The organism is Curtobacterium sp. MCBA15_009 (assembly GCF_001864895.1).
In the GTDB taxonomy this organism is placed as follows: domain Bacteria; phylum Actinomycetota; class Actinomycetes; order Actinomycetales; family Microbacteriaceae; genus Curtobacterium.
Genome location: NZ_MJGO01000034.1, coordinates 1 through 56984, shown reverse-complemented (window position 1 = coordinate 56984; position 56984 = coordinate 1). Strand labels below are relative to the sequence as shown.

The window sequence follows — 56984 nt, the reverse complement described above, 5'->3', positions numbered from 1 at the left end:
TTCTGGCGCTCATTGAAACCGGCGCACGGGTGGTCACGGTTGACGGCGAGCTTGACCTGGGGACAGCGGACGGCGAGTTCCGCGCCACCATGACCGCTGCCATCGCCCGCTTCGAGGACCTGCGGAAGAGCGAACGGCAGAAGCGCGCGAACGCACACCGGGTGTCCCAGGGCAAGCCGGTACCCGGGAAGAGGCGTTACGGGTATGAGTCGGACGGCGTGACCCTTCGCGAGGATGAAGCACAGGTAGGCGACGCCCCCACCTTCCGGCAGGGGCGTCGCTTCCAACGGTTCGGACCTACCAGACCAGTCCGGTGGTCCACAGCCACTGGAACGCTTCGTACAGCGTCTGTCCGGTCTGGATCGACGTAGCGAAGATCGTAGTGGCCTTCAGTACAGTCCCGACATACGTCCAAGCCGTACGGCTCGCGCGGTTCCATCCGTAGTCATCTGCTTCAGTTCTGATATAGTCACGTGAGTCGTTCATTACTCGCTCCTGAGTAGGGACGAAGCCAGCGTGACGGCCGAAACTTTCCTAGGGCTTGACCGCCACACTGGCTTGCACAAGCATCAGCCCCGGCCGAGGTCGGGGCTTTTGCATGCCGGGAAGGCTTCCCGACTGCTTCAACACTACATCTAGTGGCTTTCCGGGCGAGCGAGCACAAGAGAAAGTGTTACACCGTTGTCATTCGTCCACAGCGTGTCGCAACACCTGTGGACAACGGATCCGCTTGCTGGTGCGGATCCGAAGGGTTATCCCCAAGAACCTGAGGAAAACATCCCCTCAGTTTCCACATGTGTGGAATCACGCGCTTCGGCGTGTCGCCTCGCCGCCCTGACCAGGGTTTTGTGTGGTCCGCTACCCACACTCGCGCCCGAAGTGGTAGCTAACGCCTAGGCCCCCACAGTCTCGGGGTGCGGGATTCGCACACGCCTTTGACGGTTCCAGACGAAGAAGCCGGTCAGGGTGAACACCCCGTAGAAGACGTACATCAGGCCGGAGGCGTAGTACCCCGCCGAGAACAACAGCGGCACGCCCACCAGGTCGACGGCGACCCAGATGAGCCAGAACTCGACCCAGCCCTTCGCCATGCCGTAGGTGGCGAGCAGCGACCCGACGAAGATCCAGGCGTCGCTCCACACCGGCTCGTACGACCCGAGTGCCCGGAACACGGGGGTGAGCAGCGCGGTGCCGCCGACCATACCGACGACGAGCAGCGCCCGCGTGCGCCACGTCGCCCAGTGCGGGTCGATCGAGGTCGTTGCCTGCTCCGGGCGGTGCGTCCACCGGTACCAGCCGTAGACGCTCACGATGATGAACATGACCTGGCGACCGGCCTGGCCGAGCAGGTTGACGGGGTTCGGGGTGTCGAACAGGGCACCCATGAAGACGGTGAAGAGCAGGGCGTTGCCCACCAGCCCGACCGGCCACGCCCACACCTTGCGGCGCATGCCGCCGAGGGCGCTGAGCAGGCCGAAGACGTTGCCGATCACCTCGCGCCAGAGCACCGTCTGGTCACCGATGACGATCTGCGCGTCGAACAGCCAACGCACGATGCCCATGGGCCCTCCTCGGATTCGACCGGTCCAACGGTACGGGGGTGCTCGGCATTCCGGCCGCCGTGCGGCGCCGCGTGACGGTGTGCGGACTACGCTCGTGCACCGTGACGGACGGGGTACGGCGGACGCGGGAGCTGCTCGACGCAGCCGCCGCACGGTTGCAGGCCGCGCGGGTGCCGGACGAGGCGCTCGGCGAGTACGTGCGCCCGAAGGCGGTGCTCGGCATCCGTCGTGAACCCGTGATGCGCCCGCTCGGCCGGGTCTGGCGCGTCGGGGCCATGCTGCTCGGCTCGTCGTCGGAGACCTCGGGCCGCGTCTGGGCGACCGGCCGGATCACCCGCGTGACCGACCCCGGCAGGTCGCAGTTCGTGTCGGTGTCCGCCGAGGTCCGCCGCGCGTACCGGGCGGCGGCGGCGAAGGGCCACTTCCGCGACGGGGACACCGTCAACCACGACGCCGTGCCGCTCCCCCTGGACGACTCGCTGCGCGGCTCCGACGGGGTGCTCTTCGTCGACGGCGACGCGCCGCTCGTCCGCTGGTCGCCCACGGCCGGCGCCGCGGTACCGCTCGAGGACTACCTGGCCGACCGGGTCGGGCTGCTCGTCGATCCGCCCCGGGGTGCGACGGACTGACCGGGCCGTGCGCCGCCCGCGGTGGTGCGCCGCCCGCCCGCACGGCGGTGCTGACAGGATCACACCATGCGCGGAACGACTGTCCTCCTCGTCATCGACCTGCAGGTCGGGGTCTTGCCCGGCTGCACCGACGCCGACGGGGTCGTCGCCCGGACCGCTGCCCTCATCGACCGGGCCAGGGCCGAGGGCGTGCCGGTCGTCTGGGTGCAGGACCACGACGACTTCGTCGAGGGCAGCCCGGAGTGGGAGCTGCAGCCGCCGCTCCGTCGCGCCGCGGACGAACCCCTGGTGCGCAAGACCTACCGCGACGCCTTCGCCGACACCGACCTCGCCGCGGTCCTCGACGGTCTCGGCACCCGGCACCTCGTGGTCGCCGGCGCCCAGAGCGACCACTGCATCCGCACCACGACGCAGGCCGCGGCGGCACGAGGGTTCGACGTCACGCTGGTGTCGGACGCGCACACGACCACCGACGCCGAACACGACGGGGTCGCGATCACCGGAGCACAGGTCATCGCCCACACGAACATGTACTTCAGCGGGCTGCGCTACCCCGGCCAGCGCTTCGCGGCCGTGCCCCACGACCGTGTGGACCTCGTTCCGGAGGATCGCTGAAGCCCTCCGGCAGCGTCACACTCCGTCGAACAGCGACCACCGCCCGGTCGATCCGGCAGGATCGGGCACACCGGGTGACGTCACGCCCGGAACGACCACCGGGGGAAGACATGACCGACCACCGTCCCGACCGACCGGCTCGGCAGCACTCCACCGACTTCCTGCCGGGAGTGAGCGGGAACCCGGTCGCGCCCTTCCAGCGCGACCACCAGCCGGGGAGGGGACCGATCCGGCACGACTGGGTCCTCCTCGTCCCCGTCGCCGCGGTCGTCGTCGGCGGGGTCGTGGCGTTCTTCGTGTGGGGGTGAGGTCTCCACGCGGCTCGAGGGCGAACCGAGGGTCCGGAAACGCGCAAGATCGCTGCGCGCTTCTCGGGGCACCGTGGCCGACGACGTCCGGCGCACGTACGGTGATCCCGTCTCGGGGAGCCCAGCCGGACGCCGGCGACGGCGGGCCGGCACCACACGCCAGAGATGAGCTCGAGGCGGGGTACCCGAAGATCGGGAAGTCCATGCGCAGGTTCTCACGTTCGGTCGCTCTGCTCGCGGCCGCAGTCGCGGTGGTCGTCACCGCGGTCGCCGGCTCGTCGTCCGCGAACGCCGCGGCGGTGACCCTCCCCCCGGTGAACGGCCAGTTCGACTACCAGATCGGCGGGGCGTACACGCCGTCGTCGACGGTGTCGATCGTCGACCGGGACCGCTCCGCGGCACCCGTGGCGGGCAGGTACAACATCTGTTACGTGAATGCGTTCCAGACGCAGCCGGACGAGCTGTCGTTCTGGCACACGGAGCACCCCGACCTCATCCTGAAGAACAGCAACGGCTCCGAGGTCATCGACCCGGACTGGCCCGACGAGCGCATCCTCGACATCTCGACCGCGGCGAAGCGCAGCAGCATCGCGTCGATCGTCGGAGGCTGGATCGACGCGTGCGGCACGAGCGGCTTCCAGGCTGTGGAGCCGGACAACCTCGACTCCTGGACGCGAGATGGTGTCGGGAACAAGCTGACGAAGGCGAACGCCATCGCCTACGGCACCCTCCTCGCGGCCCGGGCCCACGCCGCAGGACTCGCGATCGCCCAGAAGAACACGACCGATCTCGGTTCCGCGGGCAAGGACACGGCGAAGTTCGACTTCGCCATCGCCGAGGAGTGCCAGGTGAACACGGAGTGCGCCGACTACACGAGCGTGTACGGCAACAACGTCATCGAGATCGAGTACACGGACAACGGCAAGACCGCCTACGGGACGGCATGTGCTGCCCAGGGCAGGAACATCTCCGTCATCCTCCGCGACCGCGACGTCGTCCCGAAGGGCAACAGCCGGTACCACTACGAGTCCTGCTGACCCGACGGCCGGGAGCGATCGAGCACACCCACCGGACGGGAGGCGCGGGTCGGGCCCGGCCCGCGCCTCCCGTCCGGCAGCCGGTCCCCACACGGCCGCGCGACGGTCGCGGGCGACCTGTGGCGACCGGACCGGCGGCAGCGATGCACCCCGTCCGACCGCGGTGGGGTCAGGCGAGCACGGCGGTCGCCTCGACCTCGACGAGCACGTCCGGCTCGAACAGGTAGTCGACGCCGATGAGCGACGCCGGCGGCATCGGCGTCGGCAGACCGAGCTCCTCGGCGACCGCGTCCACGCCGTGCATGAAGGCCCCGATCTGCTCGGGGGCCCAGCCGGTGACGAAGAAGGTGAGCCGGACGACGTCGGAGAACCCCGCCCCGGCGCTCGCCAGACCGACGTGCGTGTTCCGGAGGGCCTGCGCCACCTGTCCGCCGAGGTCGCCGGGCGCGACCGGTGCGCCGTCGGCGGTCCGGGCGATCTGACCGGACACGTGGACGTGGCGCGTGCCGGTGGCGACGGCGACGTGGTGGTAGGGCACGGGCTGCATGAGGCCCGCGGGTGAGCTGAGTTCGACGTGCACGGTGGTACTCCTTCTGATCGGTATCCAATGGGTACCTGGTGTCCGGCGGTCACTTCAACGAGACTGGGTTTCGTGACGGACACCGCCCACGACACTGCTTCCCGCTTCGCGATCAGCGCTCCGCACCGCGAACTCCTCGACCAGGTACTCGACAAGTGGTCGCTCGAGGTGCTGAACGAACTGTGCGAGCGCCCCGCACGCTTCAGCGAACTCCGACGCCGCATCCCCGCCGTCACGCAGAAGTCACTCACCGCGACGCTCCGCCGCCTCGAGCGGAACGGCATCGTCGAGCGTGTCGTGCTGGCGACCCGGCCGGTCGCGATCGAGTACCGCATCACGCCGCTCGGCAAGACCCTGCGGCCACCGGTCGAAGTGATCCTGGCGTGGGCGTCCCGACACATGCCGGCGATCGAGGACGCACGACGCACGTTCGACGACGGGCTCGACGCGTGACCGGGTTCGTCCGGTACCAGAGCGCGGTGCCGAACCGGCACTGGCGGCACCCCGGGGTGTTCGCCCTGGCCAACGGCCTGCGCCACGACGGGATGCTGGAGGACGCCGACCGCGACTGGCTCGCGCGCGCGAACGCGCGGGCCGAGGAGCACTACGCGGACCCGACCACCGTCGCACCCGACTGCTACGACCCGGTGCTGCACCCCGGAGCGCGGTCCTGGTTCCGGGACGGTGCCGCGTCCTGCCTGCAGCTGTGCGAGCCGTACCTCGCGCTCCTCGACCGGTACGGCGTCGCATGGGTCGAGCTCCGGACGCGGACACCGGGACACGTCGTCCACGAGGACCCCGTCCAGGTGGTCGCCACGCCCTTCACCCACCCGGCCGACTGGCCGTTCCGGACCCGGCCGTGACCGCGCACGTCGTCGGTGGGCCGGGCTGGGTGATCCGAGCGGACGACCTGCGCCCGGAGATCACCGACCTCCGCGCCTTCCGTCTCGGTCTGACCGGCGACCCGCTGGCGGAGCCGCTCGAGCTCCTGTGGAGCGGCGGTGCGGCGGCCGCGATCGACCTGCTCGACGGTCACGAGCCGTCGCGCCGGGTGCGCGCGCTGCGGGCCGACTGCCTGCGCGACCTCGGTGAGACGGATGCCGCGGTCGCCGAGTACGACGCCCTGGTGTCCGAGTGCGTCGGCACCGGGCACGAGGCCGTCATGCGCCAGCACCGCGGGAAGGCCCTGCTCGCCGCCGGCCGGGCGGACCGCGCCGTCGATGACTTCCGCAGGGTGGTCGAGCTGCGGCTGGACGGCGATCCGGATCTGCTCGCGTCGGCACGGCTGGCGCTCGCGGTCGCGCTCAGCCGCGAGCGGACCCCCGACTGACGCGACCGCGATCGCCGCGGCGATGCCCGGAGGTGCTGCGTCCGCCACGTCCCGTCCCCTTCCCACCGGTACCAGGATGGCGCACCGTGTGCGCCCCGGCACCTGTGGTGGTGGCGGGGCGGCGCCCGTCCGGCGCGCGGGTCGCGACCGGTCGACGGACGGGAGGCGCGGTGCGGGGCCGCCCCGCGCCTCCCGTCCGGACGCCGGTCACCGTGACGGCCGCCGGACGGTGCGGACGACGGGCCACCAGGGCGACGACCGGGCGGCCCCGTACGGTGGTCGGATGCGCTCGCTCGTCCGACTCGATGACTGGTCCGCCTCCGACGTCGACGAGGTGTTCGCGCTCGCGGACGCCTACCGCGCAGGTCGCGGGCCGGTGACGGACGGTTTGCGCGGTGCTGTTCTTCCCCGCCACGAGCCTGCGGACCCGGGTGTCGTTCGAGCGCGGGGCGACCCTGCTCGGGCTGCAGCCGATCCTGTTCCCGGAACAGACGCTCGACAAGCCGGAGGACCTGTCGGACGTCGCCGCGTACCTGTCGTCCTGGGCCGACCTCGTCGTGGTGCGGCACCGCGACGTCCGCGTCGCCGAGGCGCTGGCGGCGGCCGGGGTCCTGCCGGTCGTGAACGCGATGACCGACGTCGACCACCCCTGCGAGGTGCTGTCCGACCTCTTCGCGCTGCGTGCCGAGGGCGTCGATCCGCGGTCCCTGCGGTTCCTGTTCGTCGGCGCCGACGGCAACATCGGCCGGGCCTGGCGCGAGGCGGCGCAGGTCCTCGGCCTCGACCTGGTGCAGAGCTGCCCCGCGGCGCTCGCGATGGCGGGCGTCCGTCTCGACGAGGACCTCGACGCCGCGATCCGCTCCGCCGACGTGGTGCTGACGGACGGTCCGGGGGCGCACGGCGACCAGCTGGCGCCCTACCGTGTCACCGCCGAGCTGTTGGACCACGCGCCGGCGGGCGTGCGGTTCGCTCCGTGCCCGCCGTTCATCCGCGGGCGTGAGGCGACCGCCGATGCGCTCGAGCACCGCGCCTTCGTCGGGCACGGCTTCAAGGCGGCGCTGCTGCCCGTGCAGCAGGCCGTGATGGCGTACTGCCTCGACCTCGCGGTGTGACCGTGCGCCGATCGTGCCGAGACCGCGTGACGCGTGCTCGAGGTGATCACGGGCGCGCCCAGATCTCCCGGTGAAATCGGGGTACAAGCCGGTCCGCACAAGGGCGGACAAAAATCACCCCTGTTCTGGGTGCATGCAAGCGCATGATTCGCGGTGCCCGCGCTCGTGGGCGGGCGTACGGTCGTCTTCAAGCGCGATCCGGGCCCGTTCCGTGTCATCGAACCGGGGCCCGCGGATCCGCACCGGCACCGGTCAGCCGGCGGTCCCCCTGGACCGGAGACACCGTCACCGCAGCACGCCGACCCGAACCACAGTGCTGCCCGGAAGCGCAGTGCGCTGCGCAGGAACGGAACCCTCGTGCACAAGATCGTCACCGGCGCCATCGCCGGTACCACCGGCATCGCCCTGCTCCTCGGCGGCGCCGGCACCTTCGCCCTCTGGAACGCGGAGGCGTCCACCCAGGCCGGCACCGTGGCCTCCGGCACGCTGTCCTTGCACGCGGTCGACGACGGTCGGTGGACCGACGTCACGAACGGGCGCTCCGCGGTCATCCGGCCGGCGGACGTGCGCATGGTGCCGGGCAACACCTACCGGTTCCGGCAGACGCTCCAGGTCGAGGCGACCGGCGACGACATGTCCGCGGCCCTGACCTACCAGCCGCAGAGCATCACCGGTGACCCTGCCCTCGTCGACGCGACCGAACGGACGCTGTCGGTCACCTCTGACAGCGGTGCCGTGACGCAGTCCGACCCGGGCTCGAACACCTTCGACGTCGCGCCGTCGGACGCCACGACGACCGTCGAGGTCCTCTTCACCATCGCCCTGCCGGAGTCCGCCGAGACCGGCCAGGACGGCACCGTCGATGTCAGCGGCCTGACCTTCACGCTGCAGCAGCGCACGATCGGCTCCTGACGTCCGCGGCGGCCGGCACGTCCGGCGCCGGCCGCACCCACCCCATCGTCGACCGTCACACCACACGGAGGCCACGAGCATGACCGGCAGGGCCCGTCCGACCGGGCGGCACCGCGCGCCCCGGCGTCACCGCTGGGTCTGGACGACGGCGGCCGCCCTGACCGCCGGGGTGCTCGTCGCCCTGCTCGGGTCCGGCGGGACGTACGCGCTGTGGAACGCCTCGGCGACCACGCAGGGCGCGACCATCCGGTCGGGCACGGCCGCGCTGTCGGTCAGTGCGCTCTCGACCACACGGACACCCGCCCTCGGCCCGGGCACCAGCACGACCGGCACGTTCACCGTCCGGAACTCCGGCACGGTCCCGCTGTCCATCCGGGTCGTGACGTCGTCGACCGAGGTCACCTGGGGCAACGCCACCGACGCGCAGGTCCTCGGCTCCCAGACGCTGCACCTGTCGAGCGTCGGTTCCGCGTCGTCGTGCCGACCGGGACTCGGCGGTGCCCGCGGACCGCTCGCCTCGTTCGACACCGGCAGCGGGTACTACACACTCCCCGTCGGAGCCACCGGGACCGCCTGCATCGAGGTCGCCCTGTCGACGGACGCCCCGCAGTCGGTGTCCGGTGCCGTCACCGACTTCACCCTGACCGTCAGCGGCACGCAGGTGGCACCGTGAGCGGCCGGCTGCGCCTGCTGCTCGCCGTCCTGGTCTGCTCGGTCCTCCTCGCGAGCGGGTCCGGCACGGCCTGGGCGCTCTGGTCGACCAGCCGCGACACGGGGTCGAGCACGACGATGGGCAAGCCGGCGACCTCGCTCGCCACGAGCGGCGCGACGTCCTCGACGTTCTCCTCCCTGGCCCCCTCGGTGACCAAGGCCGTCACGCTGCGGAACCCCGGGAACATCGCGGGCACGACGACGACCACCGTGTCGTCCCCGAGCGGCACGCCCGAACCGCTCGCGTCCTGGATCGACGTGGTCGCGTGGCGCGTGCCGTCGGTCGGCGCCTGCACCGACGACGCCCCGGTCGGTTCCGGCTCGGTCTCGGGCACGTGGGCCGCGTTGCCGAGCCTGACGACACCGCTCGCGGTGGGCGGGAGCGCGGTCTGGTGCACGCGGAGCACCCCGAAGGCCGGGACGCCGGCCGAGTCGAGCGCGAACATCGTCGTCAGCGCGGTGAGCACGACGGGGACGTGGCGGTCCGACGCGTCCCGGAGCGGGTTCTACCTGAACACCGCACCCGCGATCACCTGCACGGAGCGCGACGGCACCGCCGTCGACATCACGTGGCCCACGTCGACGCGACCGGACACGACCCCGTACGGCGCGTTCGTCGGGGGCACGGCCGTCGGGTCGCCGACGGGCACAGGCCCGGGGCAGCTCACCGTCCGCGCCGACGACCTGCCCGCCGACGGCACGCAGACCGTGGTCGTGCAGGTCCTCGACGACGCCGGGCGTCCGACCACGACCGTCGCCGGCGAGGGTCCGGTCACACGCTCCGCGGACCCCGACGGGACGACCATCCGGTGCGGCGCGTGACCGCCCGCGGTGCCGACGTCCGCCGCAGCGCGTGGTGGCCCGTCGCACGCGCCGTCGCCGGCGGTCTCGGTGTCGGCCTGCTCCTGCTGCTTGCCGGACTCGCCGCGGTGCTCGTCGTCGTGCCGAAGGCGACCGGGTCCGTGCCGCTGACCGTCCTCACCGAGTCCATGGAACCGACCCTGCCACCCGGGACGCTCCTGGTGGTCCGGCCGACCCCGCCGGATGACATCGCCGTGGGCGACGTCGTCACCTACCAGGCGGTGTCCGGCGAACAGGCGCTCGTCAGCCACCGGGTGGTCGCCGTCGCGCGGTCCTCCGACGGCGCGTCCACGTTCACGACGAAGGGCGACGCCAACGCCGAGGCGGACGCTCCGGTGTCCTCCGCCCAGGTGCGTGGCGTCGTCTGGTACAGCGTCCCGGTGGTCGGGTACGTGAACCAGGCCGTGAACGGCGCGCGCGGCTGGCTCGTGCCGACCGTCGCCGTGGCGCTCATCGCCTGGGGCGCGGTCCTGGTCACGAGGGGTGTCACGGCCGCGGTCCGGCGCTCGTCCGGGCAGCGCGGGCACGGACGACGGCGCAGCAGCACAGAAAGCACAGACAGCACAGACAGCACCGGCAGCACCGACCGGCGGCGTCACGTCGGGACCGCCCGCCGTTCCGGCCCCGGGCGCCGCCTGCACGGTGCGGCACTTCCCCGGCACCAGCGCGGTCGGGGCACCCGACGGGCCGCGCCGAGCGGACGTCGCTGACGACTGGCCGTCCCCGAGCGACACAGTGAGCCGACGTCACGTACGGTGCAGGCATGCGTCCCGCCGTCGTGACCGTCCTGTGCCTGGTGCAGTTCGTGGACGTCCTCGGCGTCACGAGCGTGGTGACGGCCGTGCCCGCGATCCTCGAGGGGGTCGGCGCGGACGCCGGGGCAGCCGGTCCGGTCGCCACGACGTACGCGATGTTCTTCGGCGCGGTGCTCGTCCTCGGTGCCCGCCTCGGCGACCGGTACGGACACCGTCGGGTGCTGCTCGTCGGCATCGCGGCCTTCGGCGCCGTGTCCGTGGTGGGCGGGACGGCGGACACCCTGCCGCAGGTGTTGGTCGCCCGGGCGGTGCAGGGAGCCGCCGCCGCGGTCTCGGCCCCGTCGGCCCTGCGCCTGCTCCTGCACGCGACCCCGGCACCGTCGGCACGGTCGCGCGCCCTCGCCGCGTGGAGCGCGGTCGGGGCGGCGGCGGGCGCCACCGGGTTCCTGGTCGGCGGGGTCCTCACCTCGGCGCTCGGCTGGCCCGCGGTGTTCTGGGTCAACGCGCCCGTCGCCGCGGCACTCGCCGCCGGGGTGCTCCTGGTGGTGCACGACGAACCCGGCGATCGCGACCGCGCTCCGCTCGACGTGCTCGGCGCGGTGCTGCTGGTCGCCGCGGTCATGCCCGTGGTCGCCGGTACGGCGCTGCTCGAACGGTCGACCAGCCGTGCGGCCGGTGCCGGGCTGCTCCTGGTCGGTGTGCTGGTCGCGGCGGCGCTGGTGTGGCGACTCCGCACCGCGCGGTCGCCGTTGGTGCCCCGAGCAGCATTCGCCGCCCGTCCGCTCCGTCGCGGTACCGCCCAGTCGTTCGTGAACACCGCGACCACCAGTTCGTCGTCCGTCGTCGCGACCCTGGTGCTGCAGGACCGGCTCGGCATCCCGGCGCTGCTCTCCGGACTGACGCTCATGGCCTTCAGCCTGGCGGTGGTGCTCGGGTCGACGGTCACGGGGCGCCTGGCGGACCGCCTCGGTCCGGACCGGCTCGGAGCCGGCGGGCTGCTGGTCGTCGGCACCGGCAACGTCGTCCTCGTGGTCGCCGGCGGGTCCTGGCTCGGCATCGGGTGCGGGGTCGCCGTCCTGGGCCTCGGGCTCGCCGCGGCCTCGGTCAGCGCGACCGGGCTCGGCACCTCGGTCGGTGGCACCCTGGCGGGCAGCGCCGCAGGCATCGTCAACACCGGCGCCCAGCTCGGGACGGCCGTGGGGACGTCGGTGGTCGTCCTCGTCACGACCGCCGCGAGCCCGGCCGCCGGCTGGGGCACCGCGGCCGTCCTCGCCCTGGCCGCGGCCGCGTGGTGCTCCGTCCGGCGACCAGTCGGTCGCGAGGCCTGACGGCGGACGCCGCGCGGTCCCGGTCCCGGTCCCGGTTTCGGTTTCGGTTTCGGTCCCGGTCCCGTTTCCGGTCGCCGACCGGTACCGGCAGGACGGCCGTGGCAGGCGACCTGGTCGCACCGCGACGACGGACGGGAGGCGCGTGGCGGCGCCGCCCCGGGCCTCCCGTCCGTCGATCGGTCGGGTGCAGGCGCGACCGTCAGCGGTCGTCGGTAGCGTCCTGACATGCCCGAAGCGCGCCGCCGCCTGGTCCTGCCCGGCCAGTACGGTCCCCTGTTCGACGACGGCGGCCCCGCGCTCGTCGTCGAGGCCCGGGAGTTCTTCGCGGCCCGACCCGTCCACCGTGCGAAGGCACACCTGTGGTTGAGCGCGCTGCGGCACCGCGTCCGGGAGCTCGGCGACCGCGCCGAGCACGTGCAGGTCGACACCCTGCGTCAGGCCCTCGCCGGGCGGAGCGGCCTGCAGGTGGTCGACCCGCCCTCGCGCACGATGCGCGCCGAGGTGCGGCACTGGGGGCACGACACCGAGATCCTGCCGAGCCGCGGCTTCGTCACCGACGAGGCCGAGTTCGCCGAGTGGGCGGCGCAGGGCACGGGGCGCTTCCGGATGGAGGCCCACTACGAGCGGGTCCGCCGCCGCGAGGGCTGGCTCATGGACGGCGACCGGCCGGTCGGCGGGCGCTTCAGCCTGGACGACGAGAACCGCGAGCCGCCGCCGCGGGGCGCGACGACCCTCGGGCTGCCCGACCCGTGGTGGCCGGACGAGGACGACGTCGACGAGCAGGTCCGGCACGACCTGGACCGGTGGGAGCGGGACGGCCTCGTCCGGTTCGTCGGCCGCGACGACCGACGCCGGTTCGCGGTCACCGCGGACGAGGCCCGGCTCGCGCTCGAGGACTTCGTCGCGGTGCGGCTCGGGGACTTCGGTCCGTTCGAGGACGCCACCCTGACGAACGACTGGACGATGGCGCACTCGCTGCTCAGCGTGCCGATGAACCTCGGCGTGCTCGACCCGGTCGAGGTGGTCGGTGCGGCGCTCGAGGCACACCGCACCGGGGCAGCGCCGCTCGCGAGTGTCGAGGGGTTCGTGCGGCAGGTCGCCGGTTGGCGCGACTACGTCTGGCACCTCTACTGGTGGTTCGGCGACGAGTACGGTGCCTCGGAGAACGCCCTCGGCGCACACGAGCCGCTGCCCGACTGGTGGCAGGAGCTCGACGCCTCCGCGATCGACGCAGCCTGCCTCGGCACCGCCGTGCAGGGCCTGCACGACCACGGCTGGCTGCACCACATCCAGCGGCTCATGGTGCTCGGCAACTGGGCGCTGCAGCGTGGCTACGACCCGGTGCACCTGACGGAGTGGTTCACCGACGTCTTCGTCGACGGCACCGACTGGGTGATGCCGGCGAACATCATCGGGATGTCCCAGCACGCCGACGGCGGCATGGTCGCGACGAAGCCGTACGCGTCGGGCGGCCGCTACATCGACCGCATGTCCGACCACTGCGGCGGGTGCCGCTTCGACCCGACCGTGCGGGTCGGCGCGGACGCCTGCCCGTTCACCGCCGGGTACTGGGCCTTCCTGGCGCGCGCCGAGGACGCGCTGCGGGACAACCCCCGGATGGTCCGGCCGCTGCAGCAGATGCGCCGGCTGCCGGACCTCGACGCGGTGGTCGCCCAGGAGGCCCGGCGCACCCGGCCCTGACGGCTCCCGCCCGCGACGGGGCTGGGTCCCCCTGCCCGGGGGGCGTCCAGAGGCGTGTCCCGGGCTGCATCCCGGGCTGCGTCGCGACTGCCACCGGTGCGCGGACGGGCACGGAATGTGTCCCGACTGCCACCGGTGCGCGGACGGGGACGGAACGTGTCCCGACTGCCGCCGGCGCGCGGACGGGGACGGAACGTGTCCCGGCTGCCGCCGGTGCGCGGACGGCCGCGGGTCGTGCCGGTCAGAGCTGGCGGCGCCGGTAGAGCCGCACCGCGAGGGCCGCCGAGGCGGCGAGCAGCACCACGCCGACCCCGAGCACGATGACGGCGACCGCCCCGGACGGGGCCGCGAAGTCCGCCGGGCTGCCGGAGGACCCGATCAGACCGGTCTGACCGACCAGGAAGGCGCCGACGGCGATCACCGCGATCGGGATGTAGACCATCGGCCGTCCCCGGGTGTAGCCGAGGGCGAAGAACCACGGCAGCTGCACGGCGACGGCGACGAAGACGGCGCCAGCGCCGACGAGCAGCATGGTCGCGAGGAACGGCCAGGCCACGTCCTGCTGTCGGACGGCGGCGACGGCCAGGGTCGCTGCGACCCCGACGCCGAGGGCGACGACGGCGAAGACGACCATCGAGACGTACCGCCCGAGCACGACCGCCGTGCGGCCGACGGGGGCGATGCCGTAGAGGGTGTCGAGCCGACCGCGCTCGTCGCCCTGGAACGGGATGGACGCCGAGACGGCGGCGATCGCGGCTCCCATGACGATGCCCGTGCCGGGGACGGGGAAGACCACCGAGAAGACGATGATGAACCCGAGCGGCAGGAGCACGCGGAGCGGCTGCGTGCGGGCGATCGTCGTGAGGTCGAAACGGGTGAAGCGGGCCAGTGCGGTGCTCATGCTGCGAGCTCCTTCCGGGTCGGTTCGCGGTGCTCGGCGAAGTGGACGACGACGTCGTCGGTGGTCGCGCGGTCGATGACGACCTCGGGTCCGAACGCGACCGTGTCGTCGACCCGGATGAGCCCCTCCCACCGGCCGCTCGGCTCGTTCCGGAGCCCGATGGTCGCGGGGCGGGCCGCCTCCGGGAAGGCGCCGGCGCCGCGGACCACGGCGAAGCGCTCGTGCAGGTCGTCGAGCGCGCCGGAGTAGGCGACCTCGCCGTGGTCGAGCACGACGACGTGGTCGGCGAGGTCGTCGAGCTCCGCCGTGATGTGGGTGGAGAAGAGCACCGTGTGCCCGGGGTCGAGCACGAACTCGCGGACGGTGTCGGCGAGGTGCCGACGGGCCACGGGGTCGAGTCCGCTCGATGGCTCGTCGAGCACGAGCAGGTCCGGGTGGTGCGCGAGCGCCATCGCGAGCGAGAGCTTGACGGTCTGACCGCGGGAGAGCCCGCCGACGCGGTTGCCGACGGGGACGTCGTACCGGTCGAGCAGGTCGCGGAACAGGCGCTCGTCCCACCGGCGGTACAGGAGCCCGACGCGCTTGCCGACGGATCCGACCCGCCACTCCGGCGCTGCGGTCACCTGGTCGAGCACGACGCCGATGCGGTCCCGGACGGCGGCGTCGAGCGGGTCGGCGTCGCCGAACAGGGTGATCGTCCCCGCGTCGACGCCGACGAGTCCGAGCACGGACTTGACCAGGGTCGTCTTGCCGGCGCCGTTCTGGCCGACGAGGCCGGTGACGAAGCCCGTCGGGACGGTGACGTCGACGTCGCGCAGTGCGAATGTCCCCTGCTGCTTGCGGACGCCCCGGATGCTGATGGCGTCGTCGTTCAGTGCTGCTTCCATGCGTCTTCGACCTTCCGTCGGATGTCGTCGATGGTGAGGCGGGCCGCCCGGGCCGCGGACACGAGTTCCGCGGTGGCGGTGTCGAGTCGTGCCGCCAGGGCGCTGTCGGCCTGGTCGGCGTCGACCGCGCGGACGACGAAGCCGCGTCCGTGTTCGTTGCGGACGAGCCCTTCGGCCACGAGGTCGTTGTAGGCGCGGGTCACGGTGATGACGCTGACCCGCAGTTCCAGGGCGAGCTGGCGGAGCGACGGGAGCAGCGCCCCCTCGGTGAGCTCCCCCGCGTGCACGGCGTTGCGGACCTGGGTCTTGATCTGTTCGTACATCGGCACCGAACTGGTGCTCGACAGGATGATCCGCACGTTCCTCCCTGACAACTGTGTATGTACACCATTACAGTACGACCACCCATCCGCGCCGTCAACCCCGGTAGGGTCGGGTCGTGGCCAGCAACGACGCATTCGACGACCGCTACGACCTGCGCGAGTTCGCGCCGAGCACCGACGACCAGGGGGCGCCGACCGCCGAGACGGAAGCGTGGATGCGCGCCGTCGGGCTCGGCTTCCACGAAGCGCACCCCGACGCCGAGGGCGCGGCGCGCATGGCAGCGGACTTCATCGCCGACGGGGAGACCTTCCTCGGCGTGTACGTGCGCGAGCCCTTCCCCGGCTCCGTGGACGAGACCTGGCCGGCCGGCACCTTCACGTGGTTCCCCAAGGCCCTGAGCTGGGGCGACGGCTCGTCGGTCGAGACGCAGGCGATCTCCGCCGTGACCGTCCGCCCGACCGAGCGCCGCCGCGGCATCCTGCGCCGGATGATGACGCACGCGCTCGAGCGCGGCGCCGCCGAGGGCTACGCGGTGGCGTCCCTCACCGCGTCCGAGGGCACCATCTACCGCCGCTTCGGCTTCGGCAGTGCGATCCGCGAGCGCGCCGTGCACGTCCGCCGCGAGCGCGCCCTGCCCCTGCTCGTCCCCGCGACCGGCTCCGTCGCCGTCGTCACGCCCGAGTGGCTCGCCGACGGCCCCGGCCGCGAGCTGTTCGACCGCTTCCACGCGCGCACGCCGGGCTCGATGGTCCGCAACCGCAGCACCTGGCCGATCGTGTTCGGGCTGCGCGGGCAGGACGGCAAGCCGGTGCACGACGTCCGGGCCGCGGTGCACCGGGCCGAGGGCTCCGACGAGCTCGACGGCTACGTCACCTGGCGCGTGAAGGAGGAACGCGGCGCCGACACCACGGTCGAGGTCGTCGACCTCGTGTACACGGACGACCGGGCGTACACCGCGCTGTGGGAGTTCCTGCTCTCCGTCGACCTGAACGACGTCGTCCGGTACAACCGGTCGCGCCTCGACGACCCGATCGTCGCCGCCCTCGGGGACAACCGCGCGTACGACGTCGACCACGAGGAGGACCACGTCTGGCTCCGCGTGCTCGACGTGGCGGCGGTGCTCGCGTCGCGACCGTTCGCCGTCGACGGCTCGCTCACCCTCGGGGTCAGCGACGCGCTCGGCTTCACCACCGGCACGTACCGCCTCGACGTGACGTCGGGCACGGGATCCGTCACGCGCCTGGCCGACGACGTCGACGTGGCCGCGGCCGACGTCCGGCTCGACGTCGCCGAGCTCGGCGCGCTGCTCATCGGGTCGGTCTCCCCCGTCACGCTCGCGGCCGCCGGTCTCGTGCAGGCCGCCGACCCCGCGGCGGTCCAGTTGCTCCGCGCGATGCTCACCCCGCCGCGCACGCCGCACGGGATCACGTACTTCTGATGGACGCCGCCGGGTCGCTCGCCCGGGCCCGGCAGGCCGTCGCGGTCCTGGCGAGCCCGACGCTGCGCGCCGCGGTGGTCGGGGGCGCGGAACTCGACGACCGGACCCGCGCCGCGATCGCGGCCTTCGACTGGTTGGGCGAGGACGGCCCGGACGGTGCCGCGCTCGGCCGGACGGCGCAGGACCTGCGCGACCTGCAGGGGCCTGCGGCGCTGCTCGAGTTCGACCGGATCGGCCGGATGCCGCTGCGGGCCGACGAGCGGCACTCGCTGTCGATCCGGATCGTCGAGCTCGTGTTCGCCCGACTCGGACCCGCACGCGCCGTGCCGGAGCCGGTGCTGAACGCCGCGATCGCGATGGTCGCCGAGGACGTCGCACTCGTCCGCCGCGACGCCGTCGACCTCGGTGTGCTCGAGCGGACCGCCGACGGTGCGTCCTACCGGCTCGTGCAGGCCGGGTCCCGCCCGGCTCAGGAGCGTCGCTGAGGCCTCTCCCGCTCAGCCGACGGGGTCGACGTGGACAGCGTCGGCACGAGCTGCGCGCCGCGCGACCGCGGTGATGCCGAGCGCCGCGGCGAGGAAGCCGACCGCGAGCACCGCCCACCCCGGCGTCCCGAGGTCGATCGCCGTGACCGTGACGACCGTCGGGGCGACCATCGCCCCGAGCGCGTAGCCCGTGCCGTAGACGCCCTGGTACGCACCGACGCGGTCGGCGGGCGCGAGCTCGAAGCTCAGCGCCCACCCGGCGGCGCTCGACGTGATCTCGGCCAGCGAGTGCACGACCGCCGCGAGCACGAGGACACCCGCTGCGATCGCGACCGGCCGCCAGTCGTCGCCGTGCACCCACCCGGCCGCCGCCCAGAGCAGGCAGGCGAGCGCCATCAGCCACCCGGCGTGACGCATCACACGACCGGCCCCGGCGACGCTGTCCGTCCCACGGCTCATCCGGACCTGCAGGAGCACGACCGCGACGGTGTTCACGAGCAGCAGCGGCGACACGAGCACGTCCGGTGCGACGGTGTGCTGGACGACCCAGAGCGGGACGGCGACCTCGAACAGGCCGAACTGGATGCCGAACACCCCGGTCAGGGCGGTGACGACCAGGAAGCGCACGTCGCGGTAGGGGCTGCGTCCGTCGAGCGGCTGCACCACGATCGTGCCCGTGTCGGTGCGGCCGGCGGGTGCCGCGTCCGTCCGGGACGCGGGCAGGCCGAGCACCAGGAACGCCGACGTGACGAAGAGCACGCCCGCGGCGACCATCGACACCCGGTACGCCTCACCCGTGCCGATCGCCAACGGGATCGCCGCCACCGCCGTGCCGACGCCGATGCCGATGTTCGTCACGGTGCGCATCGTCGCGCGCACCCGGACGCGCTCCGCACCCGGGAAGGCCCGGCCGACCGCCGCCGACCGGACCGAGCTGCCGCCCTGCTGTGCGAACAGGGCGATCGAGGCGGTGAGCACCAGGGTCGGCAGGTCGTGCACGAGGACGTAGCCGACGAGTGCGAGGCCCTGCACGAGGTGCAGCCACACGAGCATCCGCCGCGAGCTGAACCGGTCGGCCAGGTGCCCGAAGACGAGCGAGGCGGCCACCCCGACCGCTCCGGCGACCGTCAGTCCGAGGCCGACCGCGACCGGCGCGATCCCCACGACGGTCGTCAGGTAGAGCGTTGTGAGGGTGAAGAAGGCGCCGCGGCCGAGGGTGTCGACGAGCGTCACGATGAGCAGCCGTCGCAGGGTGGCATCCTGCCGGACCAGGGTGCGGATCGGGACGAGTGGTTCGGTGGCGCTGCTCACGGTCCAGTTCTCCCAGCACCCGTCGACCCGCGACAACCGATGTAGCGTGGGGCTTCATGATCCGGTACCGCCTGGAACCCGCCGACGTCTCGTCGATCCGGTTCGGCATCTCGCCGTTGTCCGAGCTCGGGCTCGGGCTCCGTGCCTTCCGTGCGCCGGACCGGTACCCGCTGCAACGTCCGTGGCTCGACCGGATCGCCGCCGTGCGGCCCCTGCTCGACCACGAGGTCCTGCTCGGCCTGGTCGACGACCGGCGCTGGGTCGCGGACTTCGTCAACCCTCGTCCGGCGTCGGCCCTGACCTCGATCGACGACGAGCTCGCGGCGCTCGGCCGGATCACCCGCGGGCGCCTGCACGCCGACTTGGAACGCGTGCACGGGACGGTGCCGGCGGTGTTCACCGGTCGGCACGATGCCGTGGTCGGCCGCCTGCAGCAGGCGCTCGCGACGACGTGGGAGCTCTGCTTCGCCCCGTACTGGCCGCGCATGCGCGCCGTCATGCAGTCCGACATCACGCACCGGGCCCGGACCGCCGCACACGCCGGCATCGGGGCGGTGCTCGGCGGGTTGTCCGACGCCGTCCGGTACGACGGCCGGCTGCTCGACGTCCGCCTGAGCAGTCCGATCGCGCGGGACCGACCGGTCGCCGGCGAGGGGCTCACGCTCGTGCCGTCGGTCTTCGTCGTCCGGGCGTCGGTGCCGATCGACGACGACCAGCCCCCGACCGTGATGTACCCGGCGCGGGGACAGGGCGCGATGTGGTCGACGTCCCCGCACCCGGACGCCGGCGCCGTCCGCGACCTGCTCGGTGCGACCCGGGCGGCGCTGCTCGACGCCCTGGGCGAACCGGCGTCGTCGACCGACCTCGCGGTGCGCTTCGGGGTGTCGACCTCGGCCGTCAACCAGCACCTGCGCGTGATGGAACGGGGTGGCCTGCTCAACCGGACGCGCTACGGGCGCGCGGTGCTGTACTACCGGAGCACGGTCGGCGACGCGATGAGCGCCCGAGAGTGAGACCGACGCGGGTGTCCTGCGCCGCTCCCGCCCGTCACAGCAGCGCGGCCACCTGCGCCATGCGGACGGCGAAGAACACCGACGCCACGAGCCCGAGGATGATCGCGGCGAGTGAGACCCCGAAGCCGGTGATCCGCTGACCGGTGAGCTGGCCGGCACGGGCCAGGCCGATCGCGCCGAAGACGAGGCCGAGGATCCCGGGGATCGCGAACACGTTCACGATGAAGGCGAGGAGCGCGAGGACGAGGCCGGCGTAGCCGTACGGGTTGATCGCACGGGTCGCGCGGTCCTTCGCGATCCGGGCCTTGCGCCCGGTGAGGACCGGTGCGGCCGCAGCGATCGGGACGGACCGGTACGCGGACGGCGCCGGCGGCCGCGGTGCCTGCTCCCACACGGGCGCGGGGGTCCAGGCCGGGGCGGGTGCGGTCACCACCGGGGTCGGCGGCGGGACCGGGACGACCGGCGCGGGCGCCTGGGCACCCCAACGGGTACCGTCCCACCACCGCGTGCGCTGCGGGTCCTGCGGGTCCGGGTACCACCCGGCGATCGGCAGCGTCACTGTGCTCCCCCTCCGTTGCCGTCGACGACACTACGGGGGCGACCGGTCGGCGCACACGCCCCCGTGGTGGTGCCACGACGCGCGGCCCCGGCCGTGGTCCGGACGACCGGTGCGGCTCGCTCAGCGGTCGAACAGGCCGCCGAGGAAGTCGTTGCCGAGGTCCGACGCCTGCTCGCCGAACCCGCCGAGGAGCTGCTCGCCCTCGCCGGCGACCCCCTCGAACGCGCCACCGAGGTCCGCGGCACCGAGGTCCGCGGCACCGAGGTCGCCGAGGCCGGACGCGATGCCGTCGAAGTCGACGCCGAGGTCCGCGGCTTGGGCGAGCACCGGCCTCGCTGCAGCGCTCAGCACGGCACCGCCCGCTACGGCGGCCCCGAGGCCACCGAGCGCCATCGCCCCGGCGCCGACCGCCGCGCCGCCGACGAACGCGCCGCCGCGGCCGCCGCGGCCGCCCCCGGCCGATCCGCCACCGAGGACACGGCGGACCAACCCCGGCTGGGCGACCTCGCCGCGGGTCATCGCCCGGGCCATGCCACCGGCGGAGTCGTCACGCAGGTGCTCGTGCGGCGGGAGCTCGGAGTTCAGCCGGTCCCGGATCTGCTGCCGCTGCGCGGGGGTCAGCCGCGCGAAGGCGTCGTGGTGGACCTGCTCGAGCTGCTCCGGCGGGGCGGTGCGGAGCAGGTAGTCGTACTTGGCGATCGCGACGGCGTCCGGGTCGGCCGGTCCCCGCCGCGGCTGCGCGACCGGCCGCTGCCCGGACTGCTGCTGCCCGTGCTGCTGCTGCCCGAACGGGTCCGCCGGCCGCTGCGCCTGCCGGTCGCGCTCGTCGCCGGTCAGCCGGTCCGCGGCGCTCCGGACGACGTCGCGCCAGTCGGTCCCCCCACGCCCCGAGCCGGCGCCGGGTGCGCCGTGCCCGCCGTTCCCGCGCTTCTGCAGCTGCTTGTCGATGACCTTGCCGGCCATGCCGATGATGCGGTTGAGGTTCGCCATGCACCGACCTTTGCGTTCGCACATGTGAACGCTCAGCAACGCCCCGGTGGATCAGCCCGGCAAGCCATCCGAAGCGCCTGTGAGCAGCGCCGGTCGACCGGGTTCAGGCCAGGACACGCGCCAGGTAGGCGTTGCGGAAGCGTCCCGTCGGGTCGAGGTCCCGCGCGACCGCCGCGAAGTCCGACAGGCGCGGGTAGGCCGCGTGCAGCCGTTCCGGGTCCATCGCGGCGACCTTGCCCCAGTGCGGCCGCGGGTCGAAGGGCGCGAGCACGTCCTCGATCCGCTCGACCGCTGCCGCTACCGCGTCGGCGTCCCGGCGGAAGGTGAAGTGCAGCCCGACCGACTGCCGGCCGGACGACGGCGCGAGCCAGGCCGTGTCGGGCGCGATGGTGCGGACCTCCGCCGCGATGAGGATCGGCTCGAACACCGACCGCAGCGGCCGGAGCGCCTGCAGCGCCGCGACCGCCGAGCCCGCGGGGACCAGGTACTCCGCCTGGATCTCCGCCCCCGTCGACGGTGTGAACGAGGACCGGAAGTGCGGCAGGCGCTCGGACCACGGGCCGGGCACGCCGCCCTGCTCGGTGACGCCGGCCGGGTCGTTCTCGCCCGGGTGCACCGGACCGTCGGCCGGGCGCGCACCGAGGGCGACGAGGTCGACCGTCGGCGCGGTCTCGCCCAGGCGGTGCTTCACCCAGACCTGCCGGGCGCCGCGGTCGTCGAACGAGGTGAACAGCGACACCGAGTAGCCGTCGGCGACGACGACGTCGAAGTGCTCGAGCACCGCGTCCCACGGCAGGTCGAGCGAGACGGTCGTGGCGACGTGGAACGTCGGTTCGATCGCGAGCTCGACCGCGGTGACGACGCCGAGCGCGCCGAGCGCCACACGGTGCACGTCGAGGGCGTCGTCCGGGGTCGCGGCGTCCACGCGTGCGAGCGAGCCGTCGGCACGGACCACGTCGAGGCCGACCACCGCCTGCGCGAGGGACGGGTTCCGGGTGCCGGAGCCGTGCGTGCCGGTGGCGACGGCCCCGGCCGTGGAGATGTGCGGCAGGGAGGCGAGGTTCCCGAGTGCCCAGCCACGGGCCTCCAGACCGGCCGCCACCTGGCTGTGCGTCGAACCGGCGGCCACGCGCACGACCCGGCGGTCGGTGTCGATCTCGAACAGCGGCGGCAGGTCGCTGAGCGTCACCTGGTCGGCGTCGGTGTCGGCGATCGTGCTGAACGAGTGCCGCGACCCGAGCGCCGTCAGGCGCGGGGTCGTCGCGACGAGCTGCTGGAGCTCGTCGACCGTGCTCGGCCGGGCCAGCGCCGACGCCCGGTAGACGACGTTGCCGGCCCAGTTCGTGCGCGCCGCCACGGTCTAGAACCCCCGGTCGAGACGGTGCCACGTCTGCTGCAGGCGCAGCTCGTCGCGGAACCCGCGGGCGGTGGTGTGCTCGTCGATGACCAGGAACTCGGTGCCGACCATGGTCGCCAGGTCCTCGACGACCTGCAGGCCGACGGCGGTCGTCATGACGGTGTGGTGGGCGGCACCGGCGGTGAGCCAGGCCTCGGCGGCGACCGGGAACGAGGGGCGGGGCTCCCAGACGGCGCGGCCGACGGGCAGGTTCGGCAGGGCCGCGGTCGGGGGCACCACGTCGACGACGTTCGCGGTGAGGCGGAACCCGTCGCGGGTGTCGGACAGCGCGACGACGACGGCCTCGCCCGCGTCGGCGGTGAAGACCAGGCGCACCGGGTCGTCCTTGCCGCCGATGCCGAGCGGGTGGATCTCGAGCGTCGGCGTCGTGGTGGTGAGCGTCGGCGACACCTCGAGCATGTGCGCACCGAGGATCTTCTCGGCGCCCGGGGTGAGGTCGTAGGTGTAGTCCTCCATCAGGCTCGCACCACCGGGCAGGCCCGCGCCGGCGACGTTCATCGCGCGGACCAGCACCGCCGTCTTCCAGTCGCCCTCGGCGCCGAAGCCGTAGCCGTCGGCCATCAGGCGCTGCACGGCGAGGCCGGGCAGCTGCTTGAGCGTGCCGAGGTCCTCGAAGTTCGTGGTGAACGCAGCACTGCCGTTCTGCGCGAGCAGGGCACGGAGACCGAGCTCGATGGCGGCGCCGTCGCGGAGCGCGGCGTGACGGTCGCCGCCGTCGCTGCGCAGCGAGGGGTCGACGTCGTAGTCGCGCTCGTAGACGGCGACGAGTTCGTCCACGGCGGCCGTGTCGGCAGCGGCGGCGTCCACCGCAGCCGCGAGCTCGTTCACCGCCCACGTGTTGACCTGCACGCCGAGCTCGATCTCGGCCTCGGTCTTGTCGCCCTCGGTGACGGCGACGTAGCGCATGTTGTCGCCGAAGCGCGTGAGCTTGAGCTCACGGACCGCGGCCGCACCGGCTGCGGCGCGCGTCCAGTTCTCCACCCGCGAGACGACGCGCGGGTCGGAGACGTGCCCGACGGCCGTGGCGTGCCGGACGCCGAGGCGGGCGAGGGCGTAGCCGAACTCGCGGTCGCCGTGCGCAGCCTGGTTGAGGTTCATGAAGTCGAAGTCGATGTCCGCCCACGGCAGCGTGACGTTCGCCTGCGTGTGCAGGTGCAGCAGCGGCTTCGTGAGGGCCTGCAGCCCGCCGATCCACATCTTCGCCGGGCTGAACGTGTGCATCCAGGTCGTCACGCCGATGACCTTGTCGTCGGCGCTCGCCTCGATGAGCGCCCGGCGGATGCCGTCGGCGTCCTTGAGCACGGGCTTCCAGACGAGCTTGACCGGGAGCGCGCCCTCGAGCTGCGCGTGGACCGCACGTGACTGCTCCTCGACCTGGCGCAGGGTCTCCTCGCCGTAGAGCCCCTGGGATCCGGTGAGGAACCAGACCTCGTAGCCCGCCAACGTTTCGGCGGGGTCGACGACGTGCGTCATGAGAGCGCTCCTTCGGGGTTCTGTCCGTAGACGTTCTGGTAGCGATCGAAGAGTCGATCGATGTTCTCCTGGTCGATGGGCACGACCTCGCCGCCCTGCTTGGCGATGTGCACCGTCCGCGCGACGTCCTCGCACATCACGGCGGCCTTCACGGCGTCCTTCGCGTCGCGACCGATCGTGAACACGCCGTGGTTCTGCATGAGCACCGCGCGACTGCGGTGCCCGCTCAGCGTGTCGACGATGCCGCGGCCGATCGAGTCGTCGCCGATGATCGCGAACGGACCGACCGGGATCGGGCCGCCGAACTCGTCCGCCATCGCGGTGATGACGCACGGGATCGCCTCAGCGCGGGCGGCCCAGGCCGTCGCGTACGTCGAGTGGGTGTGCACGACACCGCCGACCTCGGGCATGTTCCGGTACACGTGGGCGTGTGCCGCGGTGTCGCTGGACGGTCCGTGCGCGTTGCCCCAGCCCTCGGCCGGCACGCCGTCGAGGGTGCAGACGACCTGGTTCTCCGGGGTGAGGTCGTCGCTCGACACCCCGCTCGGCTTGATGACGAACAGATCGGTGCCGGGCACGCGTTCAGACACGTTGCCGCCGGTCCAGATCACCAGGCCGTAGCGCACGAGTTCGCCGTGCAGGCGGGCGACGCGTTCGCGGGCCTCGGCGACGGCCCGCCGGGTGGTCGCGTCGGTCGTGTCGGTGTCGGTCATCGGGTCACTTCCTGCTCTGCCGGGAGGCGCGGGTCGGCGCCGTCGGTCTGCTCGACCGGGCGCGTGGTCGCGCTGGTGCGGGTCGCCGCCGCGGCGACGTCCTGCACGGGCAGCGCGGCCCGGTAGCGGCCCAGGTAGGTCTGGAAGCCGTCGACGTCGGCGGGGTCCGGCTCGGCGACGTGCACGGCGTCACCGCCGAAGACCGTGCCGGACAGGTAGTCGGCGAGCTGCTGGTCGGTGTGCTCGAGGTAGGCGGCGAGGACGGCGATGCCCCACGCGCCGCCCTCGCCGGCGGTCTCCTCGAGGGCGACCGGCACGCGGAGCGCCGCGGCGAGCAACCGCTGCGGGGTGCCCGGCGTGCGGAAGAGCCCGCCGTGCGCGGTCATCCGGTCGACCCGGACGTGCTCGCCGTGCAGCACGTCCATTCCGATCGCCAGCGTCGCGAAGGCGCCGTGCACCTCGGAACGCACGAGGTTGCCGAGGGTGAACCGGGCGCCGGGGGTGCGCAGCAGCAGGGGGCGGCCGTCCTCGACGTGCGTGACGGGTTCGCCGGCCAGGTAGTTGAACGACAGCAGGCCGCCGGCGTCCGGGTCGGCGTGCTCCGCCTCGGCCAGCAGGGTGGCGTAGACGGTGTCGAGGTCCGGCGGCGTGCTGCCGGACCGCTCGCCCGCGGCCTCGGCGAAGCGGCCGAACACCCGCGCCCACGCCGCGATCTCGCTCGCACCGTTGTTGCAGTGCACCATCGCGACGGCGTCGCCCGACGGCGTCGTGACGACGTCGAGCTCCTCGTGCGGCGTGCTGAGCGGCTGTTCGAGCACGACCATCGCGAAGATGCTCGTTCCGACGCTGACGTTGCCGGTCCGGGGTGCGACCGCGTTCGTCGCCACCATGCCGGTGCCGGCGTCGCCCTCCGGCGGGCAGAGCGGCACGCCGGCCTCGAGCGTCCCGGTCGGGTCGAGCCAGGCGGCGCCCTCGGGGGTGAGCGCGCCCGCGTCCTCGCCGGCGACGAGGACCTCGGGCAGCAGCGCGCGCAGGTCGGGCACCCGGTCGCCGAGCAGCTCCTGCGTCGTGGCGAGCATCGCGGCGTCCCAGTCGCGGGCTCCGGGCTCCCCCGGGCCGCTGTCGACGGGGCCGCCCTCGATCGGGAACACGCCGGACGCGTCGCCGACCCCGAGCACGTTCCGCCCGGTCAGGCGGCGGTGCACGTACCCGGCGAGCGTCGTGACGCCGGCGATCGACGGCACGTGCGGCTCGTCGTCGAGGACCGCCTGGTACAGGTGCGCGATCGACCACCGGAGCGGGACGTTGAAGGACAGCGCCTCGCTCAGCCGCTCGGCAGCCGGGCCGGTCGAGGTGTTGCGCCAGGTGCGGAACGGCACGAGCAGGTCGCCGTCGCCGTCGAACGCCAGGTAGCCGTGCATCATCGCGCTCACCCCGACGGCGCGGAAGGTGGTCGGGCGGACGCCGTACTGCGCCTCGACGTCCGCGACGAGGGCGGCGTAGGCGGCGCGGAGACCGGTCTCGACGGCTTCGAGCGAGTAGGTCCAGCGGCCGTCGACGAACGCGTTCTCCCACTCGTGGGACCCGGCGGCGATCGGCACGAGGTCCTCGTCGACGAGGCACGCCTTGATGCGGGTGGAGCCGAGCTCGATCCCCAACGTCGTCCGGCCGTGCTCGACCTGGTGTCGACGGTCGTCGCCCATGCGTTCCTCCCAGAACCTCGTCGTTCTCCGTGAGCGCTCACATCCTGGCACGTGAGCGCTCACCCGTGCAACGCCCGGCGCGCCGCGCGGAGCTGCCAGTTGCACTCGTCCGCCCGCCTCCCCCCAGCGGTCGGAACACCCCGCTCAGTTCCGCCGACCGGTCACGGATCGTCGTCCGGCGCATCCGCAGCCGACCGTTCCCGACCACTCGACGCCTCACCCACGGTAGGTCGTGACCGCTCGACGGAAGAGCGTGACGACGTCGTGCGACCGCCGAGCGCCCCGCACCCGCGCAGGTCCGACCACTCGACAGCCCAGACCGCGCGAGTCGGGACCACCCGACAGCCCACGCCCGCGCGAGTCCCGATCCGCCGTACCGCGACAGGCCCGACGACGGCGCGCGTGCCGGTCACGACAACCCGCTGGCTCGCCGTCGAGCGGTCACGACGGGTCGGCTCAGTACGCGCCGAGCGACGAGTCGTGACCGCTCGGCCACGGGTGACGGGGTGTCGTGACCGGTCGGGAGCGACCGCCGGCACCGGCACCGGCACCGGACCGCCACCCCCGCGGGCTACGCGCCGACGGTGCTCTCGCGGATGACGAGCGACGGGGTCACGGACGCCGACGAGGCCGTCCCGCCGTCGATCAGGGCGAGCAGGGCCTGGCCGGCGACGCGACCGAGTTCCTCGAGCCGCAGGTCCACGGTGGTCAGCGGCGGGCGCGACGCCAGGGCCATCACGTCCCAGTCGTCGAAGCCGGTGACCGCGACGTCGCCCGGCACGGACCGGCCGAGCTCCCGAAGCCGATCGCACACGCCCCGCGCGATCTGGTCGCTGCCGCACAGGATCGCGTCGACGTCGGGCGACTGCCGTGCGAGCAGGTCCACGGCCTGTCGCCCCCAGCGCTCCGACCACTCGCCGAACATCGGCTCGGCGACCAGGTGTGTCCCGAGCGCCGCCGACGCACCCTCGACCCGGCGGACCGCGGACCGCGCGCGGGACGGCCCGGTGACGACGGCGACCCGGGACCGTCCGAGCGACAGGACGTGCGACGCCACCGCCGACGATCCGGCTGCGTCGTCGAGCGTGACCGAGACGTCGGCGGCGTCGGTCGACGGCGTGAACGCGTAGACGACGGGGATGGCGACGTCGATGGGCGGTCGGGCGTCGGCGGAGCGGCCGGTCACGATGATGCCGTCGACGCCGCGGGCCGCCAGGGAGCGCAGGTAGTGGGCCTCGCGCACGTGGTCGTCGCGGGTGTCGCAGAGCAGCACGGCCATCTGCCCGGCGGACAGGGCGTCCTCGGCACCGAGCAGCACCGGGATCGAGAACCGGCCGAACGAGTCCGTGGTAATCATGCCGACCGTGTAGGTCCGACCGGAGGACAGCGCACGGGCCCGGGCGTCCCCGACGAAGCCGAGCGCGTCGGCCGCGTCCCGCACCCGCTGCCGGGTGGACTCCCGCAGCTGCCCGGTGCCGTTCAGGGCCTTCGACGCGGTGCCGATCGAGACCCCGGCGAGCGCGGCGACGTCGGTGATCCGGACGGGCCGCACGATGCGCTCCACGGTCACGGCAAACCCCTTTCCGGCGGTCGGGTGGTGCCCACGATCATACGGAACCGGCGGGGACGAGCCCTTGCGCGCCTCCTGCTGCGTGTCGTACCGTCGGCGACAGAAAGCGTTTTCCGGCACCGGCACCGGCGCCGGCGCCGCTCGTCACATCGCAAGGAGGCGACATGACCACCACGCTCGCGACCGACCGCCGTGCGCGCACCGCGACCCCGGTCCTCCCGACCGCCGACGCGCGGGCCGTGCTCCGCCCGCTGCCCGCCGGCGACGCCCGGATCACCGGCGGCTTCTGGGCGCTCCGCCAGGAACGCAACGGCCGCGACGCGGTGCGGAGCGGCCACCGACAGCTCGAGGCGGCCGGCAACTTCCGCAACCTGCGCATCGCCGCGGGGCTCGAGCAGGGCGAGGCCGTCGGCCCGGTGTTCATGGACTCCGACGTGACGAAGTGGCTCGAGGCCGTCGCGTGGGAGTACGGCCGCGCCCCCGCCGACGACCTGCTCGAGCTGCAGCGCGAGGTCACCGCCCTGTACGCACGGGCGCAGGCCGAGGACGGCTACGTCGACTCCGTGCAGCAGGTGCGGAGCGGCGGCGAGCGCTACACCGACCTCAAGTGGAGCCACGAGCTGTACTGCGCCGGGCACCTGTACCAGGCCGCCGTGGCCCAGCACCGCGCGACGGGCGACACCGCCTTGCTCGAGGTCGCGATCAAGAACGCGGACCACCTGGTGCGCACGTTCGGCGACGGCCCCGGCAGGACAGCCGACGTCGACGGGCACCCCGTCGTCGAGATGGGCCTGGTCGAGCTGTACCGCGAGACCGGCACCCGCGACTACCTCGACCTGGCGCACTGGTTCGTCGACGCCCGCGGGCACGGCATCATCGAGCGCGCCGGCGGCGAGCCGACGTACTTCTCGGACCGGGTGCCGGTGCGGCAGGCCACGACCGTCGAGGGCCACGCGGTCCGTGCCGTGTACCTGGCGGCGGGCGCGGTCGACGTCGCGGTGGAGACCGGTGACACCGAGCTCCTCGCCGCGAGCGAGCGCCAGTTCGCGGACATGACGGCGACGAAGGCGTTCATCACCGGCGGCCTCGGGGCGCGCTGGGACTGGGAGGCGTTCGGCGACCCGTACGAGCTGCCGACGGACCGCGGCTACGCGGAGACCTGCGCCGCGATCGGTGGGGTCCAGTGGGCCTGGCGGCTGCTGCTCGCCACCGGCAAGCCGGTGTACGCCGACGCGATCGAGCGCCTGCTGTACAACGCGTTCCTCGCCGGGGTGAGCCTGGCCGGCACCGAGTACTTCTACGTCAACCCGCTGCAGCAGCGGGACCACGCGCACCGGGACGAGAACCGCTCCCCCGCGCACGGGCGCCGCGGCTGGTTCGACTGCGCCTGCTGCCCGCCGAACATCATGCGCACCTTCGCGAGCCTCGACGGCTCGCTGGCGACCGTGACCGACGGTGGCCTGCAGGTCCACCAGTACGCCACCGCCGACCTCGGCCCGGTGCGCGTCGAGACCGGCTACCCGCACGACGGCCGTGTCCGCGTGACGGTCACCGAGGACGGCCCGCTCGCCCTGGGCCTGCGGATCCCCGCCTGGTCCGACACCACGACCGTGACGGGTCCGGACGGCCGGGACCACCCCGCCGCGGGCACGCTGCACGTGGTCGAACGCACGTGGACCGCGGGCGACACCGTCGAGCTCGTCTTCGACACGACCCCGCACCGCTGGGTCGCCGACGCCCGCATCGACGCCGCCCGTGGGCAGGTCGCGATCGAGCGCGGCCCGCTCGTCTACGCCGTCGAGCAGGCGGACCAGCAGGGCTTCACCGTCGACGACCTGACGGTCGACGCGGACGCGCCGATCACCGAGGAGCACCGCGACGACCTGCTCGACGGCGTCGTCACGCTGCGCGTGCCGGGGTCCGCCCCGGCCGCACACGAGCAGTCCGCGTGGCCGTACCGACGGATGGACCGACCGGGAGGCGCGGCGCACCCCGCCGACACGACCGGCGTCGACGACGTGGCCGGCTCGGATCCGGGTGTGACGGCGGTGACGGCGGTCGCCGTGCCGTACTACGCCTGGGCCAACCGGGGTGCGGCGCCGATGCGCGTCTGGCTGCCGCTGACACGCTGACGCGGGGAGCCGCCGCGCGGGTCCTGCGGCGCAGGGAGGGCGCGAAGTTGCGACCCAGGTCGCAACGAGGTCCCGACCCGTGCCGCCTGTGCTGCGCCGCGGGACCGGCGAACGTGGAGTCATGACACCTCACCACGTCCCGACTCCCCCCACCGGGCGCATCCCACGGGCCCGACGGATCGCCGCTGCCGTCGCACTCGGCACCTCGCTGGCCCTCGGCACCGGCGTCGCAGCCTCCGCGGCGGCCTCCACCCCGGGTGCGACCGCCGCCCCGGTCACCGCGACCCCGGCCCCTCCGGTCCACCAGCCGGGAGGGCACACCCTGACCGAGGACGACGTCCACGCCTGGCTGGACGGAGCCGTCGGCGCAGCCCTCCCCGCCACCGGCATCCCCGGCGCCGCCGTGTCCGTCGTCGCGGACGGCCGCGTCCTCACCACTGCGGGGTACGGCATGGCGGACACCGGGACCGGTTCGACCCGCGCCGAGCGGGTGGACCCGGACCGCACCCTGTTCCGTGTCGGCTCGGTCTCGAAGACGGCCACCGCGACCGCGGTCATGCAACTCGTCGAGGACGGCAAGATCGACCTGGACGCCGACGTGCAGCAGTACCTGGACTTCGACCTGGACACCCCGAAGGGCCCCGTCACGATGCGGAACCTGCTGACGCACACCGCCGGCTTCGAGGAGGTCATCGGTGGTCTGATCGGCACGCCCGGCAGCGAGGAGTCGCTCCGAGCGGCCGTCGTCGACGCCCCGCCGGCGCAGGTCTTCACGCCCGGCACGACACCCGCGTACTCGAACTACGGTGGAGCGCTCGCCGGGTACATCGCCCAGCGCGTGAGCGGCGAACCCTTCGAATCGCTGCTGCAGCGGCGCGTGTTCACACCCCTCGGCATGTCGTCCTCGTCGTTCGCGCAGCCGCTGCCCGAAGCCCTCGACGCACGCCTCGCGCGCGGGTACCTCGACGACTCGGGACCGGCGCGGCCGACCGAGGTCGTGCACGGTGCTCCTGCCGGGGCGATGTCGTCCACGGTCACCGACATGGCACGCTTCATGCTCGCGCAGCTCGGCGACGTGCCCACCGACCAGGCGCTCGTGCAGCCGGACACCCTCGCGTCGATGCACCGTCCGGCGCTCGGCAGCGACGACCTCGGCACGCTCGCAGCGGGTCAGCGGATGGACCTCGGGTTCTTCGACGAGTCCACCCCCGGCCTGCCGGCCTCCGGTCACGACGGTGACACGATCGTGTTCCACAGCGCCATGCGGCTCTTCCCCGACGAGCACGCGGGCATCTTCATCACCATGAACGGCAGCGGACGCACCGCCACCGACGCGATCGAGCTCCGGGACGCGGTCGTGCGCGGCTTCGCCGACCGGTACCTGCGGGGCGACGCGACGACGACCGACAGCGCAGGCGGGACATCCCGGATGAGCACCGCCTCCGCGCGGGCAGCGGCGGCGGACCTCGCCGGCACCTTCGTGACGTCGCGCTCCCCCGCCACGAACCCGGGCGCGCTCCTGGCCCTCGCCGGCCAGACCACCGTCACGGCCCGGGCGGACGGCACCGTCGCGGTGACGCCGAAGCCGCTGGGCACGACGACGGCCGTCTACGAGCCGATCGGCCCGCACCTGTGGCGTGAGGTCGGCGGTGATGCCCTGCTCGCGACCCGCACCGCCGGTGACGACGACGGCACCGTGACGACCATCGCGTGGGGCGGGGCGTTCACGATGCTGCGGGCCGCACCCTGGCAGGTCGCCTCGCTCGTCCTGCCGTCGTTGGTCGCCGCCCTCGCCGTGCTCCTGGTGTCGGTGGTCGGCTGGCCCGTCACGGCCCTCACCGCGATCGGTCGAGGCCGGAGCCGGAGCCGGAGCCGGGATCGGATCCTCCTGCTGTCGCGGATCGGCCAGGTCTCGGCCCTGGTGGCCCTGTTCGGCTGGGCCTCGGTCGCCGTGCAGGCGTTGGCGTTCCAGGACGTCAGCACCGTCACGCTGCGGGTCCTGCAGGTGCTGCAGCTCGTCGGTGTGCTCGCGGTCGTGCCCGCTGCACTCGCTGCGTGGCGAGCGGTCCGCACGCACCGCGGTTGGGCGTCCGTCACCGGCAGGGTGCTCGTGGTGGCGGCCCTGGTGGTGGTCGCCGGGATCGCCGTCGCGTTCCACCTGCTCGCTCCGAGCGTGACGTACTGATGGCCGGGTCAGGGCACGCGCCGCGCTGCTCGGTCAGCGCCACCTGGCATGCTCGAACGGTGGCAGACCGTCAGAGCACCCCGGCGCCGACCGACTCCGGGTCGGCCGGGTCGTCCCGTACCGCGACCGCAGGGGTCCGCCGTGTCCTGGCCCGTGTCGGTGCGCGGACCGCTGACAGCCGCGACGTCGCACTCGCGGTCGCGTCGGCCGTCGTCACCGTCGCGCTGCTCGGCCTCCTGCGGGCTGCCGACCTGTTGCTCGGGACCGCCCGCACCGGCACGGACACGCAGGTCGCCGCGGTGGTCGTCCTCGCGGTGGTGCAGTGCGCACCACTCGTGGTGCGTCGCCGACGGCCCGTGGCCACGCTGCTGACCGTCGCGGTCGTGCAGGCGGCCCTGCTCGCGGCCGTCCCGACCGGCGTCGCGCTGTGGGGCGTGGCCCCGGTCGTCGCCGCGGCCACCGTCGGCGCGGCGCGGCCGCCCGCGGCGGCGGTCCGAGCGATCGTCGCCGCCGTCGGCATCGCGGCCGTGGGCGCCGTCGTCGGTGCGACCGGTACGGTCACCGCGCTGCTCGGTGCAGCACCGCGGTCGGACACCCTGACCGTCGTCCTCGGTGCGGTCGCCGTCGTCCTCACCGCCGTCGTCGTGAACGGCGCGAGCGCCGCGGTCGGCTCGTGGACCGCGCTGCGGCGTGCCCACGCGCGTGCTGCCGAGGAACGCGCAGCAGAGGCCGTCGAGCACCAGGCGACCCGCACCCGGGCGGCCGTCGCCGCCGAGCGCACCCGCATGGCCCGCGAACTCCACGACGTCGCGGCGCACCACCTGACCGGGCTGGTGGTGCAGGCCGGGGCCGCCGAACGCCTGGTCGACGTCGATCCGGAGCGGGCGAAGGACTCGGTGCGCAGCATCCGGGAGCAGGGCCGCGAGACCCTGCAGGCCCTCCGTGCGATCGTCGGGATCCTGCGCGAGACCGGGGACGACGCCACCGGGACCGCCCCGGTACCGGGACTCGCGGACGTCGGCGACCTCGTCGACGCAGCCCGCGCCTCCGGCCAGGTGGTCGTCACGCGGATCGACGGGACGCTCCCCGACCTCGCTCCGCTCGCCGACGTCACGGCGTACCGCACCGTGCAGGAAGCCCTGGTGAACGCCCGCCGGCACGCCGCCGGAGCACCCGCCCTGCTGGGCGTGTCCGCCGATGCCGACCGGGTCACGATCACCGTCGAGAACGACCTCGGCCCGTCCGAGGCTCCCGCGGGCCCACCCGGACACGGCCTGGTCGGCATGCGGGAGCGCGCGACGCTCGTCGGCGGCCGGCTGCGAGCGGGTCCGGTCGCGGGCGGCCGCTGGCGGGTCCGGCTCGACCTGGACACGAGGAGCACCACGTGATCCGCGTCGTCCTGGTCGACGACCAGTCCATCGTCCGCGCCGGGTTCCGCATCGTGCTCGAGACGGCCGGCGGCATCGAGGTGGTCGGCGAGGCCGCCGGTGGTCGCGAGGCCGTCGGGCTGGTCCGACGCGTCCGGCCGGACGTGGTCGTGATGGACGTCCGGATGCCGGGCGGCGACGGGATCGAGGCCACGCGGGCCATCGTCGGACCGGACGCCCCGGACGCACCAGACGCGCCGACGGCCGACCCGGACGCGCGCCGCGCGTCGCCGGCGTCCCCTGCGGTGCTCGTCGCCACGACGTTCGACCTCGACGAGTACGTGTTCGGCGCCCTCGAGGCGGGGGCGCAGGGCTTCGTGCTGAAGGACGTCGAACCGGACGAGTTCGTCGGCGCGGTCCGCGCGCTCGCAGCCGGCCGGTCGGCGATCGACGGCACCACCACGCGACGGGTCGTCGCCGAGTTCGTCCGACGTCGTCGGACCGCCTCGGTGCAGCCGCTGCCGGACGTGTTGACCGCGCGCGAGAACGAGATCGTCCGGCTGCTCGGCGAGGGCCTGTCGAACGACGAGATCGGTGCGCGCCTGGTCGTCGAGACGAGCACCGTGAAGTCGCACCTGACCCGGGTGATGACGAAGATCGGCACGCGTGACCGCCTGCAGACCGTGGTCTGGGCGTACCGGTCGGGTCTCCTGCCCTGACGCCGACCGTGCGGTTCAGGCGCTCCGGCGCACCACGAGCTCGGGCGCGAGCAGCGTCTCGTCGCGCGGCTCGCCCTCGATCAGGGACCGGACGCTCTCGAGCACCCGCTCGCCCATCGCCCGGAAGTCCTGCCGCACGGTGGTGAGCGGCGGCGTGAAGTGGGCCGCCTCGGGGATGTCGTCGAACCCGACGACGGCGATGTCGTCGGGCACGCGCAGCCCCTCGTCGGCGAAGGCGTGCAGCACGCCGAGCGCCATCTGGTCGTTGCCGGCGAACACCGCGTCGACGGTGTGGACGTCGATGTGCCGCGCGGCCTCGAAGCCGCTCGCGGGGGTCCAGTCGCCCTCGAGCACGACGGGCTCGAGACCGGCGTCCGTCATGATCCGCAGGTAGGACGCGCGGCGCACCTCGGACTCCTGGGACACGTGCGGTCCCGCGATGTGCACGATCCGCCGGTGTCCGCGGTCGAACAGGTGCTGCATGACGAGCGCGGTGCCCGCCGCCTGGTCGATGGCGACCGCGGCGACGCTCGGTGCCGACGGTGCACGGGCGGCGTCGCGCTGCACGGCGTTCGCGACGACGACGGGCACGGTGACCGGCACGGTGAGCGAGGCGAGTGCGTCGAGCACACGGTTGTCCGCGGCGACGAGGACGATCGCGGCGACGTCCTGCGCGAGGAGCGTCGTGAGCGCGCCGGACAGGTCGACGGGGCGCGGGTCCTCGGGCAGGGTCGAGAGCAGCACGTGGTACCCGGCGGACCGGGCCGCCCGCTCGAAGCCGATGGCGGTGCTCGACGGCCCGTACAGGGCGTCGCCCGCGGTGATGATGCCGAGCGCGCGGCTGCGGCCCCCGGCGAGCGCCCGGGCCGCGGCGCGGGGACGGTAGCCGAGGGCGGTCACGGCGTCGGTGACCTGCGTCCGGAACTGCTCCCGCACGGTGGGGTCGCCGTTGATCACCCGGGACACCGTCTGGTGCGAGACGCCGGCGCGTTCGGCCACGTCGAAGATCGTCGGCGCCTTGCGGGCCTTGCCCCCACGGGCCGGAGTCGTCGTCACGTGCACACCGTACCGCTCGGTCCGCGCGACGCGGCAAGGTCGCGAAACGGTCACGATGAGTTGACACCCCGTTACGGAACCCACAAGATGTGAGCGCTCACACGAGCGCATCCCCCGGGGCACAGCAGCCCCGGCACCCTGAGCGCGTCGACGACGACGTGAGAGGAACAGAGGTACTTCGATGACGAAGCGCAGGATCATCGCGGGCGTCGCAGCCCTCGGCATCGCGATCGCACTCGCCGGCTGCTCCGCCGGAGGCCGTGCGGCCACCGACGGCGGCGGCAGCGGCACCGACAACAAGGGCGCCCTCGTCGGCGTCGCCATGCCGACCAAGGTCTCGGAACGCTGGATCAAGGACGGCGACGCCGTCAAGAGCGACCTCGAGAAGGCCGGCTACAAGGTCGACCTCGAGTACGGCGACAACAAGGTCCAGCAGCAGGCCCAGCAGGTCAGCAACATGATCACGAAGGGCGCGAAGGTCCTCATCATCGCGTCCATCGACGGCGGGGCCCTCTCCGACCAGCTCGACGCCGCCGCCAAGGCCGGCATCAAGGTGATCTCGTACGACCGCCTGCTGACGGGCAACAAGAACGTCGACTACTACGTGTCGTTCGACAACGAGAAGGTCGGCGTCGACCAGGCGACCAGCCTGCTCACCGGCCTCGGCGTCCTCGACGAGAAGGGCGAGAAGACCGGCGAGAAGGGCCCGTTCAACATCGAGGTCTTCGCCGGCTCGCTCGACGACAACAACGCGAGCTTCTTCTTCAACGGCGCCATGAAGACCCTCAAGCCGTACCTCGACGACGGCACGCTGAAGATCCAGTCGGGTCAGGACCAGCTCTCGCAGGCCGCCACGCAGCAGTGGGACCCGGCGACCGCCAAGGCCCGCATGCAGAACCTCGTCGCGAAGTCGTACTCGGGCGGCACCACGCTGGACGGCGTGCTCTCGCCGTACGACGGCATCTCGATCGGCATCATCTCGGCGCTGCAGGGTGCCGGCTACGGCACCAGCGACCGCCCGCTGCCGACCGTCACGGGCCAGGACGCCGAGGCGGCCTCGGTCAAGTCGATCATCGCCGGTCAGCAGTACTCGACCATCTACAAGGACACCCGCAAGCTCGCCAAGCAGTCGGTGACCATGGCCGAGGACCTGCTCACCGGCAAGGAGCCCGAGGTCAACGACACGAAGAGCTACGACAACAAGGTCAAGGTCGTCCCGACCTTCCTGTTCCAGCCGACCGTCGTCACGAAGGACAACTACAAGGAAGTCCTCGTCGACTCGGGCTACTACACCGAAGCCGACCTGAAGTAGTCGCAACCCACCTGTCGGACAGGAGGCACGGGTCGACCCCGCCCCGTGCCTCCCGTCCGCCCCATCCGCGCGCCACGGCGCGCACCACGGAAGGCGGTCGACGTGACGGACACGATCCTCGAGATGCGTGACATCACCAAGACGTTCCCCGGCGTGAAGGCCCTGCAGGGCGTCTCGATCGAGGTCGAGCGCGGCCAGGTCCACGCCATCTGCGGCGAGAACGGCGCCGGCAAGTCGACCCTCATGAAGGTGCTGTCGGGCGTGTACCCGCACGGCTCCTTCGAGGGGCAGATCCTGCTCGACGGCGCTCCGGTCTCGTTCGCGGACATCAACGACTCCGAGGCCTCGGGCGTCGTCATCATCCACCAGGAGCTCGCGCTCAGCCCGTTCCTGTCGATCGCCGAGAACATCTTCCTCGGCAACGAACGGTCGACGGGCGGGTTCATCGACTGGAACAAGACGAACCTGGCCGCCGCCGAGCTCCTGCAGCGCGTCGGCCTCAAGGACAACCCGGTCACGAAGATCGTGGACATCGGCGTCGGCAAGCAGCAGCTCGTCGAGATCGCCAAGGCGCTCTCGAAGGACGTGAAGCTCCTCATCCTCGACGAGCCGACCGCCGCGCTGAACGACGACGACTCCGCGCACCTGCTCGAGCTCATCCGCTCGCTGCAGGCCGAGGGCATGACGGCGATCATCATCAGCCACAAGCTCAACGAGATCAAGGCGATCGCGGACAAGGTCACGATCATCCGTGACGGCCAGACCATCGAGACGCTCGACATGCACGCCGACGACGTGTCCGAGGACCGGATCATCCGCGGCATGGTCGGCCGGGACCTGTCGAACCGGTACCCCGAGCACGACCCGCAGATCGGCGAGGAGCTCCTGCGGATCGAGGACTGGACGGTCCACCACCCGCTCGACGGGTCGCGCGAGATCATCCACCAGGTCAACCTGAACGTGCGCGCCGGTGAGATCGTCGGCATCGCCGGGCTCATGGGGGCCGGACGGACCGAACTCGCGATGAGCGTGTTCGGCAGGTCCTACGGATCCGGCATCAGCGGGACGGTCTACAAGCGCGGCACCCCGATCAAGACGCACACGGTGTCGCAGGCGATCGACCACGGCATCGCGTACGTCACCGAGGACCGCAAGCGCTACGGCCTCAACCTGATCGACGACATCAAGCGGAACATCTCCGGGTCGGCGCTCGGCAAGCTCGCGAACTGGGGCTTCGTCAACGCGTCGGAGGAGACCACGGTCGCCGGACGGTTCCTGAAGAACCTCAACATCAAGGCACCGAACGTCGACGTCGTCACCGGGAAGCTCTCCGGCGGCAACCAGCAGAAGGTCGTCCTGTCGAAGTGGATGTACACCGACCCCGACGTGCTCATCCTCGACGAGCCGACCCGCGGCATCGACGTCGGTGCGAAGTACGAGATCTACACGATCATCAACAGCCTCGCGGACCAGGGCAAGGGGGTCATCGTGATCTCCTCGGAGCTCCCGGAGCTCCTCGGCATCTGCGACCGCATCTACACGCTCTCCGAGGGCACGATCACCGCTGACGTGCCCCGCTCCGAGGCCACCCCAGAGGTCCTCATGCAGTACATGACCCAGGAACGGGAGACCCCTGTCAATGAACGCGCTTAAGTCCGCCGCCGGCTACCTCACCGGGCAGCTCCGACAGATCGGCCTGTTCATCGCGCTGATCGTCATCGTCGTCTTCTTCCAGGTGACGACGAGCGGCATCACCCTGGCCCCGATCAACGTCTCGAACCTGATCGTCCAGAACAGCTACATCCTCATCCTCGCCATCGGCATGGTGATGGTGATCATCGCCGGGCACATCGACCTGTCGGTCGGGTCGGTCGTCGCCTTCACGGGTGCGATGGCCGGTGTGATGATCACGCAGTGGCACGTCCCGTGGCCGATCGCCGTCGTGCTCTGCCTGGTCGTCGGCGCGCTCGTCGGCGCCTGGCAGGGGTTCTGGATCGCCTACTTCGGGATCCCGGCGTTCATCGTCACCCTGGCCGGCATGCTCGCCTTCCGCGGTGCGGCGCAGATCGTGCTGCACAACCAGCAGATCTCCCCGTTCCCGGACGGCTTCCGTGCCCTCGGGTCCGGCTTCCTGCCGTCGTTCGGCACCACCGGGTACGAGCCGCTCACGATGATCCTCGGCTTCGCCGCCGCGGCCGTCATGGCGGTCACCGCGTTCCGCGGCCGAGCCACCCGCCGCAAGTACCAGCTCGAGAGCGAACCGTTCGCCTGGTTCATCGTGAAGCTCGCGTTCGGCGTCGCCCTCGTCATCTACGTGGCCCTGCTGCTGGCGAGCTACAACGGCACCCCGATCGTGCTCGTCATCCTCGGCGCACTCGTGGTGGTCTACTCGGTCATCATGCGGAGCGCGGTGTTCGGCCGACACGTCTACGCCATCGGCGGCAACGCCCTGGCCGCGCAGCTGTCCGGCGTGAAGACCAAGCGGGTCACGTTCATGCTCTTCGTGAACATGGGTGTCATCTCGGCACTGGCCGGCGTGGTCTTCACCGGCCAGCTCAACCTGGCGGCACCCGGTGCGGGCAACGGCTTCGAGCTCGACGCCATCGCCGCGGTGTTCATCGGCGGCGCGGCGGTCACGGGCGGCATCGGCACGGTCCCGGGCGCCATCGTCGGTGGTCTCATCATCGGCCTGCTCAACAACGGCATGTCGATCCTCGGCGTCGGCACCGAGTACCAGTCCCTGATCAAGGGCCTGGTGCTGCTCGCCGCCGTCGCGTTCGACGTGTTCAACAAGCGCCGGGCCGCCGCTGCGCGCAAGTAGGGCGTGCGTCCGGGGTCACCCCCGCGAAAGCGACAGAGTGCTGCGGAACATCCGCGCACTTCTGTCGCTTTCGTGCGTCAGCGGGTGAGGACCGCCCACCCCCGGGCCGGAAGGCGCAGGGTCCCGTCCCCGAGATCGGCACCGCCCGCCTCCACCTGCGTCGCGTCGGCCGCGGGAACCTCGACGGGGTCGTCCGACAGGTTCAGGGCGGTCACCACGGCCGCGTCCGCCGTGGCGGTCCGCAGGACCACGGCCGTGTTCGTCAGGTGCACGACGTCGGTGTGGGCCCGGTGCAGCCACGGGTTGCGGCGGCGCAGGGCGACGAGCGCCTCGTACGCGTGCGTCAGGTCGCCCGCTGCGGGTGGCGTGTCCGGGAATTCCGGGCGTACCGCGTCGTCGCCGCCCTCGCGTTCCTCCTTCACCCCGGTCCAGCCGTACTCGTCACCCGCGTAGACGATCGCGGTGCCGGCGACGGTGAACAGCACCGCGGCCGCGTGCCCGGCGAACGGCTCCCCCACCGCGCTCGCGATGCGGGTGACGTCGTGGTTGCCGACGAAGGTCGTCGGGGCGAACGTCTCGAGCAGGGCGTCGTGCCGCTCGATCGCGTGCGCCAGCTCGTGGCCGTTGCGGTCCGCGATGCCGTGCCAGACGCCCTGCCACAGCTCGTACTGCGTCAGCGAGTCCATCGTCGACTCCCGGGCGATCGCCGCGGCGTCCCCGTGGATCACCTCGCCGCTGAACCACGCATCCGGGAACCGCTCGCGCACCCGCGGCAGCACCCGTGCCCAGAAGGACGGCGGCACCGCGTAGGCCGCGTCGAGCCGCCAGCCGTCGATCCCCCGCTCGAGCCAGTGCGCCATGATCTGCACCACGAGGTCCTCGGTCGCCCGGGTGTCGTGGTCGAGCGCCACCAGGATGTCGTGTCCCTCGAACAGTCCGACCGGTACCGGCTGCCCCGGCGTCCACCCCGTCCAGTCGATCGCGAACAAGTCGGCCGTCTCGGCGTCGGGGCCGTGCTCCTCGAGCGCCCGGAACGCCGGGTGCTCGCGGCCGACGTGGTTGAAGACACCGTCGAGCAGGACCCGGATCCCCCGCTCGTGCGCGGCGGCCACCAGACGGTCGAGGTCGTCGTCGTCACCGAGGCGCGGGTCGATGCGGAAGTGGTCCACGGTGTCGTAGCCGTGCGTCGAACTCGCGAACACCGGTCCGAGCAGCAGGCCGTTCAGGCCGAGGTCCACGACGTGGTCGAGCCACGGCTCGATCCGACCGAGGCGGTGCTCGACCGGGCGGTCCTCGACGGCGGACCCGGGTCGGACGTCGGCGCCGACGAAGCCGAGCGGGTACACGTGCCACCACATGACGTGCTCGACCCAGGCGGGTTCGGGGTGACGGGTGGGTGCGGTGTCGGTGCTCACCGGTCCGATGCTGCCAGCCGGACCTGCGCCGGGTGCGCTCGTGCTGGGAACGGACAGGAGCAGCAGGACGAAGATGCAGGCATGGGACGCGCGATCAGGACGGAAGCGGACGCTGCGGCGAACGAGGCGGAGCACGCCGAGCGCACGTGCGCGTCGTGCGGTCGCACCATGCCCTCGTCGGCGGCGCCGGAAGCGCGGTACTGCTCCGCAGCGTGCCGGAAGCACGGAGTGAACGCCACCGACCGTGCCCTCGAACAGCGCATCGACGAACTGCTCGCCGCGCGCGCACGGACCTCGAGCATCTGCCCGTCCGAGGTCGCCCGGTCGCTCGACCCCGACGACTGGCGTCCGTTGATGGAACCCGCCCGCCGGGCCGCCCGTCGCATGGTGGCACGGGGCGAGGTCGAGATCACGCAGGGCGGTGCCGTGGTCGACCCGTCGACGGCGAAGGGCCCGATCCGCATCCGTCGCCCGCGCTGAGGGAACACGTGTCTTCCATCGTCGGTTGCATGCAGGGATGACTGCAACCGGATCGACCGAACCGACCCCTGTCCAGCCCCGAGCCCTCGTCGTGGGGGCGAGCGGCATCACCGGCTCCGCCCTGGTGAGCCACCTGCTCGACGACGGCTGGGAGGTCACGGCGCTGTCCCGCCGACCGATCGGCCGCGACGGCGTCCGGACCGTCGCCGCGGACCTCCGCGACCCCGAGAGCCTGTCCGCCGCACTGGCGGACGAGCAGCCCACCCACGTGTTCTTCACCGCGTGGCAGCGGCAGGAGACCGAGGCCGAGAACATCCGCGTCAACGGCGGGATGGTCCGCGACCTCCTGGCGGCGTTGACGCACGCACCGTTGGCGCACGTCGCGCTCGTCACCGGGCTGAAGCACTACCTCGGCCCGTTCGAGGCGTACGCAGCGGGCGAGATGCCCGACACGCCCTTCCACGAGGAGGAGCCGCGGCTCGACACCCCGAACTTCTACTACGCGCAGGAGGACGAGCTCTTCGCCGCCGCCGAGCGCCAGGGCTTCACCTGGTCCGTGCACCGCTCGCACACCGTCATCGGCCACGCCGTCGGCAACGCCATGAACATGGGCCTGACGATCGCCGTGCAGGCGACCCTGGCGAAGGAGCTCGGGCTCGACTTCGTGTTCCCGGGCAGCGAGGCGCAGTGGAACGGCCTGACCGACATGACCGACGCGGGCATCCTCGCCGAGCACATGGTGTGGGCGTCGACCTCGCCCGAGGGCGCCGACGAGCCGTTCAACATCGTGAACGGTGACGTCTTCCGCTGGCGCTGGATGTGGCCGCGCCTGGCGGCGCACCTCGGTGTCGACCCGGCGCGCGTCGTCGGGTACCAGGACGCACCCCGCCCGCTCGAGGTGCAGATGGCCCCGTACGAGGCCGAGTGGGCCGGCATCGCCGAGCGGCACGGCCTGGTCGAGTCGGACGTCACCCGGCTCGCGTCGTGGTGGCACACCGACGCCGACCTCGGTCGGGCGATGGAGGTCGTCACGGACATGGGCAAGAGCCGGGCTGCCGGCTTCACGGCGTTCCGTCGGACCGAGCAGGCCTTCGCGGACCTGTTCGCCCGGTACCGCGAGGACCGTCTCATACCCTGATCAGCGGCGTGTCCTACACGCCGATGTACCCCGTGGTGGCGCCGCGGGGTACACGGACCTCGGGTTCCTCCGTGAGCGGAGGGTGAGCGCGTGGTTCAGTCGGGGACAGACGCGCCGGGGACCCTCGGCGGGACCCGGACGAAAGGAGCGATCATGTCGCTCGGAGACAAGGCCAAGGACCTCACGCAGAAGGTCGCCGGCAAGGCCGAAGAGGCCGTCGGCAAGCACACGGACGACGCGGAGCTCAAGCACCAGGGCCAGAAGGACCAGGTCATGGGCGAGGGGCGCCTCGACAAGGAGAAGGCGAAGGACGCCCTCGACGGCAAGTAGGTCGACCTGCAGGAACGGCCCCGACGCGACACACGCGCCGGGGCCGTTCCGCGTCGCGGGGACGCGCCGGGGTGTGCAGCGTCAGAACGCGTACCGGATGCGGCAGGACGGCAGGTGCTCGGCGACGAGCTCGCGGAAGCGCTCGACGAGCTGCCCCTTCATGCCGGACCGGTAGCGGACGTTCACCGCGCCGTTCTGCGACACCTTCTGCTCCTGCAGGTCTGGGCGCCACAGCAGGTCCTCTGCCTTCGGGTGCCAGCCGAGGTTGACCTCGTGCAGGGGCTGGTTGTGCGTCAGGAAGATCACCTCGGCCGCGAGCTGCGCCTTGGCCGCCGGGGACAGCACGTCGTCCACCTGGCGCAGCAGTTCGGCCCAGTCGGACTCCCACGTCGGCGTGAGGATGACCGGTGAGAAGTTGAGGTGGACCTCGTACCCGGCGTCGACGAAGTCGTTGACGGCGGTGATCCGTTCGGCGATCGGGCTGGTGCGGATGTCGGTGACCTTCGCCGTCTCGTGCGGCATGAGCGAGAACCGGATGCGCGTGCGCCCCATCGGGTCCCAGTCGAGCAGGTCGCGGTTGACGTACTTCGTCGCGAACGACGCCTTCGCCGTCGGGGTCATCCGGAACAGGTCGCAGAGGTCGCGCACGTTGTCGCTGATCATCGCGTCGACCGAGCAGTCGCTGTTCTCCCCGATGTCGTAGACCCAGGCCTCTGGATCGCACTGGTTCGGCTCGGTCTTCGGCCCCTGCTTCGCGACGTTCCGGGCGACGTGCTTCGTGATCTGGTCGATGTTCGCGAACACGGTGACCGGGTTGCTGTACCCCTTGCGCCGCGGCACGTAGCAGTAGGCGCAGGCCATCGCGCAGCCGTTCGCGGTGGACGGGGCGATGAAGTCGGCTGAGCGCCCGTTCGGCCGGGTGACGAGCGACTTCTTCACCCCGAGCACGAGGGCCTCGGTCTTGATGCGCACCCAGCGCTGCACGTTGCGCTCGTCGCCGTGCACCTCGGGGATGTTCCAGTGCGACTCGACCGGCACCACCTCGGCGTCCGGCCACTGCCCGACGATCTCCTGCCCGCGCTGCAGGTCGAGGGCAGCGGGCTCGGCGTAGATGCGACGGATGTCGAGCATCGGGCGGACGCGTGCGTTGCTCATCGACACCTGTCTACCGGGGACCACCGACGGTGCAGACTCGGGAGCATGACCGCCGAACCCGACGACCACTTCTTCGTCGTGGACGGCCGGCGCTGGCGCCGGACCGACCCGGCCCTGCCCGAGGAGCTCGCCGCCGCGCTCCGCTCCCACCTGGGGCGCGGGCGGAACGCCGTGAAGACCGCGAAGCGTGCGGGCGACGACGAGGCCCTGGCGGCGGCCCGGCACCGGAACGGGCTCGCGAAGCACGGGCTCGGCGAGCGCGGCCCCGAGTGGTGGACCCGCCCCGAGGCCGACCGGATCGCGGACGCCGAGCGTGCGGTCGCCGAGCTCGACGCCCTCGACGGGGTCTCGACGTCAGCGCCGCACCACACCGCGCCGCACCACACCGAGTGAGCAGAAGACGTCGGGTGGGTGGGGCGCACTCGACGTCTTCTGCTCACTCGGCGCCCGGCACCGGCCCCGCGTGGCACCGGCGCCACGCGGGGCCGCTACGCCTCGGTGTGGCCGAGGGCCGGCTCGGGCAGCAGGCACGCGGTGCGGGACGCGGCGGCGTGCAGCTCGAGCACGACGAGCTCGTTCCGGCCCTGGCGCAGAACCGGGCCGGGGATCGCCAGGGTCTGCTGCGGCCCGCGCGACCAGTACCGGCCGAGGCAGAACCCGTTGACCCAGGCGACTCCCTTGCGGAAGCCGTCCAGCGACAGGTAGCGGTCGTCCACGCCGTCGAGGTCGAACGACCCGGCGGCGAACGTCGGGCCGGCGAGCACGTCGCCACCGGTCGGGGCGGTCTCCGCCAGTGCCGCGAGCGCGGCGGGTGCGATCGGGTCGAGGGCGAGCGGCGCAGCGGTCCAACGGGCGAGCGGGACGCCGTCGACGGCCACTCCCCCGACGAGGCCCTTCGGCTCGCCGATGCGCGGGCCGTAGTCGACGCGGCCCTGGTCCTCGACGAGCAGTTCGAGCGTGCCGGTGACCGCCGGCAGGACGATCGCGCGGTCGTGGTACTCCCGCTCCAGCACGCCGACGACCACACCGTCGACGGAGACGACCGCACGGTCGCGCACCTCGGTGCCGACGGTGAGCACGCCGCCGGTGGGCAGGTCCACCTCGGCGCGGTACACGACGAAGCCGCTCGCGGCACCGAGGGCGTCGAAGGTCGGTGGCTCGTCGTGCGCGGACCACGACGCGAGCGCGGGCAGCAGGGACCGGAGCGACGCGACGCGGTCCAGTCGGACGGCGATCGCCGCGCCGGGCGCGGACGGCGCCGGTGCGTCGGACTGCTCGAGGCGTCCGGATCCACCCGGCTGCATCGACGCTGGCAGCGGCGGCACCGGCGCGTAGCGCTCGATCACCGAGCGGAACGCGTGGAACTTCTCCGTCGGGCGACCGGCCTCGTCGAGCGGCGCGTCGTAGTCGTACGACGTCGCGATCGGGCGGTACACGCCCTTGTCGTTCGCGCCGTTCGTGAAGCCGAAGTTCGTGCCGCCGTGGAACATGTAGATGTTCACCGAGCCCCCGGCGGCGAGCAGGTCGTCGAGGTCCGACGCCGAGGCAGCCGCCGGCGTGGTGTGGTGGTGCTCGCCCCAGCTGTCGAACCAGCCGTCCCAGAACTCCGAGCACATGAGCGGGCCGGTCGGCTGCGCCTGGCGCAGGCGGGCGAGGCGTTCGGTGGAGCGCGACCCGAACGAGCCGGTCTTGTGCAGCGAGGGCAGGGAGCCGTCCTCGAGCATCGTGCCCATCGGCTGGTCGACGCTCGTGAAGGGGACGGTGAGCCCGATGTCGCGGTGCATCTGCTCGAGCGCGCGCAGGTACGCGGGGTCGGACCCGTAGGCGCCGTACTCGTTCTCGACCTGCACCAGGACGATGGGTCCGCCGTTGTCGATCTGCCGCGGGACCAGCACGGGGGCCAGGTGCTGCAGGTACGTCTCGACCGCTGCGAGGAACCCGGGCTCGTTGCGCCGGACGCCCACGGAGCCGTCCGCGAACAACCAGTACGGCAGGCCGCCGTTCGACCACTCGGCGCAGATGTAGGGCCCGGGGCGCACGATGGCGTGCATGCCCTCGGCGGCGACGAGGTCGAGGAAGCGGCCGAGGTCCAGCCCGCCGCTCAGGTCGAAGACGTCCGGCGACGGTGCGTGCGCGTTCCAGGCGACGTACGTCTCGATGGTGTTGAGGCCCATCAGCTTCGCCTTGCGGATGCGGTCGGCCCACAGGTCGGGGTGCACGCGGAAGTAGTGGATCGCGCCGGACAGGATCCGGTGCGGCTCGCCGTCGAGCAGGAAGTCGGTGTCGCCGATGGCGAAGCGCATGGTGTGACCTTCTCGTTGCCGGCCGGGGGCCAGGCGTGGAGCGGGGCCGTGCGGAGGTATCCGCACGGCCCCGCGGGGGTACCGGGGACTACTTGGTCGAGACCGTGAAGCCCTGGTCCTCGCCGTACTTCGCGAGGGCCTTCTGCCAGGCCTCGAGGCCGGCGTCGAGCGAGGTGCCGTTCTGGTACGCCTGGCCGACGGTGTCGGCGTAGACGCTGTTCGCGTACACCTGGTACGGCAGGTACGTGAAGTCGTTGTCCGAGGACTTCGACGCGTCGACGAGCACCTTGTTGATCTGCTGGCCGCCGAAGTACTCCGGCTTCTCGTCCAGGAACGCGGTCGAGTCGAGGTCGGCGGTGGTCGACGGGAAGCCGCCGGACTCCATGAAGACCTTCGTCGATTCCTTCGACGAGTTGAGCCACTTGAGGAAGCCCGCGGCGAGGGCCGGGTTCTTCGACTGCTTCATGACGACCTCGGCGCTGCCGCCGTTGTTCGCGGTCTGGGCGGTGCCGCCGTCGTAGGTCGGCATCGGGGCGACGCGCCAGTCGCCCGAGGCCTGGGCGACGCCGGACTCCAGGTTGCCGGGCATCCACGCGCCGGTGATCATCGTGGCGATCTCACCGTTGCCGAGCTGCTTGTACCAGTCGTCGGTCCAGCCGACCGTCTGCGAGAGCAGGCCCTGCTCGACGAGCTCGTTCCAGGTGCTCGTCCACTTCTTCGAGCCCTCGTCCTGCAGGTTGATCGTGACCTTGTCGCCGTCGGTGGTGAACGGGGTGCCGCCGGCCTGGGCGATCATGCTCGTGGTGAAGCCGGCGTCGCCGGAGTCCGCCGCGATGTAGGCGTTCGGGTCGGCCTCGTGGAGCTTCTTCGCCGCGGTGACGTACTCGTCCCACGTCTTCGGCACGGCGAGGTCGTACTCGTCGAAGACCTTCTTGTTGTAGAACAGCGCCATGGGGCCGGAGTCCTGCGGCAAGCCGTAGACCTTGTCGTCGACCGTGACCGAGCTCCAGGTGCTCTTGGCGAAGTCCTTCTCCAGCGAGTCGAACCCATAGGGCTCGAGGTCGAGCAGCGACTCGGACAGGGCGAACTGCGGCAGGGCGTAGTACTCGACCTGGGCGACGTCGGGGGCACCCGAGCCGGCCTTGATCGTGTTCTGCAGCTTCGTGTACTGGTCGGCGCCGGTGCCGGCGTTGACGAGCTTGACCTTCACCTTGGGGTACTGGTCCTCGAAGGCCGCGACCTGGGCCTTGGCGGACGGGGTCCACGACCAGTAGGTCAGGGTGCCACCGTCCTGCAGGGCCTTGTCGATGTCGTCGGCCGAGCCGCCGGAGCCGGAGCCGCCCGACGCGCACGCGGACAGGGCGATGGCGGCGGTGACGCCGATGGCGAGGGCGCTGAGCCCGCGCCGGAGACGCTTGTTCATGGGGTGCCTTTCACTTCTTCGTGGAGAGGGGGTGGAGCTGCTGTGTGCCGGGTCGGGAGGCGCGTGGCGGGGTCGCCCCGGGCCTCCCGTCCGACGGATCAGGCCTTGACGGAGCCGGCCGCGAGGCCGGACTGCCAGAAGCGCTGGAGGAAGAGGAACGCGACCACGATCGGGATGATCGTGAGGAGCGATCCCGTGACGACGAGGTTGTAGATCGGCTGCGCACCGGAGCCGGTGGCCTGCGCGTTCCACTGGTTCAGACCGACCGTCAGCGGGTACCACTTCGGGTCGCTCAGCATGATGAGCGGCAGGAAGTAGTTGTTCCAGGTGGCGACGACCGCGAACAGCAGGACGGTGACGACACCGGGCGCGAGAAGCCGGAGCGCGATGGTGAAGAAGATCCGGAACTCGCCGGCGCCGTCCATGCGGGCGGCCTCGAGCAGTTCGGCGGGGATCGCGTCGACCGCGTACGTCCAGATCAGGTACATGCCGAACGGGCTGATGAGCGAGGGCAGGATGATCGCCCACGGGGTGTTGGTCAGGCCGACCTGCGAGAACAGCAGGAACGTCGGGACCGCCAGGGCCGTGCCGGGGACCGCGATGGCACCGAGGACGACGGCGAAGACCGCGCGGCGACCGGGGAACTGGAACTTCGCCATGCCGTAGCCGGCGACGGTGGCGAGCAGGGTGGCCCCGCCGGCGCCGACCACGACGTACAGCAGCGTGTTGCCGAACCACTGCAGGAAGATGCCGTCGTTGTACGTCAGCGTGTCGACGATGTTCTGCCAGAGGTTGAAGTCCCCGCCGAACCAGAGGCCGAACGTCGAGAGCAGCGACGCCTGCGTCTTCGTGCTGTTGACGAGCAGGTAGAACAGCGGCGCGAACGAGTACACGACGAAGACGACCATGACCGCGGTCAGCAGGCCGGAACGCTTCGGCTTGCGTCCGTCGACGTGCAGCTCGGCCTTCCGCTCGGCCTTCCGGGAGGCGCGGGTCGAGCGGGTGCGCGGGTCGCGCTGCGTCGTGGTCGCCTCGGTGACCGTGGCCGGTCCGGCGGCGCCGGTCGCGGGGTGCTGGATGGTGCTCATCGGTTCTCCTGGCGGGTTCCGCGGACCTGGACGACGTAGGCGATCACGGCGGTGATCACGCCCATCACGATCGCGACCGTGGCGGAGTAGTTGAACTGCTGGCCGCTGAAGGACAGCGAGTAGGCGTACATGTTCGGGGTGAAGGCGCTGCCGATGACGTTCGGGGCGAGCGTCTTGAGCAGGTTCGGCTCGTTGAAGAGCTGGAAGCTGCCGATGATCGAGAAGATCGTGGCGATGACCATCGGGCCGCGGAGCGCGGGGAGCTTGATCGAGAACACCGTGCGCAGGGGGCCGGCGCCGTCGAGCTCGGCCGCTTCGTACAGCTCGCCGGGGACCGTGCGGAGGGCCGCGTAGAAGATCAGCATGTTGTAGCCGAGGAACTCCCACGTGACGACGTTGCCGATCGACGTCAGGACCCAGCTCGGGCTGAACGGCTGCAGCAGGTCGATGCCGAGCGCGTCGTTCGCGGCGCCGGTCAGACCGAACTGGTTGCCGTAGATGAAGCCCCAGATGAGGGCCGCGACGACACCGGGGACGGCGTAGGGCAGGAAGACCGCGATGCGGAAGAACGACGTGCCCCAGAGCCGTGCGCTGTCGAGCGCGAGGGCGGCGACGAGCGCGAGGCCGAGCATGATCGGCACCTGGACGACCAGGAAGATCGCGACCCGACCGAAGCCGGACCAGAACTTGGCGTCCTGGAAGAGCTGCACGTAGTTGGCGAACCAGACGAACTGGTTGCCGCCGATGAGCTGGTCGCGGAACAGGCTGAGCCAGAGCGCGTACCCGATCGGGACGATGAGCATGAGGACGAGGACGACGACGAAGGGGCCGACGAACAGCCAACCGGTGAACCGTCCCCGCGGCCTGGGGCGCCGGCGGGTGGGCCGGGGCGCTGCCGGCTGCGCTGCGGCTGCTCCGCCGGGGCGCGCTGCGAGCGTGCTCATGTGACTCCTTCGTCTGCTGCGTGCTGGTGGTCGACGTCACGTCGGGGTCGCGCGGACCGCGCGGGCACCCTCCGGATGTTGACGTCAACATCGACCGTCGCGACGATAGCATGGCAACGTCAACATGCGCTAGCGTCCGGGGAGACCACGCACCACCGCCCCGCTCCCGAAGGACTGCGACCGTGACCACCGAGACCCCTGCCGGCACCCGGCGCGCCCCCTCGATGGCCGCCGTCGCCGACGCCGCCGGGGTCTCCATGCAGACCGTGTCCCGCGTCGCCCGCGGCTTCGACAACGTCAGCCCGGACACCCGTGACCGCGTGCAGCGGGTGATGGACGACCTGGGCTACCGCCCGAACCGCGCTGCCAGGGCCCTGCGCTCCGGCCGGTTCCGCACGATCGGCGTGATCATGTTCACGCTCGCGTCCTTCGGCAACATGCGCACCCTCGAGGCCATCGCCGACGCCGCCGGCGCCGCGGACTTCACCATCACGCTGCTGCCGATGGCATCGCGCACGGAAGAGGGCGTCCGCTCCGCCTTCTCACGCCTGCACGAACAAGCCGTCGACGGCGTCGTGATCATCATCGAGTCGCACATCATCGACACCGCCGAGGTCGTCCTGCCCGACGGCGTGCCCATGGTGGTCGTCGACTCCACGGGCAGCACCGACCGCCCAGCGATCGACACCGACCAGGCCGACGGCGCCCGCCAGGCGACGCAGCACCTGCTCGACCTCGGCCACGAGACCGTCTGGCACCTCGCCGGACCGACCTCGTCCTACTCCGCCGCCCGACGACTCGCCGCGTGGCAGGACACGCTGTCGCGCGCCGGCCGGGTCGTCCCGCCGGTCTTCCACGGCGACTGGACGGCCGACCACGGGTACGTGGCCGGCCGCGAGATCGCCGCACGTCCGGAGATCACCGCCGTGTTCGCCGCGAACGACCAGACGGCGCTCGGCGTGCTCCGCGCCGCGCACGAGGTCGGTCGCCCCGTCCCCTCGTCGCTCAGCGTGGTGGGGTTCGACGACTCCCCCGAGTCCGACTCATTCTGGCCGCCGCTCACCACGGTGCACCAGTCCTTCGACGAGGTCGGCCGCCGGGCCGTCGCCAACCTGCTCGGCCAGATCGACGGTGCGTCCGGGTCCGCCGCCCCCGACCTGGTGCCGGTGCGGTTGGTCGAGCGGTCGAGCACGGCGCCACCGCCGGCCTAGCCACGTCGGACGGGGCTGCCCGATGAGCGGCGCCGGTCGGGCGGCCCGTGCTGGTCCCTCGTGACGGCACAGCCGACGACGAGGGCCCCGGGTCCGCCGGCAGGTCAGGCGGCGTCGCCGGACCGGTCGAGGCGGGCGACGAGACGGCCCAGCGCCCAGTTGACCAGGAAGCCCAGCATCCCGATGCCGGGGATCGCGAGCACCACGACGGTCCACACCGTCTTCGCGAGCCGTGACCGGGTGCGGTCGCGCCAGAGCAGCACGAGCGTCGCCGCCTCGAGCAGCAGGAACACGAGGGACACGACGACGTGCCCTCCACTCAGCTGTGCGAACACGCTTCCCCCTTCGTCCTGCGCTCATCGTAGGGGGCGAGGACCCACGAGGTCGGCGGCCCCACGGCCGCGGTCCCCGTCGACGCACCGCACCCGCACGAGCAAGGGACGCCGAGCGCAGCGCGCCCGACGTCCCCTGTGCTCACTCGACGCCCGCCGCAGCGTGCGCCGAGGCGTCTCAGCCGATCGACACGGCGGTCCAGGAGACCGGCGGCAGCTCGATCGTCACGGTGTCGCCCTCGCGGCGGACGGTCTCGTTCGTGCGGAGACCGACGCGCGAGGTGTCCTGCAGGTCGTTCACGGCGTGGATGTCGTCGTCCCAGACGCCCTCCGCCCGCACGTCGCCCTGGACGCCGAGCCCGGCGAGGTCGATCGTGACGGTGGTCGACTCGGACGGGTGGCGGTTCACCAGGAACACCGCGGCGCCGTCCTCGGACAGGGTGGCGGCCGAGTCCACGACCGGGACCTCGCCGTACTTGCCGCCGTCGACGGTGTCACCGGAGGTCTTCACCTGCAGCGACGTGCCGTGGGCGAGCCGCGAGGTCAGCGAGAACGGGAAGAACGTCGTCTGGCGCCACGCCGGTCCGCCGGGCTCGGTCATGATCGGCCCGATGACGTTGACGAGCTGCGCGAGCGAGGCCGAGGCCACCCGGTCCGCGTGCCGGAGCAGCGAGATGAGCAGCCCGCCGACCACGACGGCGTCGGCGACGGTGTAGACGTCCTCGAGCAGGCGGGGGGCGACCGGCCACTCGTCGAGCGTGAAGGTCTTGGCCTTGGCCTCCCACTTCGTGATCGACCAGACGTTCCACTCGTCGAACGAGATGTCGATGCGCTTGTCGGACTTCTTCTGCGCCTGCACGTGGTCGGCCGCGGTGGTGACCGTCTTGATGAAGTGGTCCATGTTGACGCCGGAGGCCAGGAACGAGGGCAGGTCGTCGCCCTCCTCGTAGTAGGCGTGCGCCGAGATGTAGTCCACGTCGTCGTAGGTGTGCTCGAGGACGGTGCGCTCCCACTCGCCGAACGTCGGCATCGACGCTCCGGAGGAACCGCAGGCGACGAGCTCGAGGTCGGGCTGGATCTGCCGCATGGCCTTGGCGGTCATGGCGGCGAGCTTGCCGTAGTCCTCGGCGTTCTTGTGGCCGAGCTGCCACGGGCCGTCCATCTCGTTGCCGAGGCACCACATCGAGATGCCGAAGGGCTCGGTCCGGCCGTTCGACCGGCGGTACTCGGACAGTGCCGTGCCGGCGTCGATGTTCGCGTACTCGAGGAGCTCGATCGCCTCCTGCGTGCCGCGGGTACCGAGGTTGACCGCGAGCATGAGCTCCGAGCCGACCAGGTCGAGCCAGTGCTGGAACTCGTGGAGACCGACCTCGTTCGTCTCGGTCGAGTGCCACGCGAGGTCGAGGCGCTTCGGCCGCTGCTCGACCGGGCCGACGCCGTCCTCCCACTTGTAGCCGGAGACGAAGTTGCCGCCGGGGTAGCGGATGGTCGAGACGCCGAGCTCCTTGACGAGCTCGACGACGTCCTTGCGGAAGCCCTGGTCGTCGGCGGTCTCGTGCGCGGGCTCGTGGATGCCGTCGTAGACGTGCCGGCCGAGGTGCTCGACGAAGCCGCCGAAGAGGCGACGTCGCACCGGCCCCACGGTGAACGCTGCGTCCAGGACGAGGTGTGTGCGGGGCATGGATCTCCTTTGATCGTGTGGCGGGTCGTGCCGGTGGTGCGTGGTGCGGCGAGCACGGGATTGCGAGACGGTGCGTCACGAAAGTGAGCGCTCACCTGTCGGAAACGCTACCGGGTCCGACGGCCCCGCGGAAGGGGTGGTGGTCATCGCCGCTGATGAGTAATGTGAGCGCTCACGGAGCAGCGTTGCTCCGCCGGGAGCGTCACCCCTCGCCCCCGGATCGGCCCGTCCCGCTGGAGTGATGCCATGCCGAACCCATCCGCAACCCCCGCGTCGCGCCTGTCGCGTCGCGGGTTCCTCGCCGCCGGAGCAGCAGCCGCCACCGTGCTGCCGCTCGCCGCCTGTTCGAGCCCCCTCGCCGCCGGTCTCGCCGGCAGCGCACTGAACCCGGAGACGCTCGTCTTCTGGAACCTGTTCGGCGGCGGCGACGGCGTCCGCATGCAGTCGATGGAGGACGGCTACGCCGAGCAGCACGGCGGGTCGAGCGCCCTGCAGGCCACCACGTTCGCGTGGGGCAACCCGTACTACTCGAAGCTGACACTGGCGACCGTCGGGAACAAGCCGCCGGACGTCGCGGTCGCCCACCTGACCCGGGCGAAGCCGCTCTGGGACGGCGACCTGCTCGACCCGATCACCTCGGACGACCTGGCGAGCGTCGGGCTGAGCGCGGCCGACTTCAACCAGAAGGCCTGGACGGCGCAGAAGACCGACGGCAAGAACATCGCGATCCCGCTCGACACGCACCCGTTCGTGCTCTTCTACAACGTCGACGTCTGCAAGAAGGCGGGCCTCATCGACGGCGACGGGAACCTCGTCGACCTGAACGGCATGGAGAACTTCGAGAAGGCCCTCGCCGCGGTCGCGAAGGTCACCGGCGGGACGGCGCTCAACGTCGCGAACGTCGTGCCCGAGACGGCCACCCCGTGGCGGTTCTTCTGGACGATGTACAACCAGATCGAGGGCGCGACCCCGTTCATCAGCGACGGCGGCGGGAAGCTCACCGTCAACGAGGACGCGTACAACGAGGTCACGAGCCGCACCCAGAAGTGGGTGAAGGAGGGCTGGCTCAACAAGGCCCTCGACTACGCCACCGCGCAGTCGCTCATGTTCGACGGCAAGGCCGGCTTCTTCATGCAGGGCGAGTGGGAGATCAGCACCGCACAGTCGATCAAGGGCCTGCAGTTCGGCATGGTGCCGATCCCCCAGCTCTACGACAAGCCGGCGACCCAGGCCGACTCGCACACCTTCGTGCTGCCGAAGAAGGCGCGCACGCCCGAGCAGCGCAAGCAGCACATGCTCTTCATCAAGCAGATGCTCGAGCAGAGCCTGACGTGGGCGGAGGGCGGGCACGTCCCCGCCTACATCCCGACCTTCGACAGCACCGCCTACAAGGAGCTCAAGCCGCAGTCGAACTACGCGGCGGCCGCCGAGACCGCCGTGTTCGACGACCCCGCCTGGTACGGCGGGTCCGGCTCGACGTTCGAGGGCACCGTCGGCGCACAGCTCGCACTCGTGCAGCAGGGCAGCTCGTCGCCCGCCCAGGCCCTCCGGGCCATCAAGTCGCAGCTCGCGACCTACCTCAACACCCCGAGCCCGCTGTGACCGGGCACGTGAACGCCGTGAACACCGCGCGAAAGGCACGATGACGTGACCACAGCACCTGTCCTCGACCGGCCGACGGACGCGACCACCGCGCCCCGTCCCCGTCGGAACCGCACCTACGGCTCCAGCGTGAACCGCGGCCAGGGCCGCAGCGGCTGGCTGTTCCTCGCCCCGTTCGGCCTGTTCTACGTGGCCTTCCTGCTCGGCCCGACGATCTGGATGATCGTCACGAGCTTCTTCAACACCTCGACCGTCCGCACCGGGCTCGGCAGCTTCGCCGGGCTGGCGAACTACGCCGAGATGCTCGGTCGCAGCGACTTCTGGTCGTCGCTCTGGCACACCCTGCAGTTCACGCTGTACACGACCCCGCCGCTCGTCGTCCTGGCGTTCGTGTTCGCCGTGCTGACGAACCGGATGAACCGCGGCCAGTGGTTCTTCCGCCTGGCGTTCTTCCTGCCGTTCATCCTGCCGTCCGCGACGATCTCGCTCATCTGGGTGTTCATCTTCACGCCGGCGACCGGTCTGTGGGCGAGCCTGCAGTCGGCGATCGGCATGACGCCCGGCTCGGGCATGCTGTCGAGCCCGAACACCGCGATGATCGGCGTCGCGATCGCGACCATCTGGTGGACCCTCGGGTTCAACTTCGTGCTCTACCTGGCCGGCCTGCAGGAGATCCCGCGCGAGCTGTACGAGGCGGCGGCCGTGGACGGTGCGTCGAACTGGCAGCAGATCAAGTCGATCACCCTGCCGCTGCTCGGCCGCACGACGACCCTGGTCATCCTGCTGCAGATCATCGCGAGCCTGAAGATCTTCGACCAGGTCTACCTGATGACGAACGGCGGGCCGGGCATCTCCACCCAGGTCTCGCTGCAGCTCATCACCGGCGTCGGCTTCACCGACAACCGACTCGGTGCCGCGTCGGCCGCGTCGGTCCTCCTGTTCATCGTGATCGTGGCGATCGCGGTCATCCGGCAGCTCGTCGAGCGCGCTGCCGCCAAGCGAGAGATCGGGGCCTGACATGACCGCCACCGAGAGCATCACCACAGGCCGGAAGCTCCGCACCGGCGTCTCCTCCGCCGCGCCGACGAGCGCCGCGAAGATCGGCGTCAGCGGCCGCGGCTTCTCGATCGCCTCGGGCATCGTCCTGACGGTCTTCGCGATCATCTGGCTGATCCCGAGCGTGTTCGCCCTGAAGACGTCGTTGTCCGACAACGGCGTCGCCGCACTCGGCGCGAACGCGATCCTGTCGAACTGGAACCCGACGCTGCACTCGTACGCGTCGCTGTTCCAGGCCGGCGACATCTGGAACTGGTACCTCGCCAGCGCCATCACGAGCATCGTGACCGCGGTGCTCACCGTGCTGTTCGCCTCGATGGCGGCCTTCGCGCTGTCCCGACTGGTGTTCCGCGGGCGGAACGTCGCGTTCCTGCTGATCATCCTCGGCATCATGATCCCGACCCAGGTGCTGATCATCCCGATCTTCCAGGAGCTCAACGCCGTCGGGCTGCTCAACACCTACTGGTCGGTGATCTTCCCGCAGGTGCCCGCCGTGATCGCGGTGTTCATCTTCAAGCAGTTCTTCGACGGCATCCCGAAGGAGCTGGAGGAGGCAGCGCGCATCGACGGCGCGAGCATCTGGAAGGTCTACTGGTCGGTCATCCTGCCGCTGTCCCGTCCGGTCATCGCAGCGGTGACGATCCTGACCTTCGTCGGTGTGTGGAACAACCTGCTGCTGCCGCTGTTCGTGCTGTCGAACCCCGACCTGATGACGATCCCGGTCGGGCTCGCCACGGTCCAGGGCAGCTTCGGCCAGCGCTACGCCGACATCCAGGCGGGTGCCATCCTCGCCGCGCTGCCGCTGATCGTCCTCTACCTGATCTTCCAGCGGCAGATCGTGGAGGGCGTGACCGGCTCCGGCCTCAAGGGCTGACGCGGGCCCGGCGCAGTTCCGCGCGTGGGAGGCGGAACCGCGCGTCGGAAGCAGAATCGCGCGTCGGCAGCCGGAAACAAAGACCTCCCACGCGCGAAAAGGCTTCCCACGCCGGGCGCGATGGGAAGGAACGTG

At 72.0% G+C, this 56984-nt stretch carries 55 protein-coding genes (1 of these 55 running past the window's edge); 33 read left to right on the top strand and 22 right to left on the bottom strand.

The features are described 5' to 3' along the window. Positions 1-371: the 3' portion of a recombinase family protein gene (locus BIU97_RS08175; RefSeq protein ID WP_083420861.1), read on the top strand. The gene continues 262 nt to the left of window position 1, outside the view; the window shows 371 of its 633 coding nt (coding positions 263-633); the start codon falls outside the window, past its left edge; it ends in the stop codon at positions 369-371. 522 nt (positions 372-893) lie between these two features. On the opposite strand, the gene pnuC is transcribed toward BIU97_RS08175, so the two are convergent. Continuing rightward, positions 894-1562, bottom strand: a complete 669-nt coding sequence (gene pnuC, locus BIU97_RS08170; protein ID WP_071297424.1) for a nicotinamide riboside transporter PnuC — start codon at positions 1560-1562, stop codon at positions 894-896. Positions 1563-1663: 101 nt separating this feature from the next. Between pnuC and BIU97_RS08165 the strand changes: the two genes are divergently transcribed. The 4 genes from BIU97_RS08165 to BIU97_RS08150 all read left to right on the top strand — a co-directional run bounded on the left by BIU97_RS08165 (position 1664) and on the right by BIU97_RS08150 (position 4151). Beyond that, a complete protein-coding gene (locus tag BIU97_RS08165; RefSeq protein WP_139195966.1) occupies positions 1664-2191 on the top strand; it encodes a hypothetical protein in 528 nt (175 codons plus the stop codon). A 66-nt stretch (positions 2192-2257) separates the two neighbouring features. Continuing rightward, positions 2258-2806 carry a cysteine hydrolase family protein gene (locus tag BIU97_RS08160; RefSeq protein ID WP_071297423.1) on the top strand — a complete coding sequence of 183 codons (549 nt, stop codon included), beginning with the start codon at positions 2258-2260 and terminating at the stop codon, positions 2804-2806. Positions 2807-2916: 110 nt separating this feature from the next. Then, on the top strand, positions 2917-3114 hold the full coding sequence (locus tag BIU97_RS08155) for a hypothetical protein (RefSeq protein WP_071297422.1): 198 nt from the start codon (positions 2917-2919) through the stop codon (positions 3112-3114). 203 nt (positions 3115-3317) lie between these two features. Next, entirely contained in the window at positions 3318-4151 is an 834-nt protein-coding gene (locus BIU97_RS08150; protein WP_071297421.1) for an endo alpha-1,4 polygalactosaminidase, read from the top strand. 169 nt (positions 4152-4320) lie between these two features. Here the strand turns inward: BIU97_RS08150 and BIU97_RS08145 are convergent, their stop codons facing one another. Then, complete coding sequence (locus BIU97_RS08145; RefSeq protein ID WP_071297420.1) at positions 4321-4731, bottom strand: RidA family protein; 411 nt, start codon at positions 4729-4731, stop codon at positions 4321-4323. Positions 4732-4803: 72 nt separating this feature from the next. Here BIU97_RS08145 and BIU97_RS08140 point away from each other — a divergent pair, with 72 nt between their 5' ends. The 10 genes from BIU97_RS08140 to BIU97_RS08095 all read left to right on the top strand — a co-directional run bounded on the left by BIU97_RS08140 (position 4804) and on the right by BIU97_RS08095 (position 13441). Next, positions 4804-5184, top strand: coding sequence for a winged helix-turn-helix transcriptional regulator (locus tag BIU97_RS08140; protein ID WP_071297419.1), 381 nt, complete (start codon positions 4804-4806; stop codon positions 5182-5184). Continuing rightward, the gene (locus BIU97_RS08135; RefSeq protein WP_071297418.1) at positions 5181-5594 is read left to right on the top strand and encodes a hypothetical protein; all 414 of its coding nucleotides are present in this window, start codon (positions 5181-5183) and stop codon (positions 5592-5594) included. The genes BIU97_RS08140 and BIU97_RS08135 overlap by 4 nt, the downstream gene beginning before the upstream one ends. Next, entirely contained in the window at positions 5591-6061 is a 471-nt protein-coding gene (locus tag BIU97_RS17620) for a hypothetical protein (protein WP_071297417.1), read from the top strand. Before BIU97_RS08135 ends, BIU97_RS17620 begins: the two co-directional genes overlap by 4 nt. 395 nt (positions 6062-6456) lie before the next feature. Beyond that, entirely contained in the window at positions 6457-7173 is a 717-nt protein-coding gene (locus tag BIU97_RS08125) for an ornithine carbamoyltransferase (RefSeq protein WP_254782946.1), read from the top strand. 357 nt (positions 7174-7530) lie between these two features. After that, positions 7531-8085, top strand: coding sequence for an alternate-type signal peptide domain-containing protein (locus BIU97_RS08120; RefSeq protein WP_071260819.1), 555 nt, complete (start codon positions 7531-7533; stop codon positions 8083-8085). Positions 8086-8164: 79 nt separating this feature from the next. Further along, positions 8165-8758, top strand: coding sequence for a TasA family protein (locus tag BIU97_RS08115; protein ID WP_071260816.1), 594 nt, complete (start codon positions 8165-8167; stop codon positions 8756-8758). Beyond that, entirely contained in the window at positions 8755-9618 is an 864-nt protein-coding gene (locus BIU97_RS08110) for a hypothetical protein (protein ID WP_071297416.1), read from the top strand. The genes BIU97_RS08115 and BIU97_RS08110 overlap by 4 nt, the downstream gene beginning before the upstream one ends. Continuing rightward, positions 9615-10367 (top strand): signal peptidase I, encoded by a 753-nt coding sequence (locus BIU97_RS08105; RefSeq protein WP_139195965.1) that lies wholly within the window; start codon positions 9615-9617, stop codon positions 10365-10367. Before BIU97_RS08110 ends, BIU97_RS08105 begins: the two co-directional genes overlap by 4 nt. Positions 10368-10420: 53 nt before the next feature. Next, complete coding sequence (locus tag BIU97_RS08100; protein WP_071297414.1) at positions 10421-11740, top strand: MFS transporter; 1320 nt, start codon at positions 10421-10423, stop codon at positions 11738-11740. A 225-nt stretch (positions 11741-11965) separates the two neighbouring features. Then, positions 11966-13441 carry a cryptochrome/photolyase family protein gene (locus BIU97_RS08095; protein WP_071297413.1) on the top strand — a complete coding sequence of 492 codons (1476 nt, stop codon included), beginning with the start codon at positions 11966-11968 and terminating at the stop codon, positions 13439-13441. Between the two features lie 241 nt (positions 13442-13682). On the opposite strand, the gene BIU97_RS08090 is transcribed toward BIU97_RS08095, so the two are convergent. From BIU97_RS08090 to BIU97_RS08080, 3 genes are read right to left on the bottom strand one after another with little or no spacing between them, the layout of a single operon-like run. After that, on the bottom strand, positions 13683-14342 hold the full coding sequence (locus tag BIU97_RS08090) for an ABC-2 transporter permease (protein WP_071297412.1): 660 nt from the start codon (positions 14340-14342) through the stop codon (positions 13683-13685). After that, complete coding sequence (locus BIU97_RS08085) at positions 14339-15229, bottom strand: ABC transporter ATP-binding protein (protein ID WP_083420859.1); 891 nt, start codon at positions 15227-15229, stop codon at positions 14339-14341. Before BIU97_RS08085 ends, BIU97_RS08090 begins: the two co-directional genes overlap by 4 nt. Further along, positions 15214-15588 carry a GntR family transcriptional regulator gene (locus BIU97_RS08080; RefSeq protein WP_071260805.1) on the bottom strand — a complete coding sequence of 125 codons (375 nt, stop codon included), beginning with the start codon at positions 15586-15588 and terminating at the stop codon, positions 15214-15216. The genes BIU97_RS08085 and BIU97_RS08080 overlap by 16 nt, the downstream gene beginning before the upstream one ends. An 80-nt stretch (positions 15589-15668) precedes the next feature. Between BIU97_RS08080 and BIU97_RS08075 the strand changes: the two genes are divergently transcribed. Continuing rightward, entirely contained in the window at positions 15669-16991 is a 1323-nt protein-coding gene (locus BIU97_RS08075) for a GNAT family N-acetyltransferase (protein ID WP_083420858.1), read from the top strand. Then, entirely contained in the window at positions 16991-17476 is a 486-nt protein-coding gene (locus BIU97_RS08070) for a DUF2087 domain-containing protein (RefSeq protein ID WP_071297411.1), read from the top strand. Before BIU97_RS08075 ends, BIU97_RS08070 begins: the two co-directional genes overlap by 1 nt. 12 nt (positions 17477-17488) lie before the next feature. On the opposite strand, the gene BIU97_RS08065 is transcribed toward BIU97_RS08070, so the two are convergent. Beyond that, positions 17489-18787: an MFS transporter gene (locus tag BIU97_RS08065; protein WP_175472426.1), complete on the bottom strand. Its 1299-nt coding sequence runs from the start codon at positions 18785-18787 to the stop codon at positions 17489-17491. Positions 18788-18843: 56 nt separating this feature from the next. On the opposite strand from BIU97_RS08065, the gene BIU97_RS08060 reads away from it, so the two are divergent. Beyond that, complete coding sequence (locus BIU97_RS08060; RefSeq protein WP_071297410.1) at positions 18844-19800, top strand: ArsR/SmtB family transcription factor; 957 nt, start codon at positions 18844-18846, stop codon at positions 19798-19800. A gap of 34 nt (positions 19801-19834) precedes the next feature. On the opposite strand, the gene BIU97_RS08055 is transcribed toward BIU97_RS08060, so the two are convergent. From BIU97_RS08055 to BIU97_RS08025, 7 genes are all read right to left on the bottom strand, one after another. Then, a complete protein-coding gene (locus tag BIU97_RS08055; protein WP_071297409.1) occupies positions 19835-20359 on the bottom strand; it encodes a DUF2510 domain-containing protein in 525 nt (174 codons plus the stop codon). Between the two features lie 120 nt (positions 20360-20479). Continuing rightward, complete coding sequence (locus BIU97_RS18045) at positions 20480-21349, bottom strand: hypothetical protein (protein ID WP_071297408.1); 870 nt, start codon at positions 21347-21349, stop codon at positions 20480-20482. A 103-nt stretch (positions 21350-21452) separates the two neighbouring features. Then, positions 21453-22706, bottom strand: coding sequence for a D-arabinono-1,4-lactone oxidase (locus tag BIU97_RS08045; RefSeq protein ID WP_071297407.1), 1254 nt, complete (start codon positions 22704-22706; stop codon positions 21453-21455). A gap of 3 nt (positions 22707-22709) precedes the next feature. Beyond that, positions 22710-24239, bottom strand: a complete 1530-nt coding sequence (gene araA / locus BIU97_RS08040) for an L-arabinose isomerase (RefSeq protein ID WP_071297406.1) — start codon at positions 24237-24239, stop codon at positions 22710-22712. Beyond that, positions 24236-24952: an L-ribulose-5-phosphate 4-epimerase gene (locus tag BIU97_RS08035; protein ID WP_071297405.1), complete on the bottom strand. Its 717-nt coding sequence runs from the start codon at positions 24950-24952 to the stop codon at positions 24236-24238. The genes araA and BIU97_RS08035 overlap by 4 nt, the downstream gene beginning before the upstream one ends. Continuing rightward, the gene (locus BIU97_RS08030; RefSeq protein ID WP_071297404.1) at positions 24949-26655 is read right to left on the bottom strand and encodes a xylulokinase; all 1707 of its coding nucleotides are present in this window, start codon (positions 26653-26655) and stop codon (positions 24949-24951) included. The genes BIU97_RS08035 and BIU97_RS08030 overlap by 4 nt, the downstream gene beginning before the upstream one ends. A 571-nt stretch (positions 26656-27226) precedes the next feature. Next, positions 27227-28225 carry a LacI family DNA-binding transcriptional regulator gene (locus BIU97_RS08025; protein ID WP_071297403.1) on the bottom strand — a complete coding sequence of 333 codons (999 nt, stop codon included), beginning with the start codon at positions 28223-28225 and terminating at the stop codon, positions 27227-27229. Between the two features lie 164 nt (positions 28226-28389). On the opposite strand from BIU97_RS08025, the gene BIU97_RS08020 reads away from it, so the two are divergent. The 4 genes from BIU97_RS08020 to BIU97_RS08005 all read left to right on the top strand — a co-directional run bounded on the left by BIU97_RS08020 (position 28390) and on the right by BIU97_RS08005 (position 34628). Beyond that, positions 28390-30357 (top strand): glycoside hydrolase family 127 protein, encoded by a 1968-nt coding sequence (locus BIU97_RS08020; protein ID WP_071297402.1) that lies wholly within the window; start codon positions 28390-28392, stop codon positions 30355-30357. 121 nt (positions 30358-30478) lie between these two features. Continuing rightward, a complete protein-coding gene (locus tag BIU97_RS08015) occupies positions 30479-32542 on the top strand; it encodes a serine hydrolase domain-containing protein (protein ID WP_071297401.1) in 2064 nt (687 codons plus the stop codon). Positions 32543-32601: 59 nt separating this feature from the next. Further along, the gene (locus tag BIU97_RS08010) at positions 32602-33930 is read left to right on the top strand and encodes a sensor histidine kinase (protein ID WP_071297400.1); all 1329 of its coding nucleotides are present in this window, start codon (positions 32602-32604) and stop codon (positions 33928-33930) included. Beyond that, the gene (locus BIU97_RS08005) at positions 33927-34628 is read left to right on the top strand and encodes a response regulator (protein WP_071297399.1); all 702 of its coding nucleotides are present in this window, start codon (positions 33927-33929) and stop codon (positions 34626-34628) included. Before BIU97_RS08010 ends, BIU97_RS08005 begins: the two co-directional genes overlap by 4 nt. Positions 34629-34643: 15 nt before the next feature. Here the strand turns inward: BIU97_RS08005 and BIU97_RS17610 are convergent, their stop codons facing one another. Further along, positions 34644-35684 carry a LacI family DNA-binding transcriptional regulator gene (locus BIU97_RS17610; RefSeq protein WP_071297432.1) on the bottom strand — a complete coding sequence of 347 codons (1041 nt, stop codon included), beginning with the start codon at positions 35682-35684 and terminating at the stop codon, positions 34644-34646. A gap of 181 nt (positions 35685-35865) precedes the next feature. Between BIU97_RS17610 and chvE the strand changes: the two genes are divergently transcribed. From chvE to mmsB, 3 genes are all read left to right on the top strand, one after another. Next, positions 35866-36996, top strand: coding sequence for a multiple monosaccharide ABC transporter substrate-binding protein (chvE, locus tag BIU97_RS07995; protein ID WP_071260759.1), 1131 nt, complete (start codon positions 35866-35868; stop codon positions 36994-36996). Positions 36997-37098: 102 nt separating this feature from the next. Further along, positions 37099-38649, top strand: a complete 1551-nt coding sequence (mmsA, locus tag BIU97_RS07990) for a multiple monosaccharide ABC transporter ATP-binding protein (protein WP_071260757.1) — start codon at positions 37099-37101, stop codon at positions 38647-38649. Next, positions 38636-39817 (top strand): multiple monosaccharide ABC transporter permease, encoded by a 1182-nt coding sequence (mmsB, locus tag BIU97_RS07985; protein ID WP_071260755.1) that lies wholly within the window; start codon positions 38636-38638, stop codon positions 39815-39817. The genes mmsA and mmsB overlap by 14 nt, the downstream gene beginning before the upstream one ends. Before the next feature lie 77 nt (positions 39818-39894). Here mmsB and BIU97_RS07980 read toward each other — a convergent pair whose 3' ends face one another. After that, positions 39895-41232 (bottom strand): alpha-amylase family glycosyl hydrolase, encoded by a 1338-nt coding sequence (locus tag BIU97_RS07980; RefSeq protein ID WP_254782945.1) that lies wholly within the window; start codon positions 41230-41232, stop codon positions 39895-39897. 81 nt (positions 41233-41313) lie between these two features. Between BIU97_RS07980 and BIU97_RS07975 the strand changes: the two genes are divergently transcribed. The 3 genes from BIU97_RS07975 to BIU97_RS17605 all read left to right on the top strand — a co-directional run bounded on the left by BIU97_RS07975 (position 41314) and on the right by BIU97_RS17605 (position 43180). Then, positions 41314-41712, top strand: coding sequence for a DUF3253 domain-containing protein (locus tag BIU97_RS07975; RefSeq protein ID WP_071260752.1), 399 nt, complete (start codon positions 41314-41316; stop codon positions 41710-41712). 37 nt (positions 41713-41749) lie between these two features. Next, complete coding sequence (locus BIU97_RS07970) at positions 41750-42850, top strand: SDR family oxidoreductase (protein WP_071260750.1); 1101 nt, start codon at positions 41750-41752, stop codon at positions 42848-42850. Between the two features lie 153 nt (positions 42851-43003). Next, complete coding sequence (locus tag BIU97_RS17605; protein ID WP_139195963.1) at positions 43004-43180, top strand: CsbD family protein; 177 nt, start codon at positions 43004-43006, stop codon at positions 43178-43180. 81 nt (positions 43181-43261) lie between these two features. On the opposite strand, the gene BIU97_RS07965 is transcribed toward BIU97_RS17605, so the two are convergent. Beyond that, the gene (locus BIU97_RS07965) at positions 43262-44335 is read right to left on the bottom strand and encodes a spore photoproduct lyase family protein (protein ID WP_083404869.1); all 1074 of its coding nucleotides are present in this window, start codon (positions 44333-44335) and stop codon (positions 43262-43264) included. Positions 44336-44380: 45 nt separating this feature from the next. On the opposite strand from BIU97_RS07965, the gene BIU97_RS07960 reads away from it, so the two are divergent. Next, positions 44381-44728 carry a biopolymer transporter Tol gene (locus BIU97_RS07960; protein WP_071297398.1) on the top strand — a complete coding sequence of 116 codons (348 nt, stop codon included), beginning with the start codon at positions 44381-44383 and terminating at the stop codon, positions 44726-44728. A gap of 95 nt (positions 44729-44823) precedes the next feature. On the opposite strand, the gene BIU97_RS07955 is transcribed toward BIU97_RS07960, so the two are convergent. The 4 genes from BIU97_RS07955 to BIU97_RS07940 all read right to left on the bottom strand — a co-directional run bounded on the left by BIU97_RS07955 (position 44824) and on the right by BIU97_RS07940 (position 50093). Beyond that, positions 44824-46638 carry a glycoside hydrolase family 35 protein gene (locus tag BIU97_RS07955; RefSeq protein WP_071297397.1) on the bottom strand — a complete coding sequence of 605 codons (1815 nt, stop codon included), beginning with the start codon at positions 46636-46638 and terminating at the stop codon, positions 44824-44826. An 88-nt stretch (positions 46639-46726) separates the two neighbouring features. Continuing rightward, positions 46727-48061: an ABC transporter substrate-binding protein gene (locus BIU97_RS07950; protein ID WP_071260743.1), complete on the bottom strand. Its 1335-nt coding sequence runs from the start codon at positions 48059-48061 to the stop codon at positions 46727-46729. 98 nt (positions 48062-48159) lie between these two features. Continuing rightward, positions 48160-49149, bottom strand: a complete 990-nt coding sequence (locus BIU97_RS07945; protein ID WP_217639509.1) for a carbohydrate ABC transporter permease — start codon at positions 49147-49149, stop codon at positions 48160-48162. After that, positions 49146-50093 (bottom strand): carbohydrate ABC transporter permease, encoded by a 948-nt coding sequence (locus BIU97_RS07940; RefSeq protein ID WP_071260741.1) that lies wholly within the window; start codon positions 50091-50093, stop codon positions 49146-49148. The genes BIU97_RS07945 and BIU97_RS07940 overlap by 4 nt, the downstream gene beginning before the upstream one ends. Positions 50094-50275: 182 nt before the next feature. On the opposite strand from BIU97_RS07940, the gene BIU97_RS07935 reads away from it, so the two are divergent. Further along, positions 50276-51304: a LacI family DNA-binding transcriptional regulator gene (locus BIU97_RS07935; protein ID WP_139195962.1), complete on the top strand. Its 1029-nt coding sequence runs from the start codon at positions 50276-50278 to the stop codon at positions 51302-51304. A 104-nt stretch (positions 51305-51408) separates the two neighbouring features. Here BIU97_RS07935 and BIU97_RS07930 read toward each other — a convergent pair whose 3' ends face one another. Further along, positions 51409-51639 carry a PLDc N-terminal domain-containing protein gene (locus BIU97_RS07930; RefSeq protein ID WP_071260739.1) on the bottom strand — a complete coding sequence of 77 codons (231 nt, stop codon included), beginning with the start codon at positions 51637-51639 and terminating at the stop codon, positions 51409-51411. 175 nt (positions 51640-51814) lie between these two features. Beyond that, positions 51815-53317, bottom strand: a complete 1503-nt coding sequence (gene arfA / locus BIU97_RS07925; RefSeq protein WP_071297396.1) for an arabinosylfuranosidase ArfA — start codon at positions 53315-53317, stop codon at positions 51815-51817. A 246-nt stretch (positions 53318-53563) separates the two neighbouring features. On the opposite strand from arfA, the gene BIU97_RS07920 reads away from it, so the two are divergent. Genes BIU97_RS07920 through BIU97_RS07910 form a run of 3 tightly spaced genes read left to right on the top strand, consistent with a single transcriptional unit; the run spans position 53564 to position 56849 of the window. Next, positions 53564-54919, top strand: a complete 1356-nt coding sequence (locus BIU97_RS07920) for an extracellular solute-binding protein (RefSeq protein ID WP_071260735.1) — start codon at positions 53564-53566, stop codon at positions 54917-54919. A gap of 45 nt (positions 54920-54964) precedes the next feature. Next, positions 54965-55936 carry a carbohydrate ABC transporter permease gene (locus BIU97_RS07915; RefSeq protein WP_071260733.1) on the top strand — a complete coding sequence of 324 codons (972 nt, stop codon included), beginning with the start codon at positions 54965-54967 and terminating at the stop codon, positions 55934-55936. Between the two features lies 1 nt (position 55937). Further along, positions 55938-56849 (top strand): carbohydrate ABC transporter permease, encoded by a 912-nt coding sequence (locus tag BIU97_RS07910; RefSeq protein ID WP_071260731.1) that lies wholly within the window; start codon positions 55938-55940, stop codon positions 56847-56849. The last annotated feature ends 135 nt before the right edge of the window (positions 56850-56984 follow it).

Bases quoted from the DNA above. Each gene is read 5' to 3' on its own strand.
- pnuC (WP_071297424.1), bottom strand. From the start codon at position 1,562: ATGGGCATCGTGCGTTGGCTGTTCGACGCGCAGATCGTCATCGGTGAC.
- BIU97_RS08160 (WP_071297423.1), top strand. From the start codon at position 2,258: ATGCGCGGAACGACTGTCCTCCTCGTCATCGACCTGCAGGTCGGGGTC.
- BIU97_RS08155 (WP_071297422.1), top strand. From the start codon at position 2,917: ATGACCGACCACCGTCCCGACCGACCGGCTCGGCAGCACTCCACCGAC.
- BIU97_RS08150 (WP_071297421.1), top strand. From the start codon at position 3,318: ATGCGCAGGTTCTCACGTTCGGTCGCTCTGCTCGCGGCCGCAGTCGCG.
- BIU97_RS08115 (WP_071260816.1), top strand. From the start codon at position 8,165: ATGACCGGCAGGGCCCGTCCGACCGGGCGGCACCGCGCGCCCCGGCGT.
- BIU97_RS08100 (WP_071297414.1), top strand. From the start codon at position 10,421: ATGCGTCCCGCCGTCGTGACCGTCCTGTGCCTGGTGCAGTTCGTGGAC.
- BIU97_RS08095 (WP_071297413.1), top strand. From the start codon at position 11,966: ATGCCCGAAGCGCGCCGCCGCCTGGTCCTGCCCGGCCAGTACGGTCCC.
- BIU97_RS08090 (WP_071297412.1), bottom strand. From the start codon at position 14,342: ATGAGCACCGCACTGGCCCGCTTCACCCGTTTCGACCTCACGACGATC.
- BIU97_RS08085 (WP_083420859.1), bottom strand. From the start codon at position 15,229: ATGGAAGCAGCACTGAACGACGACGCCATCAGCATCCGGGGCGTCCGC.
- BIU97_RS08070 (WP_071297411.1), top strand. From the start codon at position 16,991: ATGGACGCCGCCGGGTCGCTCGCCCGGGCCCGGCAGGCCGTCGCGGTC.
- BIU97_RS08060 (WP_071297410.1), top strand. From the start codon at position 18,844: ATGATCCGGTACCGCCTGGAACCCGCCGACGTCTCGTCGATCCGGTTC.
- BIU97_RS18045 (WP_071297408.1), bottom strand. From the start codon at position 21,349: ATGGCGAACCTCAACCGCATCATCGGCATGGCCGGCAAGGTCATCGAC.
- araA (WP_071297406.1), bottom strand. From the start codon at position 24,239: ATGACGCACGTCGTCGACCCCGCCGAAACGTTGGCGGGCTACGAGGTC.
- BIU97_RS08035 (WP_071297405.1), bottom strand. From the start codon at position 24,952: ATGACCGACACCGACACGACCGACGCGACCACCCGGCGGGCCGTCGCC.
- BIU97_RS08030 (WP_071297404.1), bottom strand. From the start codon at position 26,655: ATGGGCGACGACCGTCGACACCAGGTCGAGCACGGCCGGACGACGTTG.
- BIU97_RS08020 (WP_071297402.1), top strand. From the start codon at position 28,390: ATGACCACCACGCTCGCGACCGACCGCCGTGCGCGCACCGCGACCCCG.
- BIU97_RS08015 (WP_071297401.1), top strand. From the start codon at position 30,479: ATGACACCTCACCACGTCCCGACTCCCCCCACCGGGCGCATCCCACGG.
- chvE (WP_071260759.1), top strand. From the start codon at position 35,866: ATGACGAAGCGCAGGATCATCGCGGGCGTCGCAGCCCTCGGCATCGCG.
- mmsB (WP_071260755.1), top strand. From the start codon at position 38,636: ATGAACGCGCTTAAGTCCGCCGCCGGCTACCTCACCGGGCAGCTCCGA.
- BIU97_RS07975 (WP_071260752.1), top strand. From the start codon at position 41,314: ATGGGACGCGCGATCAGGACGGAAGCGGACGCTGCGGCGAACGAGGCG.
- BIU97_RS07970 (WP_071260750.1), top strand. From the start codon at position 41,750: ATGACTGCAACCGGATCGACCGAACCGACCCCTGTCCAGCCCCGAGCC.
- BIU97_RS17605 (WP_139195963.1), top strand. From the start codon at position 43,004: ATGTCGCTCGGAGACAAGGCCAAGGACCTCACGCAGAAGGTCGCCGGC.
- BIU97_RS07965 (WP_083404869.1), bottom strand. From the start codon at position 44,335: ATGAGCAACGCACGCGTCCGCCCGATGCTCGACATCCGTCGCATCTAC.
- BIU97_RS07960 (WP_071297398.1), top strand. From the start codon at position 44,381: ATGACCGCCGAACCCGACGACCACTTCTTCGTCGTGGACGGCCGGCGC.
- BIU97_RS07955 (WP_071297397.1), bottom strand. From the start codon at position 46,638: ATGCGCTTCGCCATCGGCGACACCGACTTCCTGCTCGACGGCGAGCCG.
- BIU97_RS07950 (WP_071260743.1), bottom strand. From the start codon at position 48,061: ATGAACAAGCGTCTCCGGCGCGGGCTCAGCGCCCTCGCCATCGGCGTC.
- BIU97_RS07945 (WP_217639509.1), bottom strand. From the start codon at position 49,149: ATGAGCACCATCCAGCACCCCGCGACCGGCGCCGCCGGACCGGCCACG.
- BIU97_RS07940 (WP_071260741.1), bottom strand. From the start codon at position 50,093: ATGAGCACGCTCGCAGCGCGCCCCGGCGGAGCAGCCGCAGCGCAGCCG.
- arfA (WP_071297396.1), bottom strand. From the start codon at position 53,317: ATGCCCCGCACACACCTCGTCCTGGACGCAGCGTTCACCGTGGGGCCG.
- BIU97_RS07920 (WP_071260735.1), top strand. From the start codon at position 53,564: ATGCCGAACCCATCCGCAACCCCCGCGTCGCGCCTGTCGCGTCGCGGG.
- BIU97_RS07910 (WP_071260731.1), top strand. From the start codon at position 55,938: ATGACCGCCACCGAGAGCATCACCACAGGCCGGAAGCTCCGCACCGGC.